The organism is Nonomuraea phyllanthi, from assembly GCF_006334985.2.
Taxonomy (GTDB): Bacteria; Actinomycetota; Actinomycetes; order Streptosporangiales; family Streptosporangiaceae; genus Nonomuraea; species Nonomuraea phyllanthi.
In genome coordinates this window covers 1-55,408 of sequence record NZ_VDLX02000006.1, presented here as the reverse complement: position 1 = coordinate 55,408, position 55,408 = coordinate 1, and the positions used below count along the sequence as shown (strand labels likewise).

General features: G+C 72.3%; 58 protein-coding genes (1 of these 58 cut by a window edge). 35 read left to right on the top strand and 23 right to left on the bottom strand.

All coding sequences use genetic code 11. From position 1 onward, the window contains the following. The 3 genes in view from FH608_RS17530 to FH608_RS17520 are tightly spaced (at most 52 nt apart) and all read left to right on the top strand, a layout consistent with a single transcriptional unit that may run on beyond the window. Positions 1-1,152, top strand: the 3' portion of a protein-coding gene (locus FH608_RS17530; protein ID WP_139631606.1) for a glycoside hydrolase family 127 protein. The gene continues 765 nt to the left of window position 1, outside the view; only the last 1,152 of its 1,917 coding nucleotides appear in the window; its start codon lies off the left edge, out of view; its stop codon occupies positions 1,150-1,152. Positions 1,153-1,179: 27 nt separating this feature from the next. Continuing rightward, entirely contained in the window at positions 1,180-2,295 is a 1,116-nt protein-coding gene (locus FH608_RS17525) for an acyltransferase family protein (protein WP_139631605.1), read from the top strand. 52 nt (positions 2,296-2,347) lie between these two features. Further along, positions 2,348-3,124, top strand: a complete 777-nt coding sequence (locus FH608_RS17520) for a trypsin-like serine protease (RefSeq protein WP_139631604.1) — start codon at positions 2,348-2,350, stop codon at positions 3,122-3,124. On the opposite strand, the gene FH608_RS17515 is transcribed toward FH608_RS17520, so the two are convergent. Both FH608_RS17515 and FH608_RS17510 read right to left on the bottom strand, forming a co-directional pair. Then, entirely contained in the window at positions 3,111-3,296 is a 186-nt protein-coding gene (locus FH608_RS17515; RefSeq protein ID WP_139631603.1) for a hypothetical protein, read from the bottom strand. The genes FH608_RS17520 and FH608_RS17515 overlap by 14 nt on opposite strands. A 72-nt stretch (positions 3,297-3,368) precedes the next feature. Further along, on the bottom strand, positions 3,369-3,779 hold the full coding sequence (locus FH608_RS17510) for an organic hydroperoxide resistance protein (RefSeq protein WP_139631602.1): 411 nt from the start codon (positions 3,777-3,779) through the stop codon (positions 3,369-3,371). Positions 3,780-3,866: 87 nt separating this feature from the next. Here FH608_RS17510 and FH608_RS17505 point away from each other — a divergent pair, with 87 nt between their 5' ends. Next, on the top strand, positions 3,867-4,430 hold the full coding sequence (locus tag FH608_RS17505) for a TetR/AcrR family transcriptional regulator (RefSeq protein ID WP_139631601.1): 564 nt from the start codon (positions 3,867-3,869) through the stop codon (positions 4,428-4,430). 49 nt (positions 4,431-4,479) lie between these two features. Here the strand turns inward: FH608_RS17505 and FH608_RS17500 are convergent, their stop codons facing one another. Beyond that, on the bottom strand, positions 4,480-5,637 hold the full coding sequence (locus FH608_RS17500) for an acyl-CoA dehydrogenase family protein (protein WP_139631600.1): 1,158 nt from the start codon (positions 5,635-5,637) through the stop codon (positions 4,480-4,482). 70 nt (positions 5,638-5,707) lie between these two features. On the opposite strand from FH608_RS17500, the gene FH608_RS17495 reads away from it, so the two are divergent. Next, the gene (locus FH608_RS17495; protein WP_139631599.1) at positions 5,708-6,250 is read left to right on the top strand and encodes a DinB family protein; all 543 of its coding nucleotides are present in this window, start codon (positions 5,708-5,710) and stop codon (positions 6,248-6,250) included. A 152-nt stretch (positions 6,251-6,402) separates the two neighbouring features. Here the strand turns inward: FH608_RS17495 and FH608_RS17490 are convergent, their stop codons facing one another. Next, the gene (locus FH608_RS17490; protein ID WP_139631598.1) at positions 6,403-6,786 is read right to left on the bottom strand and encodes a VOC family protein; all 384 of its coding nucleotides are present in this window, start codon (positions 6,784-6,786) and stop codon (positions 6,403-6,405) included. Between the two features lie 245 nt (positions 6,787-7,031). Between FH608_RS17490 and FH608_RS17485 the strand changes: the two genes are divergently transcribed. Continuing rightward, the gene (locus tag FH608_RS17485; RefSeq protein WP_193318470.1) at positions 7,032-7,958 is read left to right on the top strand and encodes an ABC transporter ATP-binding protein; all 927 of its coding nucleotides are present in this window, start codon (positions 7,032-7,034) and stop codon (positions 7,956-7,958) included. A 173-nt stretch (positions 7,959-8,131) separates the two neighbouring features. Here FH608_RS17485 and FH608_RS17480 read toward each other — a convergent pair whose 3' ends face one another. Continuing rightward, positions 8,132-8,707, bottom strand: a complete 576-nt coding sequence (locus FH608_RS17480) for a class I SAM-dependent methyltransferase (RefSeq protein WP_139631596.1) — start codon at positions 8,705-8,707, stop codon at positions 8,132-8,134. 279 nt (positions 8,708-8,986) lie between these two features. On the opposite strand from FH608_RS17480, the gene FH608_RS17475 reads away from it, so the two are divergent. After that, a complete protein-coding gene (locus FH608_RS17475; RefSeq protein ID WP_139631595.1) occupies positions 8,987-9,685 on the top strand; it encodes a TetR/AcrR family transcriptional regulator in 699 nt (232 codons plus the stop codon). 96 nt (positions 9,686-9,781) lie between these two features. Here the strand turns inward: FH608_RS17475 and FH608_RS17470 are convergent, their stop codons facing one another. After that, on the bottom strand, positions 9,782-12,286 hold the full coding sequence (locus tag FH608_RS17470; RefSeq protein WP_193318469.1) for an AfsR/SARP family transcriptional regulator: 2,505 nt from the start codon (positions 12,284-12,286) through the stop codon (positions 9,782-9,784). A gap of 512 nt (positions 12,287-12,798) precedes the next feature. Here FH608_RS17470 and FH608_RS17465 point away from each other — a divergent pair. The 8 genes from FH608_RS17465 to FH608_RS17430 all read left to right on the top strand — a co-directional run bounded on the left by FH608_RS17465 (position 12,799) and on the right by FH608_RS17430 (position 20,296). Next, a complete protein-coding gene (locus FH608_RS17465; RefSeq protein WP_139631593.1) occupies positions 12,799-13,410 on the top strand; it encodes a response regulator transcription factor in 612 nt (203 codons plus the stop codon). Between the two features lie 302 nt (positions 13,411-13,712). Continuing rightward, entirely contained in the window at positions 13,713-15,095 is a 1,383-nt protein-coding gene (locus FH608_RS17460) for a MinD/ParA family ATP-binding protein (RefSeq protein WP_226899634.1), read from the top strand. Beyond that, positions 15,092-16,012: an ATP-binding cassette domain-containing protein gene (locus FH608_RS17455; protein ID WP_139631591.1), complete on the top strand. Its 921-nt coding sequence runs from the start codon at positions 15,092-15,094 to the stop codon at positions 16,010-16,012. The genes FH608_RS17460 and FH608_RS17455 overlap by 4 nt, the downstream gene beginning before the upstream one ends. Then, a complete protein-coding gene (locus tag FH608_RS17450; RefSeq protein WP_139631590.1) occupies positions 16,009-16,830 on the top strand; it encodes an ABC transporter permease in 822 nt (273 codons plus the stop codon). The genes FH608_RS17455 and FH608_RS17450 overlap by 4 nt, the downstream gene beginning before the upstream one ends. Further along, positions 16,827-17,336, top strand: coding sequence for a hypothetical protein (locus FH608_RS17445; RefSeq protein WP_139631589.1), 510 nt, complete (start codon positions 16,827-16,829; stop codon positions 17,334-17,336). The genes FH608_RS17450 and FH608_RS17445 overlap by 4 nt, the downstream gene beginning before the upstream one ends. After that, entirely contained in the window at positions 17,333-18,430 is a 1,098-nt protein-coding gene (locus FH608_RS17440) for an efflux RND transporter periplasmic adaptor subunit (RefSeq protein WP_139631588.1), read from the top strand. Before FH608_RS17445 ends, FH608_RS17440 begins: the two co-directional genes overlap by 4 nt. Further along, positions 18,427-19,092 (top strand): ABC transporter ATP-binding protein, encoded by a 666-nt coding sequence (locus tag FH608_RS17435; protein ID WP_139631587.1) that lies wholly within the window; start codon positions 18,427-18,429, stop codon positions 19,090-19,092. Before FH608_RS17440 ends, FH608_RS17435 begins: the two co-directional genes overlap by 4 nt. A 13-nt stretch (positions 19,093-19,105) precedes the next feature. Beyond that, a complete protein-coding gene (locus FH608_RS17430; RefSeq protein WP_139631586.1) occupies positions 19,106-20,296 on the top strand; it encodes an ABC transporter permease in 1,191 nt (396 codons plus the stop codon). Between the two features lie 50 nt (positions 20,297-20,346). On the opposite strand, the gene FH608_RS17425 is transcribed toward FH608_RS17430, so the two are convergent. The 5 genes from FH608_RS17425 to FH608_RS17405 form a co-directional block, all read right to left on the bottom strand. Next, positions 20,347-20,811: a hypothetical protein gene (locus tag FH608_RS17425; RefSeq protein WP_139631585.1), complete on the bottom strand. Its 465-nt coding sequence runs from the start codon at positions 20,809-20,811 to the stop codon at positions 20,347-20,349. 111 nt (positions 20,812-20,922) lie between these two features. After that, positions 20,923-22,458 (bottom strand): acyl-CoA dehydrogenase family protein, encoded by a 1,536-nt coding sequence (locus FH608_RS17420; RefSeq protein ID WP_139631584.1) that lies wholly within the window; start codon positions 22,456-22,458, stop codon positions 20,923-20,925. Further along, positions 22,451-23,467, bottom strand: coding sequence for an FAS1-like dehydratase domain-containing protein (locus FH608_RS17415; RefSeq protein WP_139631583.1), 1,017 nt, complete (start codon positions 23,465-23,467; stop codon positions 22,451-22,453). Before FH608_RS17415 ends, FH608_RS17420 begins: the two co-directional genes overlap by 8 nt. After that, positions 23,464-24,204 (bottom strand): 3-oxoacyl-ACP reductase FabG, encoded by a 741-nt coding sequence (gene fabG / locus FH608_RS17410; RefSeq protein WP_139631582.1) that lies wholly within the window; start codon positions 24,202-24,204, stop codon positions 23,464-23,466. The genes FH608_RS17415 and fabG overlap by 4 nt, the downstream gene beginning before the upstream one ends. 5 nt (positions 24,205-24,209) lie before the next feature. After that, entirely contained in the window at positions 24,210-25,493 is a 1,284-nt protein-coding gene (locus FH608_RS17405) for a CoA transferase (protein WP_139631581.1), read from the bottom strand. A gap of 184 nt (positions 25,494-25,677) precedes the next feature. Between FH608_RS17405 and FH608_RS17400 the strand changes: the two genes are divergently transcribed. The 5 genes from FH608_RS17400 (at position 25,678) to FH608_RS17385 (ending at position 28,986) form a co-directional block, all read left to right on the top strand. Continuing rightward, entirely contained in the window at positions 25,678-27,096 is a 1,419-nt protein-coding gene (locus FH608_RS17400; protein ID WP_264372907.1) for an RNA-guided endonuclease InsQ/TnpB family protein, read from the top strand. Further along, complete coding sequence (locus FH608_RS53840) at positions 27,000-27,212, top strand: transposase (RefSeq protein ID WP_264372906.1); 213 nt, start codon at positions 27,000-27,002, stop codon at positions 27,210-27,212. The genes FH608_RS17400 and FH608_RS53840 overlap by 97 nt, the downstream gene beginning before the upstream one ends. Positions 27,213-27,337: 125 nt before the next feature. Further along, entirely contained in the window at positions 27,338-27,691 is a 354-nt protein-coding gene (locus FH608_RS17395) for a YbaB/EbfC family nucleoid-associated protein (RefSeq protein ID WP_139631580.1), read from the top strand. After that, a complete protein-coding gene (locus FH608_RS17390) occupies positions 27,688-28,593 on the top strand; it encodes a WXG100-like domain-containing protein (RefSeq protein WP_139631579.1) in 906 nt (301 codons plus the stop codon). The genes FH608_RS17395 and FH608_RS17390 overlap by 4 nt, the downstream gene beginning before the upstream one ends. A gap of 9 nt (positions 28,594-28,602) precedes the next feature. After that, a complete protein-coding gene (locus FH608_RS17385) occupies positions 28,603-28,986 on the top strand; it encodes a hypothetical protein (RefSeq protein ID WP_139631578.1) in 384 nt (127 codons plus the stop codon). Here the strand turns inward: FH608_RS17385 and FH608_RS17380 are convergent. Then, entirely contained in the window at positions 28,979-30,013 is a 1,035-nt protein-coding gene (locus FH608_RS17380) for a LacI family DNA-binding transcriptional regulator (protein WP_139631577.1), read from the bottom strand. The two genes, FH608_RS17385 and FH608_RS17380, sit on opposite strands and share 8 nt — an antisense overlap. Positions 30,014-30,244: 231 nt before the next feature. Between FH608_RS17380 and FH608_RS17375 the strand changes: the two genes are divergently transcribed. From FH608_RS17375 to FH608_RS17360, 4 genes are read left to right on the top strand one after another with little or no spacing between them, the layout of a single operon-like run. Next, positions 30,245-31,546 (top strand): ABC transporter substrate-binding protein, encoded by a 1,302-nt coding sequence (locus FH608_RS17375; RefSeq protein ID WP_226899633.1) that lies wholly within the window; start codon positions 30,245-30,247, stop codon positions 31,544-31,546. Further along, complete coding sequence (locus FH608_RS17370) at positions 31,543-32,463, top strand: carbohydrate ABC transporter permease (RefSeq protein ID WP_226899632.1); 921 nt, start codon at positions 31,543-31,545, stop codon at positions 32,461-32,463. Before FH608_RS17375 ends, FH608_RS17370 begins: the two co-directional genes overlap by 4 nt. Continuing rightward, complete coding sequence (locus FH608_RS17365; protein ID WP_139631576.1) at positions 32,460-33,287, top strand: carbohydrate ABC transporter permease; 828 nt, start codon at positions 32,460-32,462, stop codon at positions 33,285-33,287. Before FH608_RS17370 ends, FH608_RS17365 begins: the two co-directional genes overlap by 4 nt. 7 nt (positions 33,288-33,294) lie before the next feature. Then, positions 33,295-35,862, top strand: a complete 2,568-nt coding sequence (locus FH608_RS17360) for a glycoside hydrolase family 78 protein (RefSeq protein ID WP_226899631.1) — start codon at positions 33,295-33,297, stop codon at positions 35,860-35,862. A gap of 87 nt (positions 35,863-35,949) precedes the next feature. Here FH608_RS17360 and FH608_RS17355 read toward each other — a convergent pair whose 3' ends face one another. The 3 genes from FH608_RS17355 to FH608_RS17345 are packed head-to-tail and all read right to left on the bottom strand — an operon-like array spanning position 35,950 to position 38,099. Continuing rightward, a complete protein-coding gene (locus tag FH608_RS17355) occupies positions 35,950-37,224 on the bottom strand; it encodes a cytochrome P450 (protein WP_139631575.1) in 1,275 nt (424 codons plus the stop codon). After that, on the bottom strand, positions 37,225-37,425 hold the full coding sequence (locus FH608_RS17350) for a ferredoxin (protein WP_139631574.1): 201 nt from the start codon (positions 37,423-37,425) through the stop codon (positions 37,225-37,227). Next, a complete protein-coding gene (locus tag FH608_RS17345) occupies positions 37,422-38,099 on the bottom strand; it encodes a TetR/AcrR family transcriptional regulator (protein ID WP_139631573.1) in 678 nt (225 codons plus the stop codon). Before FH608_RS17345 ends, FH608_RS17350 begins: the two co-directional genes overlap by 4 nt. A 285-nt stretch (positions 38,100-38,384) precedes the next feature. On the opposite strand from FH608_RS17345, the gene FH608_RS17340 reads away from it, so the two are divergent. From FH608_RS17340 to FH608_RS17330, 3 genes are all read left to right on the top strand, one after another. Then, positions 38,385-38,801 (top strand): NUDIX domain-containing protein, encoded by a 417-nt coding sequence (locus FH608_RS17340; RefSeq protein WP_139631572.1) that lies wholly within the window; start codon positions 38,385-38,387, stop codon positions 38,799-38,801. Positions 38,802-39,127: 326 nt separating this feature from the next. Then, the gene (locus tag FH608_RS17335; RefSeq protein ID WP_139631571.1) at positions 39,128-39,916 is read left to right on the top strand and encodes a DUF6461 domain-containing protein; all 789 of its coding nucleotides are present in this window, start codon (positions 39,128-39,130) and stop codon (positions 39,914-39,916) included. 53 nt (positions 39,917-39,969) lie between these two features. Beyond that, positions 39,970-40,242, top strand: a complete 273-nt coding sequence (locus FH608_RS17330) for a hypothetical protein (RefSeq protein ID WP_139631570.1) — start codon at positions 39,970-39,972, stop codon at positions 40,240-40,242. Between the two features lie 66 nt (positions 40,243-40,308). Here FH608_RS17330 and FH608_RS17325 read toward each other — a convergent pair whose 3' ends face one another. Further along, entirely contained in the window at positions 40,309-40,782 is a 474-nt protein-coding gene (locus FH608_RS17325) for a winged helix-turn-helix transcriptional regulator (RefSeq protein ID WP_226899630.1), read from the bottom strand. Between the two features lie 82 nt (positions 40,783-40,864). Here FH608_RS17325 and FH608_RS17320 point away from each other — a divergent pair, with 82 nt between their 5' ends. The 3 genes from FH608_RS17320 to infA all read left to right on the top strand — a co-directional run bounded on the left by FH608_RS17320 (position 40,865) and on the right by infA (position 42,570). After that, on the top strand, positions 40,865-41,245 hold the full coding sequence (locus tag FH608_RS17320; protein WP_139631568.1) for a tautomerase family protein: 381 nt from the start codon (positions 40,865-40,867) through the stop codon (positions 41,243-41,245). A gap of 246 nt (positions 41,246-41,491) precedes the next feature. Beyond that, positions 41,492-42,289: a GNAT family N-acetyltransferase gene (locus FH608_RS17315; protein ID WP_139631567.1), complete on the top strand. Its 798-nt coding sequence runs from the start codon at positions 41,492-41,494 to the stop codon at positions 42,287-42,289. Positions 42,290-42,345: 56 nt separating this feature from the next. Next, the gene (gene infA / locus FH608_RS17310; protein WP_139631566.1) at positions 42,346-42,570 is read left to right on the top strand and encodes a translation initiation factor IF-1; all 225 of its coding nucleotides are present in this window, start codon (positions 42,346-42,348) and stop codon (positions 42,568-42,570) included. Positions 42,571-42,759: 189 nt separating this feature from the next. Here the strand turns inward: infA and FH608_RS17305 are convergent, their stop codons facing one another. Further along, a complete protein-coding gene (locus FH608_RS17305) occupies positions 42,760-43,272 on the bottom strand; it encodes a GNAT family N-acetyltransferase (RefSeq protein WP_193318468.1) in 513 nt (170 codons plus the stop codon). 121 nt (positions 43,273-43,393) lie between these two features. On the opposite strand from FH608_RS17305, the gene FH608_RS17300 reads away from it, so the two are divergent. Further along, a complete protein-coding gene (locus tag FH608_RS17300; RefSeq protein WP_139631564.1) occupies positions 43,394-43,891 on the top strand; it encodes a DUF402 domain-containing protein in 498 nt (165 codons plus the stop codon). Here the strand turns inward: FH608_RS17300 and FH608_RS17295 are convergent. The 3 genes from FH608_RS17295 to FH608_RS17285 form a co-directional block, all read right to left on the bottom strand. Further along, positions 43,888-45,309, bottom strand: a complete 1,422-nt coding sequence (locus FH608_RS17295; RefSeq protein WP_139631563.1) for an MFS transporter — start codon at positions 45,307-45,309, stop codon at positions 43,888-43,890. The two genes, FH608_RS17300 and FH608_RS17295, sit on opposite strands and share 4 nt — an antisense overlap. A gap of 143 nt (positions 45,310-45,452) precedes the next feature. After that, on the bottom strand, positions 45,453-45,863 hold the full coding sequence (locus FH608_RS17290) for a cupin domain-containing protein (protein WP_139631562.1): 411 nt from the start codon (positions 45,861-45,863) through the stop codon (positions 45,453-45,455). A 296-nt stretch (positions 45,864-46,159) separates the two neighbouring features. After that, positions 46,160-47,107, bottom strand: a complete 948-nt coding sequence (locus FH608_RS17285) for a DUF5829 family protein (protein WP_226899629.1) — start codon at positions 47,105-47,107, stop codon at positions 46,160-46,162. 184 nt (positions 47,108-47,291) lie between these two features. Between FH608_RS17285 and FH608_RS17280 the strand changes: the two genes are divergently transcribed. The 4 genes from FH608_RS17280 to FH608_RS17265 all read left to right on the top strand — a co-directional run bounded on the left by FH608_RS17280 (position 47,292) and on the right by FH608_RS17265 (position 52,816). Further along, a complete protein-coding gene (locus FH608_RS17280; protein WP_139631561.1) occupies positions 47,292-48,215 on the top strand; it encodes a phosphotransferase family protein in 924 nt (307 codons plus the stop codon). An 82-nt stretch (positions 48,216-48,297) separates the two neighbouring features. Continuing rightward, the gene (locus tag FH608_RS17275; RefSeq protein ID WP_139631560.1) at positions 48,298-49,215 is read left to right on the top strand and encodes a DinB family protein; all 918 of its coding nucleotides are present in this window, start codon (positions 48,298-48,300) and stop codon (positions 49,213-49,215) included. A gap of 87 nt (positions 49,216-49,302) precedes the next feature. Continuing rightward, a complete protein-coding gene (locus FH608_RS17270; protein ID WP_139631559.1) occupies positions 49,303-52,224 on the top strand; it encodes a DUF11 domain-containing protein in 2,922 nt (973 codons plus the stop codon). A gap of 376 nt (positions 52,225-52,600) precedes the next feature. After that, positions 52,601-52,816 carry a DUF5988 family protein gene (locus FH608_RS17265; RefSeq protein ID WP_139631558.1) on the top strand — a complete coding sequence of 72 codons (216 nt, stop codon included), beginning with the start codon at positions 52,601-52,603 and terminating at the stop codon, positions 52,814-52,816. A gap of 49 nt (positions 52,817-52,865) precedes the next feature. Here FH608_RS17265 and FH608_RS17260 read toward each other — a convergent pair whose 3' ends face one another. The 3 genes from FH608_RS17260 to FH608_RS17250 form a co-directional block, all read right to left on the bottom strand. Continuing rightward, a complete protein-coding gene (locus tag FH608_RS17260) occupies positions 52,866-53,591 on the bottom strand; it encodes a TSUP family transporter (protein WP_139631557.1) in 726 nt (241 codons plus the stop codon). A gap of 271 nt (positions 53,592-53,862) precedes the next feature. Further along, the gene (locus FH608_RS17255) at positions 53,863-55,146 is read right to left on the bottom strand and encodes a homoserine dehydrogenase (RefSeq protein WP_226899628.1); all 1,284 of its coding nucleotides are present in this window, start codon (positions 55,144-55,146) and stop codon (positions 53,863-53,865) included. Between the two features lie 29 nt (positions 55,147-55,175). Next, the coding region (locus tag FH608_RS17250) for a methionine adenosyltransferase domain-containing protein (RefSeq protein ID WP_193318467.1) at positions 55,176-55,408 on the bottom strand (233 nt) is incomplete at its 5' end.

Here is a 55,408-nt window from a genome sequence, read left to right as displayed (position 1 = left end):
CTGACCGCCGCGGCGGTGGACGTCGCGGTCGAACGCGGCGACGACGAGCTGCTGGGCGCGGTGGAGCGGCAGTGGGAACGCTCGGTCGCGCGGCGCACGTACATCACGGGCGGCATGGGCTCGCGCCACCAGGACGAGGGCTTCGGCGAGGACTGGGAGCTGCCGCCGGACCGGGCCTACTGCGAGACGTGCGCGGGGGTCGCCTCGATCATGGTGTCCTGGCGGCTCTACCTCGCCACCGGCGACGTGCGCTACACGGACCTCATCGAGCGCACCCTCTACAACGTCATCGCGACCTCCCCCAGCCCCGACGGGCGGGCGTTCTTCTACGCCAACCCCCTCCACCAGCGCGCGCCTGGCAGGGCTTCGGACGACGGCGAGGTGAGCCCGCGCGCCGAGGGCGGCACCCGCGCGGCCTGGTTCGACGTGTCCTGCTGCCCCACCAACGTGGCGCGCACGCTGGCCAGCCTGGAGTGCTACCTCGCCGCCGCCTCCGACGACGGCCTGCAGATCCACCAGTACGCCCCGAGCACGGTCCGCGCCGAACTGCCGGACGGGCGGCGGGTGGCCGTGGAGGTCGAGACCGGCTACCCGGAGACGGGGACCGTGCGCGTCCGGATCGCGTCGGACGAGGCCGCGCCCTGGACCCTGGCCCTGCGGGTGCCCGCGTGGGCGGCCGGTGCCACGCTGACCGAGGGCGGGCGAACCCGGCCGGTGGATCCCGGCCTGGTGGAAGTGCGGCGAGCCTTCCGCGCAGGCGAGGTCGTCACGCTGGAGCTGCCGGTACGGCCCCGCATCACGTGGCCGGACCCGCGGATCGACGCCGTACGCGGTTGCGTCGCGGTCGAACGCGGGCCGGAGGTGCTGTGCGCCGAGTCCGTCGACCTGCCGCACCCCGGCGGGCTCGACGCCCTGGTCATCGACCCGCACTCGGACCCGCGGGAGGACTCCGGCGGCGCCCGCGTGCGCGCCCGCCTGCGCCCGCGGGCGGGCACGACCGCGGACGTCGGGGACGGGTGGTCCTATCTCGCCGCCCGGCCGGACGCCGCCGGGGACGCCGCGGAGTGGTTCGAGGTGCCGCTGCGGCCCTACCACTCGTGGGCCCAGCGCGGCCCGTCCAGCATGCGGGTCTGGCTGCCGATCCACGAGTAGGTATAGGTATGTCCTAGAATCCGACAAATGTTCCCGGCCCCCGCCCGGCTGGCCTGGCTGGACGCCCTGCGGGGACCGGCAGCGCTCGCCGTCGCCATGCACCACGCCGGCTGGACCTTCGTCCCGGGAATCTGGGCGGAGGTGGACCGCCGGATCGACATGGGCACGTGGGGCGTGTTCGTGTTCTTCCTGGTCAGCGGCTACATCATCCCCGCCTCCCTGGAACGGCGCGGCGACGTGCGGGCCTTCTGGACCGGCCGGGCCTTCCGCCTGCTCCCCCTGTTGCTGGCCGCCTTCGCGCTGGCGTTCGCCCTGGCGGCCGCGGGCGCCTTCCCCCTCGACCCGCGGCTCGGCGAGCGGCCCCTGCCGCTGGTGGCGCTCGGCAACCTGTCGATGACGCAGGAGCTGCTCAACCTGCCGGCCGTGGTCAACGTGACGTGGACGCTCTCGTACGAGATGGCGTTCTACCTGATCAGCGTCGCCCTCTACGCCACCGGGCAGGCGCACAGGTCGGCCTGGATCGCGGTCGGGCTGGCGGTGCCGGCCGTGCCCCTGGGCCTGCTGCTGCCGCACGCGGTGATCGGCGGCCGGGCCGACCTGCTCGCCGCGCTGCTCGGCCTGGCCGTCGTCGCGGCCATCGCGGTGACCGCGCTCGGGCACGGCACGGTACGCACGGTCGCCGCGGCCGCGGGCGGCCTGCTCGGGCTCGCGCTGGTCGTCCTCGGCAGCCGGGGCGGCACCTGGCAGGGCGTGATCATCCTGGCGGCGATGTTCGCCGGAACGGCGGTGCACCGCGCCGAGCAGGGGACGATCCCCTGGCGCGCCGCCGCGCTGGCGGTGGCGGCGGTGCTGGCCTGCGGCATCCCCGCCAAGGACGACCCCGGCTGGGCGCCGGCGATCGTGCTGGCGGCCTGCGTCTTCGCGCTGGGGTTCGCGCTGCGGCGGCGGGCGTTCCCGCGCTGGCTGACGCGGCTCGGCGTGATCAGCTTCTCCCTCTATCTGCTGCACCCGATCCTGCTGCACGTGGTGCCGGGCCTCGCGGTGTACTTCCTCGTCCTGATCCCGCTCAGCCTCCTGACGTACCACCTGATCGAGAGCCCGGCCCAGCGGCTCGGCAAACGCCTTCTGACACGAAAGGCGTAGATCTTTTACTCCGGGGTGTCATGTGAAGTCCGGGGGCAACTAAAATCGCCGCATGCGTTATGTCCCTTTTGCCCTAATTGTCGCTGGTGCCCTGGTTTGCACCGCCACGCCTGCGGCGGCCATCACCAACGGCACCGCCGACGGTGACGCCCACCCGGAAGTGGGCGCGCTCGTCGCGAAGTCGCGGTACTCCGACGGCACGTGGACATACTGCACCGGCACCCTCGTCTCCCCGACCGTCTTCCTGACCGCCGCCCACTGCGGGGCGCGCGGGCAGAAGAAGGCGCAGGTCTCCTTCGCCAGCCAGTACGAGCCCGGCTCCACGACGTACACCGGCCGCTTCGTCCCGGACCCGCGCTACACCGGCAAGTCAGAGCTCCACGACATGGCCGTCGTCATCTTCGGCAAGCCCGTCCCGGGCATCCAGCCGGCCCAGCTGCCGTCGGCCGGCCTGCTCGACCGGCTCAAGGAGGAGGAGAAGCTGAAGACCCTGAAGTTCACGCCGGTCGGGTACGGCTCGCTCTCCCCCACCAAGAAGAAGGGGCACGACCAGGCCTACCACTACACCGACACCCGGCGCCGGGTCTCCATCTCGTTCAAGAAGCTGTCGCACAGGTGGCTGGACCTGTCGCTGACCGCCAAGGGCGACGGCAGCACCTGCTTCGGCGACTCGGGCGGCCCGAACTTCCTGGGCGGCCCCGACTCGCACCTGCTCGTCGCCACCACCATCAGCGGCGCCGACGACGCGTGCAAGGCCACCAACTACGACTACCGCCTGGACACCCCGACGGCCCGGCGCTTCCTCGGCAAGTACGTCACCCTTCCCTGACCTGATCCCGCTCGTCCCGGCTCACGCCCGGGACGGGGCCGGGCACCGCGCCGCGGTCGGTCCTGGGCGGCGGCACCTGGTCGACGATCGTCTGGACCGCCGTCCTGCGCCGCTCGATGCCCGCCCCGTCAATGCTGATCCGCCGCCTGTTCCGGCTCTTCTCATCGGCCACGGACGGGAGCGTACTGATCCGCGGACCAAGCCCGGGTCACGAGCGAGCCCGCGTTCGGTCCCGCCGGGGACCTCATTCGACGACCAGCTCGACCGGGATGTTGCCCCGGGTGGCGTTGGAGTACGGACAGACCTGGTGGGCGGCCTCGACCAGTTCGCGGGCCCTCTCCGGCTCGATGGCGTCGGGCATCTCCACGCGCAGCGTCGCCCCCAGCTGGAAGCCGCCCTTGCCGTTGGGCGACAGGCTGATCTCGGCCGTGACCGACGCGTCCTCGGCGTCGACCTTCTCGCGCTGGGCCACCAGGTGCAGGGACGCGGCGAAGCACGCGGCGTAACCCGCGGCGAAGAGCTGCTCGGGGTTGGTGCCGGCGCCGCTGCCGCCCAGCTCCTTCTGCAGGGCCAGGTCGACGTCCAGGACGCCGTCCGAGGAGACGGCGCGGCCGTCACGCCCTGCGGCGGTCGCGATGGCGGTGTAGATGCTCATGTCGGTTGCCCTCTCTCGGATACCAGACAGACCTGTCTGTATGGCTCTGGCTTCAGACTAGACAGACCTGTCTGGTACCGTCAAGTCGTGAGCGCAGCAACGTCAGAGGGCCGCCGGCCGGCACGCACCCGCATCCTGGAGACCGCGGCCCGCCTCTTCTACGCGGAGGGCGTGCACGCGGTCGGGATCGACCGGATCATCGCCGAGGCGGGCGTCGCCAAGGCGACCTTCTACCACCACTTCCCCGGCAAGGACGACCTGGTCCGCGCCTACGTGAACGAGCAGAGCGCGGCGCAGCGCGCCACGGTCGCCGCGATGGGCATCGAGTCACCCCGCGAGCGGCTGCACGCCGTCTTCACCTACATGTGCGACTTCGGCTCCGGCCCCGGCTACCGCGGCTGCCCGTTCGTCAACACGTCCGCCGAATACCCCGATCCCGCGCATCCCGTCCGCCAGGCCATCGCCGAGCACCGCCGCTGGAACCGCGACCTCTATCGCGACCTGCTGGCCGCCGACGGCCACCCCGACGCCGAGCGCACCGCCGACATCCTGCTGCTGCTGCGCGACGGGATCGCGGTGGGCTTCGAGCAGGAGGACCACGCCACGGTCCGCACCGCCACCGAGGAGGCCCTCGCCCGGGTGCTGCGCTGACGGCGGGGGCCTGGAGCAGTCAGGCGGGCCAGGGGGCGGTCGAGCGGGGTCAGGAGTAGTCGAGGCCGCCGCGCTCGACGAGCTGCCTGACGATGACGTTCCGCTGGATCTCGTTGGTGCCCTCGCCCACGATCATGAGCGGCGCGTCGCGGAAGTACCGCTCGATGTCGAACTCCGTGGAGTACCCGTACCCGCCGTGCACCCTGATCGCCATCAGCGCGATCTCCATCGCGGTCTCGGAGCAGAACAGCTTGGCCATGCCCGCCTCCAGGTCGCTGCGCTCGCCCGAGTCGCACCGCTCGGCGGCGTGCAACAGCAGCCTGCGGGCCGCCGTCAGCCTGGTCGCCATGTCGGCGAGGTGGTTGCCGACGGACTGGTGCTTCCAGATCGGCTTGCCGAAGCTCTCCCGCTGCTGGGCGTAGGCCAGGGAGTCCTCGAACGCGGCCCTGGCCACGCCCGTCGCGCGGGCGGCGACCTGGATGCGGCCGATCTCCAGCCCCCGCATCATCTGGGCGAAGCCCTCTCCCTCCCGCTCGCCCAGCAGCGCGCTCCGCGGCACCCGGGCGCCGTCGAAGACCACCTCGCAGCTCTCGACGCCCTTGTAGCCGAGCTTGGGCAGGTCGGAGGTGACCGAGACGCCGGGCACCTTCTCCACCAGGAGGATGGAGATGCCCTTGTGCCGGGGGACGGCGGCCGGGTCGGTCTTGCAGAGCAGCGCGATGAGGCCGGACCTGCGGGCGTTGCTGATCCAGGTCTTGGCGCCGTCGATCACGTACTCGCCGCCCTCGCGGGCCGCCACCGTACGGATCGCCTGGAGGTCCGAGCCGCCGCCCGGCTCGGTGAGCGCCATCGTGGCGCGCAGCTCCCCGGTGGCCAGCCTCGGCAGGTACGCCTCCTTCTGCTCCCGCGTGCCGTACGCGAGGATGAGCTTGGCGACCACGGTGTGCCCGCCCATGGCGCCGGCCAGGCTCATCCAGCCGCGCGCCAGCTCCTCGGTGACGAGTGCGTAGCAGGGCGTGGAGACCCCCACCTCGCCGTACGGCTCGGGGATGGCCAGTCCGTAGACGCCCATCTCCTTCATCCGGTCAATGAGCTCGCCCGGGTAGGCGTCGGCGTGCTCCAGCTCCCGGGCGACCGGCCTGACCTCGCGGTCCACGAAGTCCCGCACGGCCTCCACGATGGACTTCTCTTCCGCGCTCAGCCGCATGGCTCCCCTCCGGTACGTGTACCCGGAAAAGGACATTAGCGGCAGGCGTGCACCCGTACACTCACGGTCCATGACCGAAATCGACGAGCACGGCCGCCCCGAGCCTCCCATCTCGGCCGGCGAGACGGCCACCCTCCTGGGCTTCCTCGACTACCAGCGCGCGACCTTCGCCTGGAAGTGCGCCGGGCTGGACGCGACCGGCCTGAAGGCGACCGTCGGCGTCTCGTCGATGACGCTGGGCGGCATGCTCAAGCATCTCGCCTTCGTGGAGGAGTACTGGTTCTCCCGGTCACTGCACGGGCGCGACTGGCCTGCGCCGTGGGACTCGGTCGACTGGGCCGCCGACTCCGACTGGGACTGGCATTCGGCCGCCGGCGACTCGCCCGAGCAGCTTCTCGGGATCTGGCAGGACACCGTGGCCCGCTCCCGCGCGCTGGTGGAGGAGGCGCTGGCCGACGGCGGCCTGGGCCGGCCCGCCGCCCGGCCCCCCTGGACCGACGGGCGGGTGCCCAGCCTGCGCTGGATCGTCTGCCACATGATCGAGGAGTACGCCCGGCACAACGGCCACGCCGACCTCATCCGCGAGTCGGTGGACGGCCTCACCGGCGAGTAGGCCGCTCAGCCGCCTGGGCAGCGCGGTCGCCCGGGCAGCGCGGTCGCCCGGGCAGCGCGGTCGCCCGGGCAGCGCGGTCCCCGGGCAGCGCGGTCCCCGGGCAGCGCGGTCGCTTCGGTCGGCGCGGTCGCTTGTCCGGCGCAGGTGCCTGGTCAGCGCATGACGCAGAACTCGTTGCCCTCGGGGTCCTCCATCGTCACCCACGCCTCCCGCTCGGCCTGCACGCGCGCCCCGAACCCGATCAGTCTGCGCACCTCGGCCTCCGTGTCGTCGGCGGCCAGGTCGAGGTGCAGGCGGTTCTTGACCACCTTGGACTCGGGCACGAGCGTGAAGAAGAACCGCGGCCGGATCCCCGGCCCGGCCTCCACGAGGACGCTCGGGTCGTCCTCGGGGTCGTCGATGCCGGCCTGGCGCAGGCGCTCCAGCTCGGCCTCGTCGTACGGGGCGACCTCGTAGCCGTCGAGGGCCTGCGCCCAGAACCGGGCGAGGGAGGCGGGATGCCGACAGTCGACCACGATGTCATGAATGCGGGCCATGACCGCAATCCTCCCACCCTGACGGGGCGATCGGCCCTGTACGACTCTGAGCAGGGCCGACGCCCGACGGCCCCGAGCCGGAGGTGGTAAATGCCTTGACACCCTGTTGACCGGGTGTTTACATGTGGCCCCGGGCTGTGATCTACGCAATTGCGCCGACTCGGGGAATTGCGGGCAAATTTCTGCATATGGCGCCCCAATCCTCGGCTGGGCCGCGGAAGTGGGGCGCACTGAGTATGGGGCCGATGCTGCGAGCGGAGAACCTCACGAAACGCTTCGGCTCACACGCCGCGGTGGACAACGTGAGCTTCGCGGTGCGGGCCGGGGCGATCACCGGCTTCCTGGGGCCGGCCGGCGCGGGCAAGACGACGACCCTCCGCCTCTTCCTCGAGCTCGTCCACCCCACCTCGGGCTCGGCCCTCATCGACGGCAGGCCGCTGCATGAGTGGCCGGTGCCCGCCCGCAAGGTCGGCGCCGTGCTGGACGGCCACTGCGCCCACCCCGGCCGCCGGGCCGTCGACAGCGTGCGCTGGGCCGCCCGCCTGGCCGGCACCCGAACGGACGCCGAGGAGTTACTCGACCGGGTCGGCCTGGCCGAGGCGGCGGGGCGGCGCACCGGGTCGTTCTCGCTCGGCATGCTGCGGCGGCTGGCGCTCGCCATCGCGCTGGCGGGCGATCCGGAGGTCGTCGTCCTGGACGAGCCCACGAGCGGCCTCGACCCCGACAGCATGACCTCCGTCAAGGACCTCCTGCGCCACCTGCGCGACGAGGGGCGCACCGTCTTCGTCGCCAGCCGCCTGCTGGCCGCGCTGGAGGACCTGGTGGACGACCTCGTGGTGATCGCGCGCGGCAGGGTGGTGGGCAGCGGCTCGGCCGGCGCCTTCATCGACCGCTTCCAGCCGCAGGCCGTCAGCGTCCTGTCCGACCAGCCGTACGCGCTCGGCGCCGCCGTCAGCCGGGCCGGCGGGCAGGTGCTCGACACGAACGGGCAGCGCGTCCTGATCGGCGGCCTGTCCCCCGCCCAGCTCGGCGAGATCGCCCGCGCCGCCGGCATCGCGCTGTTCGGCCTCACCGAGCAGGCCCCGCCGCACCCGCCAGCCGGCCCGTCCGCCGGCCCGCTTGCCGGCCCGCCCGTCGCCGACGCCGCCGGCCTCCGCGGCGAGATCTGCTGACCCCGGCGGCTCCACGATCCCGCGGTCCGGCCACCTCGCGCTGCCGTCCGCGACCCGCCGCAGGCTCGCCCCGGACTGCTCGCGCTGGCATCGCCGCCCTCACCCCACGGCCTTGCCCCTGAGGGCCGCCATCGTGCCGGTGCGGGCGGCGCCCGCTGCCGGTCCGCCGGTGATCAGCCGGTGGTGCGGCGCAGTGTGAACCAGAAGGTGGGCACCGGGTTCGTGCCGGGCGTGACGTCGGCCAGCTCCCACCCGGCGAACCTGGCGCTCAGCTCGTCGGCGGTGACGCCGGAGATCAGATCGTCGAACGCCCCGGGGCCGTACCCGAACATCAGCAGCCGCGCGCCGGGAGCGGCACGGCGGGTGAGCCCGGCGGCGTAGGCGTCGCGGCGGTGCGGCGGGATGGCGCAGAAGCAGCTCAGGTCGAAGAACAGGTCGTAGCGGCCGGGCACGTCCAGCTCGTCGAGCCGGGTCGCGTCGCCCCACAGCACCCGTACCGCCGTCCCCGCCGCGGCGGCCTTGGCCCTGGCCTGCTCGACCGCCCGCTCGACCAGGTCGACGGCCACCACCTCCCACCCGTGCCGGGCCAGGTAGACGGCGTTGGTGCCGGTGCCGCACCCGAGCTCCAGGGCGCGTCCGGGCGGCGGCGCGCCCTCCCCCTCCACGACCGCGACCAGCTCGGGCGGCGTCACGCCGGTGTCCCAGGGCGGCTTGCCGGCGTGGTAGTACGCCTCCAGCTCCCTTCGCACGGCCTCCTCCTGCTCCCGCTCGCTACGGCCCCGCCCACTGCGGTCGCGCTCGCTGCGGCCCCGCTCGGCGCGGTCTCGTCCGGCGCGGTCTCGTCCGGCGCGGTCTCGTCCGGCGCGGGCCCCTTCGTCGCGGTGCCCTTCGGCACGGGCTGATTCGGCTCGGGTCGATTCGGTGCCTGCCGGGTCTGCGTGCAGGCGTCGGGCGGTGTTCGACTGATCCACGATCCCACCTTTTTAGAGTTGAACTTTAGTGTTCGACTCTAGAGATATACTCCCACCATGGACACCGTCAAGCGGCCGGACAAACGGGCCGAGCGCTCACGCCGCACCCGCGAGAAGGTCATCAAGGCGGCGCGGGAGCTGTTCGTCGCGCAGGGCTACGGGGCGACGAGCCTGCAGGAGGTGGCCGAGCGCGCGGGCGTGGCCGTGCAGACGGTCTACTTCGTCTTCGGCAACAAGCGCACGCTGTTCAAGGACGTCGTCGACACGTCCATCGCCGGTGACGCCGAGCCGGTGGCCACCATGGACCGCGAATGGTTCCGCGACGCCTGCGCCGCGCCCACCGCGGCCGGCCAGCTGCGCGCGCATGTGCGCGGCACCCGGGAGATCCTCGGCCGGGTCGCCCCGATCATGCCGATGATCGCGGCCGCCGCGGCCAACGATCCGCAGATCGCCGCGCAGTGGCCCGCCGGCCCCGACCCGCGCTACACCGTGCAGCACGCCGCGGCCGAGGTGCTGGTCGCGAAACCCGACGCATATCCCGGCCTCTCCGCCGGAACGGCCGCTGACCTGCTGTTCGGCCTGCTCAGCCCGGAGCTGTACCTGCTCTTCGTCCAGGACCGCGGCTGGTCTCCGGACCGGTGGGAGGAGTGGGCGTGCGCCACGCTCACCGCCCAGCTGTGCACCGGCGCCCGGGCGGGCACGGACGCCCCCGCCCACGGCGGCCACGCCTCGGGCCCACCGGAAGGGAGCCGATGAGCGGGCCCGTCAGGTGCGTTGCGGGTCAGGCCGGTGCTGTTGAGCGGGCCTTTCAGGTCAGCTGCGGGGTCAGGCCGGTGCTGTTGAGCGGGCCTTTCAGGTCGGCTGCGGGGTCAGGCCGGTGCCGTTGATGAAGGCGCGGGCCAGCTTGGCCCGGGAGGCCGTGCGCGCCATGCCCGAGGCGCGGGCGATCTCCTCGGCGGTCGCCAGGTCGTCGTAGGCCGCGATGGGGTCCCCGAGCAGGATCCGGGTGGTCCCGAGGTCGAGGAGGATGTCCGACTGCGCCACCCGGTCCCCGATGTGGACGGCGATCTCCAGCGCCTGGATCAGCTGCGGGTAGGCCTTCTCCGGCGTGCCGGCCCTGGCCGCGTGCATGGCCACCGCGCGGCGGATGCGGGCCTCGCTGCGCAGGCTGCCCGCGTCGCGGCACAGGGCGATCGCGCGGTCCAGGCACGCCTGCGCGGCCGCCGCCTCGCCGGTGCCGTGCAGCACCGCCGCCAGCCCGACCAGGGCGTCGGCCTCGGCCAGCCCGTCGCCGCTGAGCCGTAACGCCGTCGCTGCCTCCTCGTAGATCTCGCGCGCCGTGGCCGGCGCCTGGTTGACCCGCTGGAGGTCGCCGATCAGGCGCAGGGTCAGCCCGCGGCCGTGGTCGTCGTTCAGGCGGCGGAAGATCGCCAGCGCCGCCTCCAGGTGGTACGCCGCGCCGGGGTAGTCGCCGACCAGCAGCGCGCGGTAGCCCAGCGAGTACATCAGGACGGCCTGGCCGCGCAGGTTGCCCGCCTTGCGGACGCCGGCCAGGGCGATCTGGTGCGACTCCAGCCAGAGGTCGAAGCGGGCGCCCGCCTCGTAGAGGGCGAGCGGCGCGATGGCCAGCTCCCAGCAGGTCTCGGGGAAGTCCACGGCCCGGCGTACGAGGGCGAGGTTGTTGTCGAGGTTGGCCTCGAACCAGGCCGCGCCCTCCCCGTTCCACGCCCGCGCCCCGGCCGGGCGGTAGCGGGGGGCCGTGCCGCGCGGGATGGAGTGGTCCTTGCCGCGCATGGAGGCGTGGGCGGCGTCGGTCAGGGCCAGCCAGCCGCTGAAGACGCGCCCGACGGCCGCGTTGAGGTCCCGGTCGTCGTCCTCGACGCGGGCGCGGGCGCCGCCGAAGCCGAGCAGCAGCTCGTGGCAGTGGTAGCGCTCCCCGTCCGGCAGGGAGGTGACGAAGCGGGTCTCGGCCAGTTCCTCCAGCAGTTCCTCGGCGCTGTCCACGGGGATGTCGGCGAGCGCGGCGGCGGTCGCGGCGGTGACCTCGGGGATGCCGAGGAAGCCGATCCTGCGGATGAGCGAGCGGGCCTCGGCCGGCAGCGTCTGGTATCCGCGCATCAGCGTCCGGGTGATGCTCTTGCCGCCGTGCCGCAGCTCGCCGAGGATCCGCTCCGGGTCGGACAGGCGCTCGGCCAGGCGCTGGAGGGTCAGGTGCGGCCGGGCGGCCAGCTTGGCGGCCACGATGTCGAGGGCCACCGGCAGCCCGGCGCACAGCCGCACGATCCGGTTGGCCGCCGCGGGGTCGTCCTGCATCCGCTGCCGGCCCGCCCCCGCGGCCAGCATGGTCCTGGCCGCCGGCGGCGCCAGGGGCGGGACGGTCACGGTGAGCGCGTCGCGCGGCAGGGCCAGGGGCGAGGCGCCGGTCACGAGCACGGCGGAGCCGCCGTGCCCGGGCAGGAACGGCCGCACCTGCTCGGGGTCGGTCACGCCGTCCAGCACGATCAGCACCTGCCGTACGGCGAGGATGCTGCGCAGGAGGGCGGCGCGCGCCCCCGCGCCCTCGGGAACCTCCTCGGCCGCCACTCCGAGCGCGGCCAGGAAGCCCGCCAGCACCTCGCCCGGGTCGCCGAAGTCGTCGGCGTACAGCTGGCCGTCGGAGAAGCGGCCGGCCACGCGGTGCGCCGCCTCCAGGCACAGCTCGGTCTTGCCGACACCGGCCGGGCCGGTGAGCACCACGAGCGGCGGGTTCGCCCGCTCGGTCAGCCCTTCGACGATCAGCCGCATCTCGCCGTCGCGCCCGGCCAGCAGGCCGGGGCGGGCGGGCAGCTGCCTCGGCACGTCGACGGCCAGGTGCGCGGGCTCCAGCGCGGAGTCCTGGCGCAGGATCTGCAGCCGCAGGTCGCGCAGCGCGGGGCTGGGGTCGGTGCCGAGCTCCTCCCGCAGCCGCCGCTCCAGGTCGGAGAAGGCCTGCAGCGCCTCGCTGCCCCGCTGCGAGCGGTAGAGGGCGATCATGAGCTGGGCGCAGAAGCGCTCCTTGAGCGGGTGCTGGTCCGACAGGTGCTGCAGCTCCGCGATGACCTCGCGGTGCCGGCCGAGCGCCAGGTCGGCGTCGACGCGGGCCTCCACGGCGGCCAGCCGGCGCTCGTTCCAGATGGCCGCCTCGGCGACGAACGCCTCGCTGTCCAGGCCGGACAGTGCCGCACCGCGCCACAGCTTGAGCGCGGCGGCCAGGGTCCTGGCGGCCTGGGCGTGCTCGCGCTTGTCGGCCAGCAGGCACGCCTGGTCGTACATGCGCAGGAAGATGAAGGCGTCGATGTCGTCCTCGGCCGCTTCCAACCGGTAGACGTTGTCGTGCACGTCGATCGTGACGCCGCTGCGCCTGAGCTCGCCGACACCGCGGTGGACCTGGTTTCGCGCGCTCTTTGCGGGGGTGTCACCGTATATGGCGTCAATGAGACTGTCGACCGAGGCCGAGCGGGTGGGGCTCAGCAGCAGATGGGCCAGGACCGCACGCGAGCGGCGGGTGGCCAGCCTGATCTCGTTCCCCTGTCTCCATATTGTCGGTTGCCCAAGGATCCCAAAGTGCATCAACAGCGGATGCCCCCTCTGTCGCTCCCCGATCGTCTCCCACACGGACAGCTATGTCATCATTCGCGGGCATACTTCCCAATGGCTGCCGCAAGTGTGGCTCTTCCGACTTGCAACTGACTTTCGGATCGCCTTAAAGCGGGTGATTGCGATAAGATCATTTGGAGATTTCTCATGAAATGGGCGATAAATCCTTTTTAGTGGCGCGCATGATAGATGTCACATCGGCCCGATGACATAGGCGCCTACCGGCTAAAACTGCCCGAAGTCAGACTCCTGGTATGTCCACAGAGTCGCCGATCCGAGTGTTACTCGCCGTCGACGAGCAGCAGACCCGGCGGGTGCTGGCCGCCCTGCTCTCCCTGGAGGAGGGCATCGAGGTCATCGCCGAGGTCGGCCATGGGGACGAGATCGTCGAGACGGCCGGGAGGCTCCGGCCGGACGTGGCCGTCATCGACGCCGAGCCGCGCAGCGGCGACGGCCTGGCCACCGCGGTACGGATCGGCGGGCACTGCGCGATCGTCGTCCTGTCCAGCCTGGGTCGGCCGGGATACCTCCGGCGGGCGATGGCCGCGGGCGCCCGGGGCTTCCTCGGCAAGGACGCCCCCGCCGACGAGCTGGCCGCGGCCATCCGCAAGGTGGCCGCCGGCGGCCGCTACCTCGACACCGAGCTCGCGGTCGCCTCGATGACGCTGCCGGACAGCCCCCTCACCGACCGCGAGCGCGACGCGCTGCGCCTGGCCGGCGGCGGGGCCACGATCACGAGGATCGCGGTCGAGCTCCACGTGTCGGAGACCATCGCGCGGGGGCTGGTCTCCAGCGCGATGCGCAAGCTCGACGCGCGCGGCCACCACGAAGCCGTGCACACCGCGCGAAGGCAGGGCTGGCTGTGACCCGATTCGACGACCACACGCAGACAAGTCGCACAGATGGCGAACGGATTGATATGTACGGCGAGCGCGACGAGCGGCCCCAGCGCCATACCGACGACGAGATCACCGTGGAAGTGAACGGCGAGGAGCCCGAGCTGGACCCGGATCGTACGCGTACCGTCCGCTTCCCGCCGCCGAACCTGTCCAAGGGGACGGACCGGCCGCCTCCCGAGCCTCCCGTCTGGTGGCAGCAGGACCCGGGGAACGAGCCCGGCCGGCGTCTCGGTCATTTCGCCACGAACGGTTCTCATGAGGAGCCTGGTATGGACCCTTCTCCCTCGGTGGGACCGCCTCCCGGGCCCATCGCGTCGCTCGGCTCGCTCGGGCCGCTGAACGGCTTCCCGCCCCCGCTCGGGCCACCGGCCTGGGACCCGCCGTCGGGACCGGACGCCTCCCAGGCGACGGACTGGAACCCCCAGCCGGGAACGGGTGACCCCGAGACGTGGAACCCGCCGGCAGGCACAGGCGCCTCCCAGACGTGGAACCCGCCATCGGGAACGGGCGAGTCCGAGACGTGGAGCCCGCCGCCGGGAACGGGCGGCCCCGAGGCGGCGGGGTGGGACGCCGCCGCCGGACTCGCCGGACTCGCCGGCCCCGGAGCGCCCGGAGCGCCGGAAGTCCCGGTGTTCCCGCCGCCACAGGGCGCCGCGCCCCCGCCGCCCGCCCCGTCCCTGCCGCCCCCGGTGCCGGCGGACGTCCCGGTGGCGGGCACGTCCTCGGACAGCCTGCGCCCCGACCGCCTGCTGCGCACCCGCCGCCGCCCGCCCGCCGGCGGCTGGCGCAAGGCCGTCTTCGTGCTGAGCCGCGGCCTGATCCGCCCCACCGACTCCAAGGCCGAGCGCCACCGCCAGGAGCTGATCGAGCGCGTCAGGCAGCCGGTCGCCGCCGGCCACTTCAGGGTCGCGGTGATGAGCCTCAAGGGCGGCGTGGGCAAGACAACCACGACCATGGGGCTGGGCGCCACGCTCGCCCACCAGCGGGGCGACCGGGTCATCGCGGTCGACGCCAACCCGGACCGCGGCACGCTGTCGGAGAAGGTCCGGATGGAGTCGCCGGCCACCGTACGCGACCTGCTGAACGACCGCGCCGGCATCTGGCGCTACGCCGACGTGCGCTCCTACACCTCGCAGGCGCCCTCGCGGCTGGAGGTGCTGGCATCCGACCGGGACCCGGCCATCTCGGAGGCGTTCAACGCCGACGACTACCGCGCCGTGGCGCAGATCCTGGAGCAGTTCTACTCGATCTCCATCACCGACTGCGGCACCGGCATGCTGCACTCGGCGATGAGCGCGATCCTGGACATGGCCGACCAGATCGTCCTGGTCAGCCCGGTCACCGTGGACGGCGCGCGCTCGGCGTCGGCCACCCTCGACTGGCTGCAGGCCCACGGGCACCAGAGCCTGGCATCGAGCGCCGTGGTGGTGCTGTCGGCGGTGAAGAGCCCGCGCAGGAACGCCGTCAACGTGGCCGAGCTGAAGGAGCACTTCACCAGGCGCTGCCGCGCGGTGCTCGGGGTGCCGTTCGACCCGCACCTGGAGCAGGGCTCGGAGGTCGACCTGGAGCTGCTGCGCACCGCGACCAGGGACACCTACCTGGAGGTGGCCGCCACGATCGCCGACCGTTTCGGCCCGGGAGCGGCCTCATGACCTCCCTGCTCAGCGTCACCGACCTGTCCAGGTCGCCGTCCCTGGAGGAGGTGTCGTTCACCGTCGAGCGCGGCGAGGTCGTCTGCGTGGTCGGCCCGCCGGGCAACGGCGGCACCACGCTGATGGAGTGCCTGGTGGGCGCGGCCGAGCCGGACGCCGGCCACGTCGAGATGCTCGGCGTGACAGTCGGCCCCGGCGACCGCCGCCCGCCGGGGCTGGCCGCCGCCCTGCGCGGCGAGAGCGTGCCGGGACGGATGAAGGTGGGCGAGGCGCTGCGGCTGTTCTCCCGCCTGTACGGGACGCGCGGCCTGCCCCGCCGCATGGTCGACCTGCTCGACCTGGAGCCGCTGCTGTCCAGGCGCTTCGCCCGTCTCACCGACGGCCAGCGCAGGCGCGCCATGCTGGGCCTGGCGCTGGTGGGCAACCCCGAGCTGGTGCTGCTCGACGACCCGGCCGCCGGGCTCAGGGAGGGCAGCAGGGGCCGCATCGAGCAGGCCATCGGCGAGCTGCGCGCGGGGTACGGCGGGGTGTGCGTCGTGCTGTCCGACCTGGCGCAGGCCGAGCGGCTGGCCGACCGGGTGGTGCTGCTGCGCGCGGGCCGCGTCCTGGCCGAGGGCACGCCGTCCAGGCTGATACGGCTGCTCGGCTCCACGTACGTGATGGGTGTGCCCCCGCACCTGCGGGTGGACCGGCTCCAGGGCGTACGGGTGCTGCCCTGCGGGGCGGCGACATACCTGTACGGATCGCGCGAGGCGCTGGAGAACGCCATCCAGGAGCTGTCGCCGATGAGCGGCGACCGGGTCTGGTCGATCCGCCCGCCCACGCTCAGGGACGCCTACCTCACGCTGTCGGCCGTCCCTGAGCCGGCCGCCCTGGAGGGCGTCACCGAGCCGGCCGCGTTGGAGGCATCGGCATGACGGAGATCGCGTTGACGGGACGGCGGCCGGGCGGCGCCCGGGGCGGCGGGACGGCGTTGTGGACGCTGGTGCGCGCCCACCTGACGCTGTCGCTGCGCACGCCGGTCGTGCTGCTGGCCGTGCTCGCCCTGCCGTTCGCGGTGCTGCTGACGCTGCTGCTGGTCGTCGGCTTCCGCTTCCCGACCATCGAGTTCGGCGCGATGCCGGGGGTCAGGGTCATCGACCGGCTGCTGCCGGAGATGGCGGGGACGGTCACCGCCGCGGCTGGGATCCTGGTGCTCACGCTGCAGCTGTCGGAGGCGCGGGCCACCGGGATGCTCAGGCGGCTGCGGCGCAGCCCCATGCGGGACGGCTCGTACCTCGCGGCGCAGGCCGTCGTGGCGGTCGTGCTGGTGACGGCGTCCACGGTGCTGTTCGCGGCCGTCGCCTTCATCGTCTACGGGGCACCGCGCTCCTGGCATCCGCTGTATCTGGCGGGGGCGCTGCTGGTGGTGGCGTACTGCTCGATCAGCGCCGGGCTGCTGCTCGGCGGCATGCGGATGCCGCGGACCGGGGCCAGGGTCGCCGCGCCGCTCTGCTTCGCGATGCTGTTCCTCTGCAGCGGGGCGGGCGTGCCGCGCGAGGGCTGGGAGGGGGTGGCGCCGTGGCTGTACGAGATCACCACGGTCAACCCGCTGGCCCAGCTCAACGACTTCGTCTTCGCCGCCTCCCAGGGGCGGCTGTCGGACACCTGGCCCGCCGTGGCGGGACTGCTGGTGACCGCCGCCGTCGCGAACCTCGTGACCAGGCGCGTCTTCGACTGGGAGGGGACGTCATGAGAAGGGTCATCGTCGCCGTGGCCGCCATGGCGCTGCTGGCCTGCGGCTGCGCGCAGCGGGACGAGCGGCACCCCCTCGCCGTCGCCATCGCCGGCACCCCGCAGGCCGCCGCGGCGGCGAACGGCAAGCCCAAGCCGGCGCCGACGGCCAGCGTCGACGCCCAGGACGCGCTGCTGAAGACCGCCCAGTGCCTGCGCGCGAACGGCGTGGACGTGCCCGACCCCGGCTCCCCCGAGGAGAAGACGTGGAAGTACACCGGGGACCAGGCCACCATGCAGAAGGCGCTGAAGGCGTGCGAGAAGTACGTCTCGCAGATCCCCAACCCGATGGACGACCCGAAGACCCGCGACCAGCTCATCCAGTACGCCAGGTGCATGCGTGAGCAGGGCATCGACATGCCCGACCCGCCGCAGGTCAACGCCAACCTCGACCCCAACGACCCCAAGCTGCGCAAGGCGGCGGAGACCTGCGTCAAGCAGCTGCCCGGCCAGGGAGGCACCCAGTGAACGGCGCGCTGAAGGGAGTCGTGGCCGCCCTGGGCACGGTGGTGGTCGGCAGCGCGGTCACCGCGGGCGGGGTGTTCGCCTCGGCGGCGCTCTTCGACACCGGACCCCAGGCGAAGCCCGCGCCCACGCCGACGGCGCGGCCGGTCGGCGCGGCCACGAAGGAGATCACCCGCGGCGACCTGGTGGACGAGGAGAGCGTGGACGGGAAGCTCACCTACGCCGACGGCCGGACGATCAAGGCCGCGTCGGGCGGGACGATCACCGCCCTGCCCGCCGAGGGCTCGGTCATCAAGCGCGGCAAGCGGCTCTACGCCGTGGACCGCCGCCCCCGCATCCTCATGTACGGCAAGCTGCCCGCGTACCGGACGCTGAAGGACGGCGTGAAGAAGGGGCCGGACGTCAAGCAGCTGGAGCGGAACCTGCGCTCGCTCGGCTTCGCCCGCGGCGTGACGGTGGACAACCGCTTCACCGACGCGACGGAACGCGCCGTGAAGCGGTGGCAGAAGAAGAACGGCATGGAGCGGACCGGGAAGGTGACCCCGTCCGACGTCGTCTTCCTGCCCGAGGAGGTCCGCGTCAGCGCGACCAAGGTGGACGTCGGCGACCAGATAGGCGCGCTGCGCCCGATCCTGGACATCACCGGCACCGACCGCCTGGTCCGCATCAACCTGGACGCCGACAAGCAGGACATCGCCAAGAAGGGCAGGACGGTCACCGTCAAGCTGGCCAGCGGCAAGAGCGTGAAGGGCAAGATCAGCCGGGTGGCGAAGGTCGCCAAGCCGGCCAAGAGCTCCGGCAACCAGGAGAAGGGGGCCACCGTCGAGGTGGAGATCAAGGTCACCGCGAAGTCGCTCGGCGCGCTGGACGAGGCGCCGGTGACCGTCGAGCTGACCAGGCAGCGGGCCGAGGACGTGCTCACCGTGCCGGTGGAGGCGCTGCTCGCGCTGCCCGAGGGCGGCTACGGCGTCGAGGTCGTCGACCAGTCCGGGGCCCGGCGGGTGCCGGTGAAGACCGGCGCGTTCGGCAACGGCCGGGTCGAGGTGACCGGCACCGGGCTGGCCGAGGGCATGAAGGTGACGGTGTCGGGCCGGTGAACGTGCTGGAGATCCGCGGGGTCAGCAAGACGTACGGGCGGGTGCACGCCCTGCGCAACGTGGACCTGACCATCCGCAAGGGCGAGATGGTGTCGATCGTCGGCCCGTCCGGCTCGGGCAAGTCCACGCTGCTGCAGATCGCGGGCACCCTCGACCGGCCCACCTCGGGCACCGTACGCGTGGCCGGCCACGACGTGAGCGCCCTGTCCGACAGCCAGCTCTCGGCGCTGCGCGCCCGCTACATCGGCTTCGTCTTCCAGCAGTTCCACCTCTCCCCCGCCCTGTCGGCGCTCGACAACGTCGCCGACGGCCTGCTGTACACCGGCCTGTCCAGGCGGCAGCGCCGGGAGCGGGCCGAGGCGGCGCTCCAGCTCGTCGGGCTGTCGCACCGGCTGGGGCACCGGCCGAACCAGCTGTCCGGCGGCCAGATGCAGCGGGTGGCGGTGGCCCGCGCGGTGGCCGGGCGGCCCCCGCTGCTGCTCGCCGACGAACCGACCGGCAACCTGGACTCGGAGGCGGGGGCCGAGGTGCTGTCGCTGTTCAGGACGCTGAACGCGCGGGGCATCACCATCGCGATCATCACGCACGACACCGAGGTGGCCATGGCCTGCCCGCGCCGCATCCGCGTACGCGACGGCCTGGTCAGATCCGAGGTCTCATGACGGCGAGAACATCATGAGCACGGCGCTGCGCCCGGCGCGGCTGCGGCCGACGGACCTGGCCAGGATCGGCACCTCGGGCCTGCGCGCCAGGCCCGCGCGGGCGATCCTCGCCGCGCTCGGCATCGCGATCGGCATCGCCACGATGGTCACGGTGGTCGGCATCTCCGCCTCCAGCCAGGAACGGCTGCTGCGCCAGCTTGACGAGCTGGGCACCAACCTGCTCAGGGTCTCGCCCGGCGACAGCCTCTTCGGCGACCAGGTCAAGCTGCCCGAGAACGCCGCCGCGATGGTCAAGCGCATCGACGGCGTCACCAGCTCCAGCCAGACCGCCGAGACCGGCACCACGGTCCGCCGCAACGACCTCATCCCCGAGGGCATCTCGCTGGGCATCACCGTCCAGGCCACCAGCCTCGACCTGCTCTCCACCCTCGACGGCCGGGTCCGCCAGGGCACCTGGCTGAACGCCGCCACCGAGCGCCAGCCCGTGGTCGTGCTGGGCGCGGTGGCCGCGGAACGGCTCGGCATGACCGGGGCCGACGCCCAGGTCTACATCGGCGACAGGTGGTTCACCGTCATCGGCGTCCTGGACAGGATGCCGCTGGCCGAGGAGATCGAGCGGTCGGCGCTGGTGGGCTTCCCCGCGGCCAAGGAGTACCTCGACCACGACGGCCACCCCACGACCGTCTACGAGCGCTCGGCCGACGAGGCGGTGGAGAGCGTACGGACGATGCTGGCCCGCACGGTCAGCCCCGAGAGCCCGAACGAGGCCAAGGTGAGCCGGCCGTCTGACGCGCTCAAGGCCAAGGCCGCGGCGGCGGGCGCGTTCACCGGGCTCATGCTCGGGCTCGGCGCGGTGGCGCTGTTCGTCGGCGGGGTCGGGGTGGCCAACACGATGGTGGTGGCCGTGCTGGAGCGGCGCAGGGAGATCGGCCTGCGCCGGTCGTTCGGCGCGACCAGGGCCCAGGTGCGCAACCAGTTCCTGGTCGAGGCGCTGCTGCTGTCGGCCTTCGGCGGCGGTGCCGGGGTGCTGCTGGGGGCGCTGGCCACGTTCGTCTACGCGCAGCTCAACGCGCTCCCGGCGGTGGTCCCGCTGTGGGCGGTGGGGGGCGGGCTGGGCGCCACCATCGTGATCGGGGCGCTGGCCGGCATCTACCCGGCGCTGCGCGCCGCCCGCGTCCCCCCGACCGTGGCCCTCACCCAGTAGCACGGCCCGGCATTCGACCAGCTCGCCGGCGCGCTCTACCACCGCGTCCGTCATGCCTCCTGAGGCCGCCCGGCATCCTCGGGCCGCCCGCCCTCGCGTGCCTCCCGCATCCTCCCCGTGGCGATGAAGTCGACCGCGACCCGGTAGAAGGCGGCGATCGACTCGCCCTCATCACCCCCGTCACGGAACTGCTTGCGGACCTTCGTGAACGGGAACGCCGTGCTGCCGTCCGGAAGGAGCACGCCCCATCCGTGGTCGCCCGATCGGTGCCACCGGCCGCCCGTGGCGGCGACGAGGCAGGCCCCGAGGAACGAGCCGAGCACGCCCACCAGCCCGTCGGCCCGCTCCGCGTCGAAGCCCGACTGGGCACGCTGGCGTTCGATGAAGCCGTCGACCCACTCGACGGACTCCCGGTTGAGGCCGAAGTCCACGTCGCTCAGCGGCCCGAGGTGGTCGATGGCGAGGCTGACGTTCTCCTCTATCTTCTGCAGTTCCTCTGTTCCCTGCTCGTCCATCCGAGGATGCTCGCATCCGGCCGCGGCCCCGATCAATCCGGTTTCCGGCCGGCGGCCGTCACCCGGACCGCTCGTCCGTCCCGTGGTCGCCCGTCCTGCCGGGTGGGAGGGTCACTTTCCGGACAGGCGGCGGGCGATGACGCGCAGGGCGAGCACCTCGTCGGCGCCCTCGAAGAGTGACAGCACGCGGGCGTCCACGAACAGCCGCGAGATCGTGTACTCCTCCGCGTACCCGTAGCCCCCGTGCAACTGCTGCGCCTCCCGGGTGACCCATTCGGCCGCCCGGCAGGCGAGCTGCTTGACCTGGGCGGCCTCCAGCCCGCCGTCACCGGCGGCCACGGCGCGGGCCGCCGCGTACGTGAAGGCCCGGCAGGCGGCGACCAGCGCGGCCATCCTGGCGATCTTGGTACGGGTCAGCTGGTAGGCGGCCAGCGAGCGGCCGAAGACCTGGCGCTGCCGCGCGTAGTCCACGGCGAGCTCCAGCGCCGACTGCATGACGCCGACAGCGCGGGCGGCGGTCTGCAGGCGCGCGTTGGCGAACGCCTGCATCTGCAGGTAGAACCCCCGGCCGACGCCCTCGTCCAGGCCGATCAGGTCGCCCGCCGGGACCCGCCAGCGGTCGAAGCGCACCTCGAACGAGTGCATGCCCCGGTAGCCGAGCGTGCGGATGGCGCGCCCCTCGATGCCGCCGCCGCCCTCCTGGGCGACCCGCCACTCGTGACCGGTGAAGGACGGCTTGTTCACCACGAAGAGCGACAGGCCGCGGTGGCCGACCGGTCCGGTGCGGGCCAGCACGAGGAGGTGGTGGGCACGGCCGGCGAAGGTGCACCAGGTCTTGACGCCGTCCAGCACCCACTCGTCGCCGTCCAGGACCGCGCCGGTGGTGATCGAGGCGACGTCCGAGCCGTGGTCCGGCTCCGTCACCGCCACCGCGCACAGCTTCCGCCCCGACGCGATCGCCGGCAGCCAGCGCTCCTTCTGCTCGTCGGTGCCGCCCCGGAGGATCGCGGTCGTCATGATCTCCGGGCGGGTGATGAGCGAGCCCGCGGCGCCGAGCGAGGCTCGCGACAGCTCCTCGGTCACCACGACCATGCCGAGCAGGTCGTCGCCGTCGGCCACGCCGCCGTACGCGGCCGGGACGGACAGGCCGAAGCAGCCCATGTCCGCGAGACCCTCGATGATGTCGGCGGGGATGTCGCCGTCCTCGCGGTGGATGCGGTCCGCGACCGGGACGATCCGGTCCTCGGCGAACTCGCGGAAGGCGGAGCGGACCAGCTCCATCTCGGCGGACAGGTGCCGCGGCCCCGCCTCGCGCGTGGCCATGACCCGGTCGGCCACCCGTTCCAGGAAGGCCGGGTCGCGCCCGGCGGCGAGGTGCTCGGCGACGCCGTCGAGCGCCGTGCGGCCGGCGCCCCACAGCGCCTCCCTTCCGCTCATCCGGCCGGCCAGGTCGGCGGCCACGTCGGCGGCGAACAGGAGGGCCAGGTCGGGGTCGTGGCCGAGCAGTTCGGCCGCCGCCGCGACGGCCGACGAGACGGACGCCACGTCGTAGGCGACGGCCTGGCCCGGCTCCCGCTCCGCCGCACCGGCGACGACGGCGCGCAGCACGTCCACGACGGCCCGCGCGCGACCGGCCGCGTCAGGCATCCCCGCCCCCTTCCCACTCGATCGTCAGGGTGCTGTGCGGTTCGGGGCCCGGCCCGAACACGCCGAGCGTGAGCGGCCGGGACGGATCCGGGGTGGGCGCTCCTGCCGGTCCCAGAGTGGGCGGCTCGGCCGGTTCCAGGGTGGGCGGTCCGGCGGGGTGGGCGCGGCGCAGGTGGGCCGGGTGGCCGCAGAACAGGGGGCTGCGGTTGCGGTGGCGCAGCCGCCTGACCAGCGCCGTGTGCCCCTCCAGGCGCGGCACCTCCGCGAGGGCGAGCGCCATCAGCGGCCCGTGCACCACCAGGCCGGGATAGCCCTCGACGCCCGTGACGTACGGCCAGTCGTAGTGGATGCGGTGCGGGTTGCAGGTCGCCGCGCTGAACCGCATCAGCAGCACCGGATCCGTGGCGAGATCCCACGCCCACGCCCCGGCCCGGGTGAGCGGCGCACCCGCCGGGCCGGACGCGGCCACGCCGGAAGGCCAGTCTGCGGCCGCGCCGGAAGGCCCTTCCCCAGACACGCCGGAACTGCCTTGCGCGGGCACGCCCGGAAGCCCTTCCCCGGGCACGCCTGAAGGGCCGGCCTCGCGGTAGACGAGGTCCTGCCGCTCCTCGATCGCGAGCCGGCCCCGCTCGTCGTACAGCCGGGTGGCGACCGCCACGATGACCAGCCGCCCCGAGCGCCCCGACTTCTCGGTCACCGACGCCACGGACGACTCGCGGCGCACCGTGCCGCCCACCGCGAGCGGGGCGTGGAAGGCGACCTCGCCGCCCGCGAACATCCGGCGCGGCAGCTCCACGGGCGGCAGGAACGACCCGCGCGCCGGATGCCCGTCCTGGCCGAGCTCCGACGAGCGCGGCCAGCGGGCCAGCGCGAGCCAGTGCCACAGCGGCGGCAGGGCGTCCCCGGGGCCGGGGGCGGGCAGGCCGTCGTCGAGCAGCGCCGACAGCGCCGCGACGGGATGGGGGTCGAGCGTCTCGGTGGTGGTGACGGTGCGCGGCTCCCAGCTCACATGAGCCGCCCGCCGGTCACTTCCAGCACCGCGCCCGTCATGTACGACGACAGCTCGGAGGCCAGGAACAGCGCGACGGTCGCGACCTCGTGCGGCTCGCCCGCGCGCCCCATCGGGATCTCGGCCATCTTCTGGTCCCACGCCTTGCGCGGCATCGCCTCGGTCATGGCCGTACGGATCAGGCCCGGCTGGATGACGTTGACCCGCACGCCGTGGTGGGCCAGCTCCTTGGCGGCGGCTTTGGACAGCCCGACGATGCCGGCCTTGGCGGCGGAGTAGTTGGTCTGGCCCACCATGCCGACCTTCCCCGACAGCGACGAGATGTTCACGATGGCGCCGCGCTTCCGCTCGCGCATGATGGCGGCGGCCTTGCGGGTGCCGTTCCAGGTGCCTTTGAGGTGCACGTCCACGACCTGGTCGAACTGCTCCTCGGTCATCGTCCGCAGCGTCGCGTCGCGGGTGATGCCGGCGTTGTTGACCATGACGTCGAGGGAGCCGAAGGTGTCCAGCGCGGCCCCGAGAAGGGCGTCCACGTCGGCGGCGACCGTGACGTCGCACGCCGCGGCGCGGGCCACCGAGGGACCGCCGAGCTCCTTGGCCGCCGCCTCGGCGGCCTGCGGGTCGAGGTCGCCGATGACGACCCGCGCGCCTTCCCTGACGAAGACCTCGGCGATGGCCCGCCCGATGCCCTGGGCGCCGCCGGTCACGACGGCGGTCCTGCCGGTGAGCAACGCCATGTGGATCAGCTCCTCTCTGTGTGGTCCGTCGCGGCCGGCGCCCCGCCGGCGTCCCGGATGACGCCGTCCCGCCGCAGCTTCGCGAGGTCGGCGGCGGACAGCCCGAGCCGGTCGCGCAGCACCTCGGCGGTGTGCTGGCCGACCAGCGGAGCCGGTTCGGGAGGCGCCTGCTCGCCGTCCATCACCACGGGCGAGCCGGGCGCCCAGTGCTCGCCGGCGCCGGGCTGGACGAGCCTGGCCATCAGCGGGTTGGCGGGCAGCAGCGCGGCCAGCTCGGCGAAGCTCCGGTACGCCGACCACAGCACGCGGGTGGCGCCCAGCGCGGACTCGGCCTCGGCGAGCGGCCGGGCCCCGAACCAGCCCGCGAGCAGCTCGCCGAGCACCCGGCGGTGCCGGTAGCGCTCCGACTCCTCGGTGAAGTCGACGCCGAGCGCGGCGGCGAGCGCGGCGACCACCTCGGTCAGGCCGGTCGCGGCCAGCAGGTCGCGCCAGTGGCGGACGGTGAGCGCCACGACCATCACCCGCCCGCCGTCGGCGGTGGCGAAGTCGCGGCCGAAGGTGCCGTAGACGTGGTTGCCGCAGCGCTCGCGCGGGGTGTCGCTCAGCTGCGCCTCGGCGAGGTAGCCGAGGTTGCCGGCGGTGGCCAGGGCGACGTCCTCCAGCGCGATCCGTACCTGCTGGCCCTCGCCTGTCAGCAGGCGGTGGCGCTCGGCGGCGAGCAGGCCGGTGGCCAGGTAGAGGCCGGCGGTCAGGTCCCAGGCGGGCACCACGGCGTTCACCGGGTTCGCCGAGTCCTCCGGCCCGGTCAGCAGCGGGAAGCCGGTGGCCGCCTGGACGGTGTAGTCGACCGCCGTCCCGCCGTCCCTGCGGCCGGTGAGCAGCACGTGGATGAGGTCGGGGCGGCGCTCGCGCAGCGCCTCGAAGCCCAGCTCGGGGTGGCGCTCGGAGTTGCTGACGACGATCCCGCTCCGGACGGCCAGCTCGGCTACGAGGTCGCGGCCCCGCGCGGAGGACAGGTCGACCTCGATGGCGCGCTTGCCCTTGTTGAGGCCCGACCAGTAGAGGCTCGTGCCGCTCCCGGTCAGCGGCCAGCGGGTGCGGTCGGGGGCGCCGCCGATCGGCTCGATTCTGATCACGTCGGCGCCCAGCTGCGCCAGCGTCATCCCGGCCAGCGGGGTGGCCACGTACGTCGAGAGCTCGACGATGCGCAGGCCGCGCAGCGGCCGTGACCGGCGCGGGGGCTCCGCGCGTGTTTCGTCCTCCGCTGCCGGGTTCCCATCGGTGCTCATACGAACGCCATGATTGCACCCTTGAGCCCCGCGATCACGACTCCCGGCGGTGGAGATCGGCCGGGCGGTGGTGAGAGGGCGCGTCGGGCCGCCTGGAAGGGCCCTTGACAGGCTGATCACTTTCCGGGCGCCGTACCTGACGGTGGACGGGAAGGGCGTCGTGCGCGCTTCGGAGCGGCCCGCGATGAGCGGCCTCGTCATGACCGCCGAGCCCCGCGAGGGCGGGGTGGCGCTCAAGGACACCGCGTCGGGCCGCTATCTGGAGGCCGCCGCGCGGGTGCGGCTGGCCGCGACCGGCTCGGTCTTCCAGCTCAGGGACGCCGGCGGCGGGAAGGTCGCGCGTCCTCCGGCGGCCGGAGCGTCTCCGTCAGCGGCGGCGCGCTGGTCATGGGCACGGAGGTCACCAGGTTCACCAAGCACCTACAGCGTGGATGCCCCGTCCTTCAGGGCGGGCAGGAAACGTGGAACGGCTGGGCATGCTGGTCTTCCAATTCTGTCGGTAGCGGTCGGTAGGTTGATCGGCATGTCCCGCTACCGGCTTCAGCCCACGCCTGCCCAAGAGGCGGCGCTGCTGGAGCATTGCGGGCATGCCCGGTTCGTATGGAATCTCTCGGTTGAGCAGCACGAGCATTGGAAGCCGGGCCGCAAGAGCGCGCCGGGGTTCGCCGAGCAGTGCCGCCAGCTCACCGAGGCGCGCGCCGAGAACGAGTGGCTGCGGGCCGGGTCGATCATCGTCCAGCAGCAGGCGCTGAAGGACTTCGCGCAGGCCATGTCGAACTTCTTCGCCGGGACCCACCGCAGGCCGACCTGGCGTAAGCGCGGGCAGGGTGAGGGGTTCCGGATCGTCGCCGTCAAGCCCGGCGATCTGCGCCGCCTGTCCCGCAACGTCGGCGAGGTGCGGATCCCGAAAGTCGGGTGGGTGCGGTTCCGCTGGTCCCGCGCCATCCCCGAAGGTGTGAAGTCCTTCCGCATCACCCGTGACCGTGCCGGACGCTGGCATGTGGCGTTCGCCGCCGTCCCTGAGCCGATCCCGGCACCGGGCACGGGCGAGACTGTCGGTGTGGACCGGGGCGTCGCCGTGAGCGCCGCCCTGTCCACCGGCCAGATGCTGAACGTACCCGGCCTGCGCGGCACGGAGAAGGCGCGGCTTTTGCGGCTGCTGCGGAAGCTGGCCAGAGCCGAGCGCGGGTCGAACCGGCGCGGAAAAGTCAAGGCCGCCATCGCCCGGCTGAAGGCGCGCGAGACGGACCGGCGCAAGGACTGGGTGGAGAAGACCAGCACCGGCCTGGCCCGGCGTTTCGACGTGATCGCCGTCGAAGACCTGAAGATCTCCGGCATGACCCGGTCGGCGCGCGGCACTATCGCCGAGCCCGGCCGCAACGTCCGCCAGAAAGCGGGCCTGAACCGGGGCATCCTGGCCGCCGGATGGGGCCGGCTCGTGGAGCGGCTGGAGCACAAAGCGCCGGGCCGCATCGTCAAGATCAACCCCGCGTACACGAGTCAGCGGTGCTCGGCGTGCGGAGTCGTGGACCCCGGAAGGCGCGCGAGAGCCAAGCCGACTTCCGGTGCCGATCCTGCGGATACGCCTGCAATGCCGACGTGAACGCGGCCAGGAACATCGCACACGCGGCAGGGCATGCCGTGTCTGCGCGGGGAGGCACGCCGCTGCGCGGGCCGGTGAACCGCGAACCTCAACGCGACCTCCTCCTCGTGAGGTAGTTGCCGTTGGAATCCCCCTCGTTCACGAGGGGGAGGATGTCAACGAACGTTGATCACTCACATCGGAATAACCAGAATTTTCTCCTGGTTTGATCATCAAAATACGGACATGTCAGGAGATCCGAATGACCTCACCGGCCGATCCCTTCAACCCCGACGGCGACCAGGAACTCGGCAGACTGCTGGAGAGCTTCCAACAGGACGTGGCGGCGCTGGAGCGGCTCAGCGACGAGATCGCCGCCGTCAGGGGGCGGGGCGAGGCGGCTGAGGGGCGGGTGGTGGCCGAGGTGACGCCGGCCGGGGCGCTCGCCGGGCTCACCATCGATCCGCGTGCCATGCGGCTCGGCTCCGCCGACCTGGCGGAGGCCATCCTCGAGGCCGCCGCCGAGGCGGTACGCGACGCCGAGCGCGGGTCGAGCGACCTGATGGCCCCGTTCATCGCCGACACGGTACTGGACGACGAGGTACGGCGACGATGAGGATCAATCCCAGCCGCGCCGGCATCTACGGCTTCGGCGCCCTCGGCATCGCCGGCTTCGTGTTCAAGATGCTCGCCGTCGACTACCCGAAAGGCGATCCGGGCAAGGCCCGCCAGGCCGCCGCGGTCTGGGCCCGGCTGGCCGACCGCATCGAGCAGAGCCCGGGAAGGACGTTCCCGGCCGCCGAGTCGGTGTGGCGCAAGAGCGCCGGCGACGGGGTGGAGGCCTACAAGAGGGCCGTCACCTCCGGCCTCTACCCCCGCACCCCCGAGGGCGGGTACCCCGCCGAGCTCGCCCGCCGCTGCCGCCAGAACAGCGCGGCCTGCGCCGAGTTCGCCGACGTGATCGAGACGGCGCGGCACGCGTACTGGACACTCGCCTGGGCGAACTTCGCCAGCTTCATCTACATCACCACCTTCCCGTGGCAGGCGGGATTGGCGCACGAGATCAGCAAGTTCCTCATGCGGCGGGCGCAGGCGGGCCTGCTGGCCAAGCTGCTGGAGCACAGCATCGCCAGGATCGTGCTGGCCAAGCTGACCGAGTACTCGATCGGCAGCGCCTTCTTCGCGCTCGGCGACGTGGGGGTGGTGGCCGGCGTCAAGGCGCTGCGTGGCGACGACGTCGGCTCGCTGGGGGCGAACGCGACGCAGGCGCTGAAGGAGTTCGCCGCCTCGATGGCCTTCTACGGCGCGTTCGACGCCGCCGCGCCGCTGGCCGGGAAGGTGAGCTCGAACCCGGAGGTCCAGAACTTCCTCGGCCGGCTCGCCGGCGGCTCGTTCGGGTACGGTCCCGCGTACGACGCCATGAACGGCCAGGAGGGCGCGGACCTCGTGCCCACGTGGAAAGAGACCCTCGGCAGGGTGCTGCTGTACTTCACCATGGCGCACAAGCCGGCGGGGTGAGAGGACGACGTGGAGATCCATCAGCCGGTGTTCGACTCGGCGGCCCGGGCGTTCGACATCGAGAACGACGAGCTCGGCAGGTTCGTCGCGGCGGCGGCGAGCGACCTGGAGGCGATCGGGAACTTCTGGGGCGACGGCCCGGAGGGCGTGACCTTCGCCAAGGGCGGTGGCGGCGGTTCGGGATATGAGGCGGTCACCGGCCAGGTGATGGCCGGGGTCGCGGGGTTGTTCGAGGCACACGAGAGGATCGCCGGGGGGCTGCGGCTCATGGCGGGCAACGTCCAGCTCACCGAGTGGGCCCTGGTGGCCGCCATGCTGTCCACCTTGCCCCCCGCCGACCCCGACCAGCCGATCTGGGGCGAGAACTGGCCCGGCGGGGCGATGTTCACCTGATGGCGGGCGGGGCTGTGGAGCGGCGGGCGACCAGGGTGGGCGTCACGGAGAAGCGCACCGAGGAGGTGCGGCCCCCGATGCGTTCGAGCAGCAGCCGCCCCGCCGTCTTGCCCATGATGGCGCCGTCCTGGTCGATGGTGGTCAGCGAGATGTGCGCGAGCGCGGTCACCCGCGCGTTGTCGTAGCCGGCCACGGAGACGTCGCCCGGCACGGCGAGCCCGGCCTCGTGGACGGCCGCGAGCGCGCCGAAGGCGGCCTGGTCGGAGCCGGCGAACACGGCGGTGGGCCTGGGGGTGCGGGCCAGCAGCTCGCGGGCGGCCTGGTAGCCGCCCTCCTCGGTGTAGGAGGTGGCGACGACGGCGATGTGCTCGGCCAGGCCGTGCTCGGCCATCACCCGCTCGTACGTCCTGGCCCTGATGGTGTGCAGCAGCGCGACGGACGGCCCGAGACCCTTCTGGGAGATGTGCGCGATGCGGCGGTGGCCGAGCGCGATGAGGTGCTCGACGGCCAGCTCGGCCCCCACCTCGTCGTCGTCGAGCACGGAGTCGTAGACGGCGGAGCGGTCGTGGCGGCCGAGCACGACGGTGGGCGTGTTCCTGGCCATCTCCTCCAGCCGCGCCCTGGGAATGACGGGGGCGACGATGAGGATGCCGTCGACCTGCCGGTCGACCAGGGCGTCGAGCGCGCGGCTCTCGGCGGCGGCGTCCGAGCTGCCGCCCTGGACGATGATGGCCTGATAGCGGGCGGCCGCGAGCTCCTCGTCGAAGCCGTCGAGGATGTCGGCGAAGAACGGGTTTCTGATGTGCGGCAGCACCACGCCGATGGTGAACGTGCGCCCGCGCATGGCCCGGGCCGCGGCGTGCGGGCGGTAGCCGAGCTCGTCGATGGCGGCCTGCACCTTGGCGCGCATCGCCTCGCTGACTCCATAGGCGTTGCGCAGCACCTTGGACACCGCGGTGGTGGAGACCTGGGCGTGGCTGGCCACGTCGCTGATCGTCACCCGCCGCCGCCCGTCGCGCGTGACCATCCTGGCGCACCCCGTTCGACTCGACGCGACCCGATTGTACGAGGTCCCGGCCGCCTCCGCGATGGATAACGATACCCATCCCGAGCGCTCTGACACTCCTTTCCAGCCGTCCCACACAGGGTCACGATCGAGGATCGTTCCTCAAATCGAGCCTTGACGCGGCCCGCACGAGCGCTTACGTTAGCCGCATCGGGGGGCGTTAAAACGATTCAACGGACCCGGAGGGGCGTAGTGAAGACCTCTCACCGCGCGCTGGGAGCGGCCCTGGCCGTTCTCGCGATGACCGCACTGACCTCCTGCGGCTCGGGCGGCGAGCCCGCCGCCGACGGCACGGTCACCCTGAAGTTCCTCGTCGACAACAGCCAGGCGACCGTCGACACCGCGAAAGCGCTGACGGACGCGTTCATGCAGGCCAACCCCACCATCAAGATCGAGACGGAGACGCGACCGGGTGGCAGCGAGGGCGACAACATCGTCAAGACCAGGCTCTCGACGGGCGACATGTCGGATGTGTTCTGGTACAACTCCGGGTCGCTGCTCCAGGCGCTCAACCCGTCCCAGACCCTCGTCGACCTCACCGGCGACCCCGTGCTCCAGCACGTCCAGAAGGACTTCCTGCCGGTGGTCACCCAGGCCGGCAAGGTGTACGGCGTCCCCGCCGGCACCGCCATGGGCGGCGGCATCCTCTACAACCGCAAGGTGTACGACAAGCTCGGCCTGAAGGTGCCCACGACGTGGGACGAGTTCATGGCCAACAACGAGAAGATCAAGGCCGCCGGGATCGCCCCGGTGATCTCCACGTTCAAGGACACCTGGACCTCGCAACTGTTCGTGCTCGGCGACTACTACAACGTCCAGGCCGCGGTGCCGAACTTCGCGCAGGACTACACCGCGGGCAAGGCCAAGTTCGCCACCACGCCGGCCGCGACGGCCGGCTTCCAGCACCTGGCCGACGTGCACGCCAAGGGCTACCTCAACGAGGGCTTCGGCTCGGCCACCGCCGACCAGGGCATGAAGCTGCTGGTGGAGGGCAAGGGCGCGCACTACCCGATGCTCAGCGCGCAGGTCCCGCCGCTGGTCGCCAGCATGCCGCAGGCCGCCACCGACCTGGGCTTCTTCGGCATCCCGGGCACCGACCCGGCCAAGAACGGCGCCACCGTCTGGGAGCCGGCCGGCGTCTACATCCCCAAGACGACCGAGAACCTGGAGGCGGCCAAGAAGTTCCTGGCCTTCGTCGCCTCCCCGGCCGCTGCCGACGCCGTCAACAAGGCCGTGCAGCCGGCGGGGCCGTACCGTGTCGAGGGGGCCAAGCTGCCGGACGACGCCGTGCAGGTGGCCAAGGATTTGCAGGTCTACATCGACAAGGGCGCGACGGCGCCCGCGCTGGAGTTCGTCTCGCCGGTCAAGGGCCCGTCGCTGGAGCAGATCACCGTCGCGGTCGGCTCCGGGCTCACCCCGCCCGCTGAAGGGGCCGCCCAGTACGACAAGGACGTGGAGAAGCAGGCCAAGCAGTTGGGGCTCGCGGGGTGGTGACCAAGCAGCACGCCGGGCCCCGCCTGGAGCCCGGCGCGGCCGCCGAGCAGCAGCGGGCCAGGCGGCGCTCCGCCTACCCGTACACGCTGTACCTGCCGGCCGCCGTCGTCTACCTGGTGATCTTCCTGGTGCCGACGGTGATGGCGTTCTACTTCGCGCTGACCCGCTGGACGTTGTTCGACAGCACCTTCGTCGGCCTGGACAACTTCCGCGACTTCCTGTCCGAGCAGAACCTGCGCATCGGCTTCGTCAACACCCTCTTCTACGCGGTCGTCACCAGCGGCCTGAAGGTGGTGTGCGGGCTGCTGCTCGGCGTGCTGCTGACCTCGAAGCTGCGGCTGCGCGGGTTCCTGCGCTCGGTGGTGTTCTTCCCGGTGCTGGTCTCGACGGTCGCCGTCGGCATCACGTTCTCGGCGCTGCTGCGGCCCGACACCGGGCTGGTCAACAAGGCGCTGGCGCTGGTCGGCGTGGACGGCCCCGACTGGCTCGGCGACGCGAACACCGCGCTGCTCTCGGTCGCCCTGGTGGACGTGTGGAAGGGGGTGGGCATCGCCACCGTCATCTACATCGCGGGCATCCTGTCCATCCCGCGCGACTACTACCAGGCGGTCGCCGTGGACGGCGGGGGCGCCTGGCACCGTTTCCGCCACGTCACGCTCCCGCTGTCCTGGCCGGCCACGTACTCGGTGGTCATCCTGTCGTTCATCGGCGGGCTGCGCTCGTTCGACCTGATCTGGACGATGACCCGCGGCGGGCCCGGCTTCACCAGCGACACCATCGCCTCGATCATCTACAAGCAGTACCAGGCCGGCTTCTTCGGCCTGTCCACCGCCGGCAACGTGCTGCTGTTCATCGTCGTCACCGCCATCGTCGTCCCGCTCAACTACGTCCTCGGCAAGAGGCAGGTGGCCGCATGAGAGTCCTGCGCAGGTTCGGCGGCGAGGCCATCGCCCTCGTGCTGGCCGCCGTGATCTTCCTCGTCCCGTTCGCCCTCATGCTGCTCACCGCGGTCAAGGACCAGGCGCAGGCCATCGACCTGGACTTCGCCTGGCCGACCGAGTGGCCGGTCGTGCGGAACCTCGTGGACGTGGTCGAGGCCCGCGACTTCGTGCTGCTGCGCGCGTACGTCAACTCCACGCTCGTCACCGTGGCGTCGGTCGCGCTGATCGTCGTCTTCGCCTCCATGGCCGCCTTCGTGCTCCAGCGCCGCGCCGGCCGGCTCGGCTCGGTGGCCAACTTCCTCGTGCTGTCGGGGCTGATCATCCCGCCCGCGATCGTGCCCACCATCTGGCTGCTGCAGGCGCTCGGCCTGTTCAAGACCATGCCGGGGCTGGTCCTCATCGAGGTGGCCTTCAACCTGGCGTACGCGGTGCTGCTCTTCAGGGCGTTCATCGCGGCCATCCCGCGCGAGCTGGACGAGGCCGCCATGATCGACGGCTGCACCGGGCTCTCGCTGTTCTTCCGGGTGGTCTTCCCGCTGCTGCGGCCCGTCACCATCACCGTGATCCTGACCAGTTCGGTGGCCGTCTTCAACGACTTCGTCAACCCGCTCTACTTCACGCCCGGGGACGACAACGCGACCGTGCAGGTCACCCTCTACAACTTCCAGAGCCAGTACAACACCCAGTGGAACCTGCTCTTCATGGACATCGTGCTCATCACGATCCCGCCGCTGCTGCTGTTCATCTTCTTCAACCGCAAGATCGTCGCCGGGATGACCGCCGGCGCCATCAAGGGCTAGGAGACCCGTGACCCTCGTGCATGTCGCAGCCCCCGTCTTCGAACACCACCGCGACCCCCTCGGCGTCGGCGAAAGCGCTCCCCGCCTGTCCTGGACCGTGACCACGGACCTGCCCGGCTGGCGGCAGCGGGCGTACGAGATCGAGCTCAGCGACGGCCCGGCCAGCGGCCGCGTCGAGTCGGCGGAGTCGGTGCTCGTCCCCTGGCCCTTCGCGCCGCTGGGCTCGCGCGAGCGGCGCGGCGCCCGGGTGCGCGTGCACGGCGCCGACGGCTCGGCCTCCGGCTGGAGTCCCTGGTCGTGGGTGGAGGCCGGGCTGCTGGACCCGGCCGACTGGCGGGCGCGGGCCGCCGCCCCGCCGCCGGAGCTGCTCGGCGTGCCGGACGGCCCCGCGCTGCTGCTGCGCCGCGACTTCACCGTGCGCGGCCCCGTCGAGCGGGCCCGCCTGTACGTCACCGCCCACGGCCTCCACGAGACCGAGATCAACGGCAGCGTCGTCGGCGACGACGTGCTGGCCCCCGGCTGGACCAGCTACGGCCACCGCCTGCGCTACCGCACGCACGACGTCACCGCCCTGCTGAGGGAGGGCCGGAACGCCATCGGCGCCACCCTCGCCGACGGCTGGTACCGCGGCCGGATCGGCTTCCGCGGCGGCAAGACCGACGTGTACGGCGACCGTACCGCGCTCATCGCCCAACTCGAGATCGCCTACGCCGACGGCACGACCGACGTGGTGGTCACGGACGGGACCTGGCGCTGCGGCCGCGGCCCCGTCACCGCGACCGGCCTGTACGACGGGGAGAAGCACGACGCGCGCCTGCTGCCGTCCGGCTGGTCGCGGCCCGGCTTCGACGACGCGGCCTGGCCGGCCGCCGACGCGCTGGCGCACGACCCGGCCCTGCTCGTCGCGCCGACCGGCCCGCCTGTGCGCCGCATCGAGACGCTCGCCCCGGTCGAGGTGCTGACCGGCCCCGCGGGGGAGACGATCCTCGACTTCGGCCAGAACATCGCCGGCCGCCTGCGCATCCGCGTCCAGGGCCCCGCCGGGCACACCGTCACGCTCCGGCACGCCGAGGTGCTGGAGAACGGCGCGCTCGCCCTGCGCCCGCTGCGCCAGGCCGCCGCGCTCGACCAGTACACCCTGCGCGGCGACGCCGAGCCCGAGACCTGGGAGCCGCGCTTCACCGTGCACGGCTTCCGCTACGCCCAGATCGACGGCTGGCCGGGCGATCTGCACCCCGCCTCTGGCGTCGTGGCCGTGGTCTGCCACACCGACATGCGGCCGACCGGCGAGTTCGACTGCTCCGACCCGCTGCTGAACCGGCTGCACGACAACGTCCGGTGGAGTATGCGCGGCAACTACGTCGACCTGCCCACCGACTGCCCGCAGCGCGACGAGCGGCTCGGCTGGACCGGCGACATCCAGGTCTTCGCCCCCACCGCGGCCTTCCTGTACGACTGCGCGGGACCGCTGTCGTCCTGGCTCGCCGACCTCGCCGCCGACCAGGCGGAGCAGGGCACGGTGCCGCACTACGTGCCGTGGGTGGGCCTGCTGTTCGACACCGTGCCCGCCGCCGCGTGGGGCGACGCCGCGGTGCTCGTGCCGTGGACGCTCTACCAGCGTTTCGGCGACCTCGGCCCGCTGCGCCGGCAGTACCCGAGCATGAAGGCGTGGGTCGACCAGGTGGCCGGGCTGGCCGGGGACGGCCACCTGTGGGACACGGGGTTCCAGTTCGGCGACTGGCTCGACCCGGCCGCGCCGCCGGACGACCCGGGCCGGGCCCGCACCGACCACGCGCTGGTCGCCACCGCCTACCACGCGCGTTCGGCCGGCGTGCTGGCGGACGCGGCGGCGCTGCTCGGCCACTCCGGCGACGCCGCCCGGTACGCGGCGCTGGCCGCCGAGGTGCGGGAGGCGTTCCGCCGCGAGTTCGTCACCCCGTCCGGGCGGCTGGCCTGCGACACCCAGACCGCCTACGCGCTGGCGCTCGCCTTCGACCTGCTGGACGGCCAGGAGCAGCGCGAGCGGGCCGGGCGGCGCCTGGTCGAGCTGGTCGCCGCCGACGGTCATCGCATCGGCACCGGGTTCGTCGGCACCCCGCTCGTCTGCGACGCGCTCTGCTCGGTCGGGGCGTACGACACGGCGTACGCGCTGCTGCTCCAGCGCACCTGCCCGTCCTGGCTCTACCCGGTGACGATGGGCGCCACCACCGTGTGGGAGCGCTGGGACAGCCTGCTGCCCGACGGCACGGTCAACCCGGGCGAGATGACCTCGTTCAACCACTACGCGCTCGGGGCGGTGGCCGACTGGCTGCACCGCACCGTGGCCGGCCTCGCCCCGGCCGCGCCCGGCTACCGCCGCCTGCGCGTCGCCCCCCGGCCCGGCGGGGACCTGACCCGCGCCTCGGCCCGCCTCGACACCCCGTACGGCCCGGCGTCGGTCTCCTGGACCAGGCAGGGCGGCACGCTCACGGTCACCGCGACCGTGCCGCCGGGGACGGTCGCCGAGGTGGACCTGCCGGGAGCGGCCCCTCGGGAGGTGGGCTCGGGCACGCACGCCTTCACGACGACGATGTGACCGTCCGGCGGCGGTGACGTACCGGAAGGATCAGGACGAGAACGGGCGCGCCCACGCCGGCGAGGCGGGCGCCCCGTCCTCGGACGATCAGGAACCGACGCGGACGGGCAGCGTGCGCGGCCCGCGAACCTGCCCGGTCGCCCAGGTCACCGCGTCAGGGTCGGCCAGCGAGAAGACCGGCACACGCTCCAGCCACACCTCCAGCGCCACCCGCAGCTCCATCCGCGCGAGGTGCGACCCCACGCAGCGGTGGATGCCCAGCCCGAACGCCGCGTGCCGGTTGACCTGCCGGTCGATGACCACCTCGCCCGGCCGCTCGAACAGCTCCGGATCGCGGTTGGCCGCCGGGAACGACAGCAGCACCCAGTCGTCGGCCTTCATGTCGACGCCGTTCCAGTGCATGTCCTCCTTGACCAGCCGCGCCATGGTCACCGGCGCGTACGCGCGCAGCAGCTCCTCCATCGCGGTCGGCAGCAGCCCCGGCTCGGCGACCAGCCGCTCCCGGTCGCGCGGGGTCCTCGCCAGGTGCCACAGCGACGCGCCGATCGCGCTCCACGTCGTGTCGATGCCGGCGATGAGCAGCAGCGCCATCGTGCCCGCCACGTGCCACGAATCCAGCTTCTGCCCGTACAGCTCGGCGTCGATCAGATAGGTCGTCAGGTCGTCGCGGGGGCGGTCGAGGTGGTCGCGGATCTGCACGAGCAGGTAGTCGAAGAGCTGGTCCATCCGCGCGATGCGCTCCTCGGGCGGCAGGTTGACGCCTTCGAGGGTGTTCTCGACGAACTCGCGGAACCGGGGGCCGTCCTCGGGCGGGAAGCCCAGCATGTCGGCGATGACCCGCATCGGGATGTGCTGGGCGTAGTCGCGGGCGGCGTCGATGACGTCCTGCCCCTCCAGCGCGTCGAGGAGCGAGTGGCAGAACGCCCTGGTCGCGGGCTCCCTCCTGGCGACGGCGGTCTTGGTGAAGGCCGGCAGCAGCAGCTTGCGCGCGTCATGGTGGAACGGCGGGTCCGACGAGATGGGCGGCGACCCGCCGATCGGCGCGATGTCGCGGGGCGGCCGGAAGTTGCTCATGATGATCGAACGCGAGGAGAAGCGCTCGGTGTCGTACGCGATGGCCGCGACGTCCTCGTGCCGGGTCGGCAGCCAGCCGCCGCCGAAGCGGTCGGTGTGCGCGATCGGGCAGCGCTGACGCAGCTCGTCCTGGATCGGGTACGGGTCGGCGGCCCATTCCGGCTCCAGATGGGAGAAGTCGGTCGCCCAGTCCGCTACCGGGCCGGTGACGATCTCGCTGCGCGTGCCGAGCGGCTCCTCCGGCCCGTCATCGCGGAAGCCCTGACTGAAACGGTCGTCGACAGACATTCACCCTCCCTCGACGAGCTCGATCGCCCGTTCGGGGCAGTTCGCCACCGCCAGGCGTGCGGCCTGCTCCTGCTCCGGCGCCACGCCGCCGTCGCCGGCGACCAGCCCGTAACCCTCGTCGTCCTCCACGAACAGCCCGGGCGCCAGGTCGTAGCAGCGGCCGTGGCCCTGGCAGCGCTCGGGATCGATCAGTACTTTCACTGCGTGGTGCTCCGCTCTGTCTGCGGTGATGCCGTCATCGTTTCCGTGCCGCCGCCCTGCGCCGTGGTGTCGTCCTTGGCGCGGGTGGCCGGGGGCGCGAGCGCTCCCACGAGGCGGGTGAGCAGGTCCGACCACTGCGTCTCGTCCACGCCGTGCAACTCCGGCGTGATCAGCGCGCTGCCCATCGCCAGCAGCAGGCAGAAGTGGGCCAGCGCGTCCGGCGACAGGGCGGGATCCAGCTCACCACCTTCCTGAGCCGCCCGGACCAGCTCGACCAGCCAGTCGGCGCGCTCGCCGACGTAGCTGCGCATCGGCCGCGCCATCTCCTCGTCCCGGCGCGCCGCGACCAGCGCCTCCACCACCAGGTAGCCGCTCGGGTCGCGGCGGCGCGGCAGCCACCGTCCGATGACCAGCAGCAACTCGGTGATCGACCGGTCGGGGTCGGCGGCGAACAGGCCGGCCATCATCCGCCGCCCGTGCACCCGCAGCGCCGCCGCCAGCAACTCGGCCTTGGAGCCGAAGTGGGCGTACAGCGCGCCGTTGCTCACGCCCGCGGCGGCGGCGATGTCGGCCACGCGCGTGCCGTCGTAGCCGCGCTCGGCGAAAACCTCGGCGGCCGCCTGCAGCAACCGCTCACGCGTCTCGGCGGCGGTGACACCCGCGATTCGCCCCATACGCGAATTAAAAAATCATTCATTTGATTCGTCAAGAGCGTGGCCTTCTCTGGGGGTTCGTCCCAGGGTCTTGGACGGTCCGTCACGGCAACCGGCGGCGGACGTGGAAGCGCGCCATCGACGTTGGAGGCGGCGGCGCGTACGACAGGAGGTTCTGCCCTGGAGATGGTGAAGGCGTCGGGGCTGGATGACCGGCACGGGCGCGCACCGCTCAGGCACGGTGACGGGTGTCGGGGGCGGGACGCGCCTCGTCTGCGGCGGATCCGGATGGGTCAGAATGTGCCGATGACGACCTCCGCTGACGACCCCGGTCCGGTCCGGATTGTGACGGCCGTTCTTCGCGACGGCGATCGGGTGTTGCTGTGTCATCGAAGCGCCGAACGCCGTCGGTATCCCGACGTGTGGGACCTCCCGGGCGGTCATGTCGAGGTGGGGGAGGCTCCGAGAGAGAGCCTTGTCCGCGAGCTTCAGGAGGAGTTGGGAATCACGGTGTCGGAGCCGTCCGGCCCGCCGATGCATGCGATCCGGACCGCGACGTTCGCCATGCAGATCTGGTTGGTCGACAGCTGGACCGGAACACCCGTCAACGCCGCGCCGGACGAGCACGACGCTGTGGCGTGGTTCGGGACGTCCGACCTCGACAGCCTGCGTCTCGCCCATGAGTCGTATCTCTCGATGCTCACCGCCGTGCTCGTCACGTGACGTCGCTCCGGAAGCCGGGGGCGACGCTCATCGGCAGGCCCGCGCACTCGCACCCGGCTCGGTTCCACCGGCGGGCAAGATCTACAAGTGGTGCCGGCCCGCACGAACATCTCGGCACGCGGCGCCGGCAGCGTGACGCCGGCAGCGTGACGCCGAGAGTCGCGAACGCCTGGCGCCCCATCTCGCGGACGAAGCCACATAGCCGGGCGACGCAGCCCGTCCGAATGCGTGAGGCCTTCGGGGACAGTGCCCACATCCCGGCGACCATGGCAACACTTCGACGCCCAAGGCAGACAGGGAATCCAACCCATCGGTAGTTTCTGATCATGTCCGATGCCGACTTCACTCCCCTCCGCGTCACTTACCAGGCGCCCGAGCTCGGCCGCACTCAGATCCGGGACTGGGCGAGAGCGAACGGTTACCTGGTCAGTGAGCGTGGCCGGATGGCTCGAGAAATCACCGAGGCCTTCCTCGCCGCCCATCCCGAGGTCCTCGAGCAGGCGCGCACGTTCGAGATGGTCCGCGCCACCGCAAGAACCCCCGGTGCGTCACCGGAGGACTACGCATGGGAAGAAGGCAGTCGGCTCGGAGAGATCTACACGATCGTCTTCGTGCGCGGACTTGACGAGCGCGAGGTGCTCCACCGACTCGGCGCCGTGGACGAGGACATCCGGCTGATCATTGACGAGGATTACTCCCGGCCGGAAGGCCCTGAGATCATCACTGTGAGGCGCATCGGGAACTGGACCGTCGCCATTGAGGATTGCGGCTGGCGCGCACAGGGGAAGGTTCTGGCCGCCTTGTCGGGCGACGGCCGTGAGGCTGTGACAGTGAAGCGGCATAACTACGCCGCCCAGCACCACCTCAGTTACGCCGTCGACGGCGAGCTCGTCACTGACATCAACCCCGCTTTTCCCATTCACCGGCATGGCGCGGATCCCGATGGGCTGAACCGTCATCTCCGTGAACTGGGCATTGATCCGGCCGCCGACGACCACGTCGACAACCCAATACCGGCCGCCTTGGCAATCGCCAGCCGGATCACCGGGGCCGTGATCACTCCTGAGCACCTTCGCCGCCCCATTCTCGGCGCCGCCATACCCGGCGCCCACTGACTCCAGCAGCACGTCGAGGCGGTCGAGGGGCGGAGCCTCACAGAACGATGTCCATGGCCGACGATGATGCAGCTCGCTTCCGCAGCCACCTTGCCCCACCTCTTGCCGGTCTCAGCACCATGCCCGACATGAGTGTCGGGCATGGTCATCGCGATGCCCCTCCGCCGGTGGGGCTCATCGGCGCATCCATGGACAACGAATCGACGCCCTCGAACGCCGGGCCGCGGCCGGAGACCACGACACAGCCGCGCAAGAACGCGAGCTCCGATCTCCGGTCGGGTACTGCCGATGTCGATGACGTGAGCTTCGGGCGTCCATTGAAGTGACGGCGCCCCGGTCGGGAGCCGGGCCCCTGCCATCTTCAAGGGATCCAGGCGCTCCTGCCTCGGGTGTCATTCGCGGGCCAGCGCTCGCGCGGCCGGGCCGCTTCGGGCCTCGACGCCTTCGACGCCCTCGAGGCGGTGGTCGGCGGTGCAGCGGAGTTCGAGCACGACCGGGCGGCCGCAGCCCTGGTGCTCGTGGACCGTCGCGGGCCCCTCCGGGCCGGCGAGGTGGCGGTCCCCCCACGCTTTGAGGGCGACGAGCAGCGGGAACAGTTCGAGGCCCGCTTCGGTGAGGTGATATTCGTCCCGGGTGCGGTTGCCGGGTGTCCGGTAGGGGCGCCGCTCTAGCACCCCCTCCTCGACCAGGCCGTGGAGACGCCGGCTCAGGACCGGTTCCGAGATGCCGAGGTGGCGGCGAATGTCGTCGAAGCGGTGCAGCCCGCGAAACACCTCGCGCAGGATGAGCAGCACCCATGGCTTGCCCATGATGTCCCAGGTGCGGCCGATGCTGCAGTTCGAGGTGTCCTGATCCTGCCAATGCACGGAGCCCATCCTACTGGCTTTCTCAGTGACAGCCAGCGTGCTAGCGTGCTGGCTGTCACTGAGAAAGCCAGGAGGTCTTCGCATGCCCATCGTGCACATCACCGCCCCAGAAAGCCTCGACCACCAGCAGTTGCGCGGAATCGCCGACGGCGTTCACCGTGCGCTGGTGACAGCGGTCGGCATTCCTGAGGGAGACCGCTTCCAACTGATCACCACGCAGGCTCGCGACGCCTTTCTGTTCGACCCCGAATACCTCGGCGTGGCCCGGCAGGACGTGGTCTGCATCGAGATCACGCTCGTCGCCGGCCGTACGGACGAGATGAAGCAAGCTCTCTACCGGCACATCGCCGACAACCTCGCGCCCGTGGGCGTGCGACGCGAGGACGTCTTCGTGGTCCTCACCGAGAACCGACCTTCGGACTGGTCCGTCGGCAACGGCGACGCTCAGCTTCTGGCGCGGTAGCTCTTCGTCGGGGATGACATCGACGGGTGTCATCCCGGCGGGGACGTGACGCAGTCGAGAGGAAAACGGTTGGACCGGGCGGTGCTCGGGCTGCTAGCCTTCCGCGCACCGTGACATCACGCAAGGAGGTGAGACCCATGAACGCTGGATCGATGTGGGTGCTCCCCTCGTCGTCACGGTCGGGCGATTGACGTAGGTGTCGCCGGGAGCGCCGCGACGAGGCAATCCCGGAAGGGGCACCAACCTATGGATTCTGCGCATCTCACCTCCGGCATGGACGAGCATGCCGTGGTGACCACGCGGGTCGCGGAGAGGCAATGGCACGCTGTGGCGGACGACCGGGTGGTCGGCCGCGGCGACGCTTCGCCCAGACCCGACGGGCGGATCTTCATCAGCATCGACGCGTGGCACTGCTCGGTCTTCGACCGGCTCGCCGACACGATGCTGGCGGATCTGCCCGAACCGCTGTACACGCTGGTCGACGAGGCCGACGTGGACATGACGTCCCATTGGGAGCGAGCCGGCTTCACGACCCGGCGCCGTGAGTGGGAGTACCTCGTGCCCACCGACCCGCAGGTCACCGGCCTCGGCTCGGTGCCGGCGCCGCCGGGCGTGACGATGGTGGCGATCGGCGAGGCGGAGCAGGGCCCTCTGCGCACCTTGGACCGCACGATCCGCGACGAGGTCGAGGCCACCGTCGGGTGGCAGGAGATGCCGGCTGAGGTGCTGCACCGCCCGGACGGCGTCACCGTGCCGGATGCGTCGAAGTACGCGGCGGCGGCACGCTCCGACGAGTACGTGGGACTGGTCCGGTTGGCACCGGTGGCCCGCCGGCCGCGGATCGGGCTGATCGCCGTCCGCTCCGACCACCACCGCCTCGGCATCGCCCGGGCGCTGCTCGCCCACGTGCTGGGCTCGCTGCACCGCTCCGGGATCGAAACGGCATCGGCCGAGGTGGTCGAGTCCAACGCGGCGGCGACGGCGCTGTTCGAGGGCGTCGGCGCCCGGCGGGCGGGCAGCAACCTGGAGCTGGTGCTCCGCTGACGTCAACCGCCTTCGTCCCCCCGACGTCCCAGTCACCAACCGGAGAAGTACGAAATATGGCAAGAGCAGCAGGCGGCATCGAAGTCGAGGGCACCGTGGTCGAGTGTCTGCGCAACGCCACCTTCAGGGTGGAGTTGGAGAACGGGCACAAGGTGCTGGCCCACATCAGCGGGAAGATCCGGAAGAACTACATCAAGATCCTGCCGTTCGACCGGGTGCTCGTGGAACTCAGCCCGTACGACCTCACCCGCGGCCGGATCCTCTACCGCTACAGGACGTAGCGGCGGGCGGGACGCGCCTGATCCAGGGGTAGAAGTCGCCGATCCGGGTCGGAGACGTGCTCGCATGAGCGTGCGTGACACATGACGGCCGCACTGGTGCACGGCGACTCGAGGAGCGGCAACCAGGCCGGCCATCGCCGCGGTGGCCGGCCCCCGCCCGCCTTACCTGCGGCGAGCCCCGCGGACGGCCTACCCGGTCTCTCCGAGCGCCATCCGGTAGTGAACTTCCTTCAGGGGCGGGTCCGGCAGGTCCTTGGTCCGTCCCGACAGCGTGAATCCGGACCGCTCATAGAACCGCCGTGCCCGCGCGTTGTCCGCCAGCACCCACAGGCCGACCTCGGTGTGCCCGGATTCGCGCACCCGGTCCACGCTCTCCGTCATCAGGGCCCTGCCCATCCCGGTGGAGAACTCGTCCGGCAGGACGTAGATCGCGTACACCTCCATGCCGTCGATCCCCTCGTCGCGGCTCGCGCCGTACAGGGAGAATCCGCGCAGGCGGCCGTCGCGCAGGGCGACCACGCCCGCGGTGACACCGGTGGCGATCCCCTCGGCGCGCCTGCGCACCACGGCGGGGCGCACATCGAGCGCGTCGAGGTACGAGTCCGGCATGATGCCGTGGTACGCCACCCGCCACGTGGTGATGCGCACGACCTCGATGGCCTGGGAGTCGTCAGGCGTAGCGGGCCGCAGCTCGAACGTCATGGTCGACATAGTGTCGTAAATCACACCTTGCGGCATCAGGTTTGTCGCGTGCGCCGTCCAGCGCGCCCCCTGTCGCCCTCACCGCATCCGGACAGGTGCTGGGGTGGATAGGTTGCCTGGTGTGAGTGACGTGCGGATCGTGTATCGCAAGTACGGCGGCGCCTTGCACTGGAACCACCCGGGCCAGATCCTCGGCGAGGACGAGCACGGTGTCTGGGCGGGGGTGCCGGGCGGGACGGTGGCCCGCAAGGGGGACGGGCCGCCAGTCACCTGGGAGACGACGGCGATCATGCTGTTCCCCAGGGACGCCTGGTGGACCGCATCGTTCAACACGCCGCCGCATCGGAGCGAGGTCTACGTCGACGTCACCACCGTCCCGGAGTGGCGGGACGGCGAGGTGACGATGCTGGACCTCGATCTCGACGTCATCAGGATGCGGGACGGGCGCCTCATCCTCGACGACGAGGACGAGTTCGCCGAGCACCAGGTCCTGCTCGGCTACCCGCCCGAGTTGATCGCGCGGGCGGAGGGCACCGCGAGGTGGTTGCTCGACGCCGTGGGCGAGAGGAAGGGCCCGTTCGGGGGCGCGCATCTGCCGTGGCTGGCGATGGTCGCCTAGTCGGCGCCGTCCTCGGCGGTGAGCACGTTGGTCCGGATCGTGACGAACGTGATCAGCGCCGACACCGCCATCATCCCCGCGCTGACCAGCATGGCCGTCTTGAAGCCGGCGTCGAACACCGACGGGTTCTGGAACGCGTCGCCGACCAGCCCCACCATGGGCGGCACCGCGGCCACGGCCAGCAGGCTCCCGGTGCGGGCCACCGCGTTGTTGACGCCGCTGGCCGTGCCCGCGTAACGCTCGTCGGCCGTGGCCAGCACGGTCGAGGTGAGCGGCGCGACCGCCGCCGACAGCCCCAGGCCGAAGACCGACACCGCGGGCAGCACCTGCAGCAGGTACGACGCGCCGGACCCGATGGTGCTCATCCACAGGAATCCGGCCCCGGCCAGCAGGATGCCGAGCGTCATCGGCCAGCGCGGCCCGTACCGCTTGGCGATCTCGCCGGCCCTGGCCGACAGCAGCATCATCAGGATCGTCGTCGGCAGCATCGCCAGGCCGGCCGCGATGGGCGAGAACCCGGACACCACCTGCAGCTGCACCACCAGCAGGAAGAAGACCACGCCCATGGCGGCGTACATGACCAGCGTCACCACGTTGACCGCCGTGAACACGTGGTTCCTGAAGATCCCCACGGGCACCAGCGCGTCCGGCGACCTGCGGATCTCGACCGCCACGAACGCCGCCCCCAGCGCCAGCCCAGCGATCAGCGGCACCGGCGCGCCGTTCTCGATGAGCCCGTACGTGATGCCGGCCAGCGCCAGCGCCGCCAGCGCCGACCCGAGCACGTCGAAGCGTCCCACGGCCTGCTCGTCCCGGCTCTCCGGCACGTGCCGCAGGGTGACGATGACGACGAGCAGCGCGAACGGCAGGTTGACCAGGAACGCCCACCGCCATCCCGCCGTCTGCACCAGCCAGCCGCCCAGCAGCGGACCGATCGCGCTGGCCACCCCGCCCAGCCCGGACCACGCCCCCACCGCCCGCGGCCGGTCCTTGTGCACGAACGACGCCTGGATGATCGCCAGCGAGCCCGGGGTCAGCAGCGCGCCGCCGATGCCCTGCAACGCCCGGGCGCCGATCAGGAACTCGATGTTCGGCGACAGCCCGCACAGCGCGGACGCCACGGCGAACCAGATCGTGCCGATGAGGAAGATCCTCCGCCGGCCGTACCGGTCGCCGAGGGAGCCGCCGAGCAGGATCAGCCCGGCGAGCGTGAGCGTGTACGCGTTGATCGTCCACTGCAGCCCGGCCATGCCCGCGTGGAGCTCCCGGCCGAGGAACGGCAGCGCGACGTTCACCACGGTGCTGTCGAGCAGCGCGAGCCCCGACCCCAGGACGGTCGCCGCGAGCACCCACCGGCCACGCGCCGACGTGAACTCCAGCTGTCCGCCGGCTTGGAGCTCACGGGGAGCGTCAGTCATGCCTCTGTCCCTCTTTCAGGTGGTAAGGGAGTGTCAGTCCACGGGAATGCGGTGGCGGAGCAGCGCTAAGCCGGCTCCGCCACCGCATGACGGTTCAGGTGTTCACGCGTTCGCGGAAGAGCGTTTCGGAACGCCGGCGGTCATCACTGCGCGGGGACCCGCAGGTGCCGGCGCTCGGCCAGTTCCTCCTGGCTGACCACGGTGAGGACCGGGGTGCCGGGAGGCGCGAACATGGTCACCACGAGCTGCGACTGCGCGTCCGTGAGGTTGTTGGCGCCCTGGTAGTGGATCACGTCGCCGCCCGGCTCGAACAGGGCGTCACCGGCCTTGATCACCCGGGGCGCCTGGCCCTCCAGCTCGAAGAGGATCTCGCCCTGGGTCACGTAGCCGAACAGCGGCCCGGGGTGCCGGTGCGGTGGCGCGCCGGGGTCGCCGGGCGCCAGGGTGACCCGGATGGTCCTCGCCTCGGCGCCGTCCGGGATCCGGGCCGCCGCCTCCGGCATGCTCGTGATCACCTCGACGCCTGGGGGCAGGTGAGCCTGCTCAGCACTCATGTGTTCCTCCATCCACGACAGGGACTGTCCAGAGTGAGGACCGGACGGCCTCCCCGTTTGTGACAGAACCGCGCGGATCCGTCCGGTGGCGGTCGGGGCTCGCGCCCGGTTCGGCGGACGGCTGGGCGGCGACGGCGCTTCGGACCGGCCAGGACGGCGGCGCGGGACGGCGCTACGCACCACGCCGGAACGGCGACGCGGGACGGCGCTACGCACCACGCCGGAACGACGGCGCCCGGCCGGCGACGATCGGTGTTCGCGCGGGCCGGGCGGGTGAAGGGGGTGCTACGAGGGCTTCACTGAGGGGCGTCGAAGGTCCACTCGGCGCGGGCGCCCGGGCCCACGGCGAGGGTCGAGCGCCCGATGCGCTCCTCGTGCCGGTGCGCCACCGGGCGGTTGAGCGACATGGAGACCTGCTTCAGGCCCGCCTGCTCGCGCGCGACCGAGTCGAGCCGGATGGTGGTGCCGCCGCAGGTCGCGATGGCGCCGCCGCCGGTGGTCGTGACGTCGAATCCGCCGGCCCGCAGCAGCGGCACCGTGTTGGCCAGGTCGCGCGCCGGGACGCCGATGCGGATGTAGGTGATGTCGCGCATCAGGTGGTCCTGGTAGTCGTCGGGCAGGTAGCGCTCCCGGCTGACGTCACCGGTGTAGCCGGCCGGCTCGGTCTGGCTGCGCGGGTCGGCGAAGTACTCGGGGAAGTACTCCATCGCCCACGGGTCGAAGGCGTCGTACTGGACGGAGGTGGCGCGGATGGTGTCGAACCACGGGATCGGGACGCCGTCGCCGAAGTCACGCGTCTGGCGGTACTCGGCCGGCTCGGAGATGCCCAGGGCCTTCAGGTTCGCGGTCACCTTGGCGAGGTCGCCGGCCCGCTCGGTCGAGACGCCCAGCCCTGCGGAGCCGAAGAGGGCGTCCTGGCCGGGCAGGTCACCCTCGCCGAACAGCTCGATGTACGTCTCGCGGCCCTTGAGGTAGCGGCCCTTCCAGGTCAGCCCGCCGCCGGTCGTGGTGCGGACCTCGAAGTTGGCGAACTCGCGCAGGTAGGCGGAGTTCTCGACGGCGTCGGCCGTCTCGCGGTCCACGACGCTGTAGGCGTGGTTGAAGAACAGCAACTGCTTCCGGGACGACGCTTGGGACGCATCGGCCTGGGCCGTCCCCACTCCCCCAGCGAGCGCACCGGCGAGCGCGACGGTGCAGGTCGCGGTGAGAGCGGTGATCATCCGTAATGTCCGGCGAATCAGCATGGAAGTGATCTTAAGCAGAAGATGATCACCTTGACCATGGCTATGACAGGATCCGTACCACCGATGTGGCGGGCCGCCGGCCGACCCCCTGCCGGGCCTCCCGGACGCGCCCGAACCGCGTCTCGGCGGGGACCGCCGAAAAGGGCGCGACGGATCGGGACCGCCCGTGCCAGCATGCGGCATCATGCCGGAGTACGACGCGAGCGACGAGACGCTGGCCGCCATCGCGGCCCGGCACGGGGTCGCCGCCGAGCGGGTGCGGCCCCTGCCGGCCGGGGTGGCCAACCGGGTCTTCCTCCTGGGAGACGACCTGGTCCTGCGCATCCCGCGGGCCGAGCGGTTCCTCCCCGACCTGGTCAAGGAGGCCGCGGTCATCCCCGTCGCGGTGCGCGCCGGGGTGAGCACCCCGGAGGTCGTCGCCTTCGACGACACGTGTTCGGCGGTCGGCGTCCCGTACATGGTGCTGGCCCGGGCGCGGGGGACGGACCTCGCGGGGCTCGACCTGCCCGCCGCCGGCACGGACCTCGTCCTCCAGCAGGTGGGGCGGGAGCTGGCCAGCCTGCACCGGCTGTCCCCGGCCACCGCGCCCGCCCTTCCCGCCGTCCCCATGGAGGACGGCGCCGTGGATCCCTGGGCGCTCACCGGCCGCCTCCGCGAGGACGGCTGGGTGGACGCCGATGCCGCCCGCTGGCTCTGCGGCTGGTTCGACCGGCTCTCAGCGCACCTCCCCGCGGACCCGCCGGTGGTCCTGGTCCACGGCGACATCGCTCCGCAGAACCTGCTCGTCTCCCCCGGGACGGGCCGGCTCGACGGGATCGTGGACTGGGGCGATGCCCAATGGGCCGACCCTGCCACCGACTTCGCCAAGATCCCCCTGACCGGCATCCCGGCCATGCTGGAGGGCTACCGCCAGGAGACCGCGTCGGCGTCCCCGGCGTGGGAGGCGCGGGTGCTCTGGTTCCACCTCGTCTGGGCTCTCGGACGTCTAGCGGATCCCGTCCCGCGCCCGGGCGAACGCCACTGGACCGCCCCTCCGGCCGGCCGGCTGCTGGGACTCCTCCGCTTCTTCGCCTCAGGTCCGCCCGCCCCCTGGGACGATCTGGCCTGAACCGGACGAGCGCGACGGCCCGCGACCCGACCGCGCTCGTGGCACCCTCGGATTGTCGGTGGCGGGGCGTAGCGTGCCGGCCATGGCATCGCTCCTTGACAACCTCGTCGACCTCTCCGACTTCGCCTGGCAGCGGCTGCGCACCCGGCTCGACGGGCTGACCGATGAGGAATACCTCTGGGAGCCGGTGCCGGAGTGCTGGACGGTCCGCGCCGGTGAGGGCGGCGCCATGACGGCCGACGGGGCGCGGCTGCCGCCCGAGCCGCCGCCGTTCACCACGATCGCCTGGCGGGTCACCCACCTCATCGACGTCCTGCAGGCCGAGCGGACAGCGACCTGGTTCGGGCAGCGGCCGGCGCCGGAGGACGGCGTGCCGGGCGTGCCCGGCGTCGCCGCCGAGGCGCTGCGCGCGCTGGAGCACGCCTACGAGGTGTGGCGCGGGCGGCTGGCCGCCCTGGGCGAGGGCGATCTCACCCGTCCCATGGGCGCGATCGCGGGCCCGTACTCCGAGCACGACTGCACCGCCTTCGCCCTGCACATCCTCGACGAGCTCATCCACCACGGGGCCGAGATCGGCGTCGTGCGCGACCTGCGTCTGCAGCTCGGGCCGCGCGACCCGGTCATCCTGGCCTGCCTGCGCGGCGACCGGGCGGAGATCGACGCCCTGCTGGAGAAGGACCCCGGGCTGCTCGATCGCACGCGTGCCGGGCATCCCGCGCTGCTGGCCGAGGCGGCGGCCCGGCAGCGGTGGGCCGCCGTCGAGATGCTCGCCGAGCTGGGGTTCGACGTCGACGCCCGCTCGGCGTCCGGCCGCGTGCCCGCCCACTACGCCGCCGGAGCCGGTCAGGTGGAGACGTTGCGGCTGCTGGTCCGGCACGGAGCCGACCTGACCGTGGCCGACCCGGTGTTCACGGCGACGCCGCTGGGCTGGGCGCAGTGGTTCGGCCAGCGCGAAGCCGCCCGCTACCTCCAGCGACAGGAGGCCACCGGCCCGGCCTGAGCGCGGTTGAGTACGCCCTACTCAGGTGCGGACGTGCCACCCCGGCCGACGCTGAGACGTCGAGTCCTTTCACGGGGAGGTGCGAGTGTGAGCACATTACGCGGAACGCCGGCGGTCGTCGCCCGGGCGCTGACAGTGACGCTCCTGCTGCTGGCCGGGGTGGCGCTCGTCGGCGTCACACCGGCCCGGGCCGACACCCACGAGGTCACCGTCAGCCTCTACAGGGTGGTCGAGCTGTCGTGCAACGAGGGCGACGGCGAGGCCTGCGGCAACGACTACTACCCGAAGTTCAACATCGACAACCAGGGCCTCTACGACGGCAGCGACGACTACTGCTGCGCCCACGGGGCCGACTTCACCACCAACTGGGTCCACAAGGCCACCGTGGACGAATCGCACAACCAGATCGACATCCACCTGGAGCTGTGGGACCAGGACGACCTGAGCCAGGACGACGTCATCCACTGGACCAAGAACGGCGACTACCTGGACCTCAAGTTCGACCTGTTCAGATGCGTGTTCACCGGCGGCGATCTGACCACGCAGCAGGGCGCGAACCTGCCGACGCTGGCCGGGGAGAGCACGGGCTCCGGCGCCGACTCCGCGCGGGCCTACTTCACCATCACCACCCCCCACTGCCTGGAGCTGGTGAACGAGACCGACACCGACGGCGACGGCATCATGAACGGCTGGGAGACCCCCACGGGCGGGCTCGACGTCAACAGCGACGGCACGATCGACGTGGCCCTGGGCCAGGCGCCGTACAACGCGCTGCCGTACCGGAAGGACCTGTTCGTCGAGGCGGACTTCATGAAGGGGTTCAAGCCGCAGGCGGGGGTTCTCGACGACGTCGTCAAGGCGTTCGCCGCCGCGCCGGTCGACCCGGATCCCGGCTCGCCGGGCGGTTTCCGCGGCGTCAACCTCCACGCCATGGAGGGCGAGGAGCTCCCGAGCGTGCACGACCTCCTGTTCGACAGCGACGGGAGCGGCGTCCAGGACGACTTCAACGACCTCAAGCACGGCAATCCGCAGATCACGCAGCCCGGCGCCTGCTCCGGCTTCTTCGGCACCGACGCCGACCGCAAGAGCCAGAACTGCGTGAACATCCTGGAGGCCAAGCGGCAGGTGTTCCGCTACATGATCTTCGGTGACACGTACGCGGAGGACTCCGGCTCGTCCGGCCGGGCCGAGTGGGACAAGGTGGGCCCCAAGGGCGGCAACGACTTCATGGTGACGCTCGGCGGCTTCGACGAGACGACCATCGCCAGGTCGGGCGGGCAGCGCAACGCCGAGGCCGCGACCTTCATGCACGAGCTCGGCCACACGCTGAGCCTCGGGCACGGCGGCGACGACGACGTCAACTGCAAGCCCAACTACCTGAGCGTGATGAACCACTCGCTCCAGCTCACGCGGCGCGACCCCGCGCGGCCGCTCGACTACACCAGCGCGGCCCGGGGCACCGCGTTCGGCACGCCCCTCGACGAGGCCCACCTCAACGAGAACCGCGGCGTCTACGGCACGCCCGCCAACCCCAGCCGCAACATCGTCTTCGGCGTCGACGGCAAGCTCACCGTGGCGGCCGCCGTCGACGGCCGCATCGACTGGAACGGCAGGGACGGCGACAAGGAGAGCGACATCCCCGCCGACATCAACCACATCGACTCGGTGTCGGCGTGCAGCGGCGACAGTCCCGGCCAGCAGCTGGACGGGTTCGACGACTGGGCCAACATCCAGTACAACCCGCGGCTCAGCACCAAGTACTTCGCCGACGGCGCACGGCCGGACCTTCCGGACGAGCTGACCCGGCAGGACGTCCTCATGATGACGCAGCAGGCCGACCTCAAGGTCACCAAGTCGGCCGACCAGGCGGAGGCCGCCGGCGGCGACACCGTGACCTACACGGTGGCCGTGACCGACCTCGGCCCCGGCACGGCGACCGGCGTCTCCGTCACCGACACGCTGCCCGACGGCACGCGGCAGGAGCGGTCGCTGCCCGACCTGGCCGGCGGCGCGGTGCACACGGTCGCGCCGAAGTTCACGTACGAGGTGCCGTGCGACACGGCCGACGGCACGGTGCTCACCAACCGGGTCACGGTCGCGGGCAAGGACACCGACGGCGTGCCCGACCCGTACACCGTCGACAACAGCGCGCAGGCCACGACCACGGTGCGCGCGCCCGTGCTGACGGCGGGCGCGGCGGCGACGGCCACGGTGAACGCCGGCGAGGCGATCACCTACACCATCACGTACGCGAACAGCGGCGGGGGCGCGGCCTCGAACGTCACCGTCACCAGCACGCTGCCGGCCGGCGTCTACTACAGCGCGGCGCTCGACCAGGGTGCCGGGCCGAAGCCGGATACGGTGACCCTCAACGCCGACGGCACCAGGACGCTCGTCTGGAACCCGGGCGCCCTGCCCGCCCGCTCCGGCGACCGGAAGATCGTCTTCACGGCGCGGCCGACGCTGCTGGCGACGGCCGGCACCGCGTACACGAACAAGGTCTCGGTGAGCTACCGGAACGCCGGCGGCGCCTGCGACTTCGCGCCGGTCACGGACGCCGCCACCACCACCGTCACCGTGGTCCCGCCCAGCAGGACGCCGCTGCTGTCGACGGTGTGGGCGCTCCGCCAGGACCTTCGGACCGCCGAGGTGCTGGCGCGCGTCCAGGCCACCGACACCCGCTTCGACGGGGCCGACGGCTCCACGCCGGACGGCGCGCTGTCCCAGCGCGAGGCGTCGGCGGTGCTGACGCTCCCGGTCACGCAGCCGCGCACGCTCCGGGCGGAACTGCTGGCCACGACCCTCAACCTGGGCACCCGCCGGATCAACGCCGGCACCGAGGTGGAAACGCTCACGCTCCGCCGCCTGCACCTGGAGACGGTCGGGGACGCCGTCCGCTACGCCCAGACCACCCTGACCCAACCGCCCGGCCTGGGCAACCTCGTCCGCTACACCGACACGACCCTGGCCCTGACCGAAATCAACTCCGGCCTGGCCGAACGCTACTGACCCGGTCACCGAGCGCCGCCCGCCCCACCGGGCGGACGGCGCTCGGCACCGCTCGCGCGGTCACCCGGCCACGGTTGCCCGCGCTTGTGCCTTTCGGGCGTGCTGGAGGGACGTTGCCACTGACCCGCGCCGGGCCCGGAACCACGGAGGCGGTCAAGTGGGCGCGTCGTCACGGCGAGCCACCCGTGGGCCTTCACGACCGGCCAGGACGGGCGGTCACCGGCGTCGGCGCGTGCGGCCCACCGTGCGGAGCCGTAACGGATGGGGGTCATCGTGCGGAACCGGATGGAGCCGCTAGGGGCCGGTAGGGGGATGCTCACGGGACGGGTCGTCGAGCAGCATGAACAGCGGGAAAGGAAGGCAGAGGAGGTCCCGCATGGGGAAGAGCGTTGCTCATGGGCTGGTCGACGTGGTGCTCGAGGGAGGGCCGGCGTACGTGCCGCGGGAGCTGAGGGTCGAGCACGCCGCCGCCCTCGACGGCAAGATCAAGGTGCCGTACGGCGCCGGCTACGAGCACTTCGTACGGGTCGCGGACGCGGCTCCCGGCGAGTGGGTGTTCCGCTGGTCGATGCGCACCAGGATCGCCGAGTAGCGGCGATGGGCGGCCGCCGTGGGTCGGCGGACCGCCCGCGCCCCCCCGGTCATCCGGGGAGGCTGCGGAGGATCAGGGAGAGGGCCGCGAGGACGGCGAGGACGAGGACGGCGCCGCGGATCCAGCGGCCCTTCAGGTGGCGGCGGACCCGTTCCGCGACCACGAACCCGGCGCCCGCGAACGGCAGCAGGGCCAGGCCCCCGAGGATCTGCACCCAGCTCAGCAGCCCGACCAGGGCGACGCACAGCAGCGAGAGCAGGCTGCCGACGGTGGTGAAGGCGCCCAGGCTGCCCCGCATGGTGGGTCCGGGCGAGCGCCGGTAGACGAGCGCGATGAGCGGCCCGCCGATGGCGGCCGTGGTGGCCGCGACGCCGGCGAACATGCCGGAGCCGGCGAGCGTGAGCCGGTTGCGGGGCAGCCACGAGGGGGCGATGGCCACCACCGCGGCGACGAGCAGCACCACGGACCCGTTGAACAGGTTGAGCCCCCGCACGCTGGTCAGGGCGATGACGCCGGCGCTGGCGGCGGTGCCGACGAGGCGCCCACCGAGCGCCCAGCCGAGGCCCGGCCAGTCGGCGTGCCGGGCTTCGGCGGCCACGGTGAGCAGGGCGAGCCCGCAGGCGACCACGAGCATGGCGCCCGGCATCAGCGCCGGGTGCAGGAGCTGGACGATCGGCGTGGCCACCAGCGCGAGCCCGATCCCGGTGCCGCCCTGCAGGACCGCGCCGGCGAACACGGCGAGTCCGGCGAGCACGAGCACGATGAGGTCCGGCACCGAGACATCCCCTTCCTGCGGCGATCGTCGCCTTCCGGCGCGGGCGGAGCGCACGTCCCGCGTTCAACTGCGGCGGTGGTTCTCGTCCATGGCTCGGCCGCGCGCGACCACCCGTGGTGCGTCGGACTTGATGCGACCGTTCTCAAGCACCTGCCGAGGCGACCGTTCCGAAGCACCTGCCGAGGCGACCGTTCCGAAGCACCGGCTGAGGTGACCGTTCCGAAGCACCTGCTGAGGCGACCGTTCCGAAGCACCTGCTGCTGGAGCGCGTTCAGGCCGCGTCCTCGGCTTCGACGCGCATGACGCTGGCGACGGCGCGGACCACGTCCAGGCGTTCCAGCGCGCGCACCGTCGCCCCGAGCGCCGCGTCTTCCGCCTGGTGGGTGACGAGGATGAGCTGGGCGTCGTCGCCGCGCCCCTCCTGCCGTACGGTCTGGATGGACACGTCGTGCGCGGCGAACACCTCGCACACGCGCGCCAGCACGCCCGACTTGTCGAGCACCTCCAGCGCGATGTACGACCGCGTGACGGTCTCCCCCATCGGGTGGACGGGCAGCGCGGCGTAGACGGACTCGGGCGGGCCCGAGACGCCGGCGAGCCGGTTGCGCGCGGCGGCCACGAGGTCGCCGAGCACCGCGCTCGCGGTGGGCGCGCCGCCCGCGCCGGCGCCGTAGAACATCAGGTTGCCCGCCGACCGGGCCTCGACGAAGACCGCGTTGTACGCCTCGCGCACGCCGGCGAGCGGGTGGCTGCGGGGGATCATCGCCGGGTGCACGCGCACGCCGACGCCGTGCCGGTCGCCGCGTGAGCAGATGGCCAGCAGTTTGATCACATAGCCCATGGCGCGGGCGTTGGCGATGTCGGCCGGGGTGATGCCGGTGATGCCCTCGCGGTGGACGTCGGCGGCGGTCACGCGGCTGTGGAAGGCCAGCTGGGCCAGGATGGCGGCCTTGGCGGCGGCGTCGTGGCCCTCGACGTCGGCGGTCGGGTCGGACTCCGCGTAGCCGAGCGCCTGGGCCTCGGCGAGCGCGTCGTCGAAGGAGGCGCCGGTGGAGTCCATGCGGTCGAGGACGTAGTTGGTGGTGCCGTTGACGATGCCGAGCACCCGGGTGACGCGGTCGCCGGCGAGGGATTCGCGCAGCGGGCGCAGCAGCGGGATGGCCCCCGCGACGCTGGCCTCGTAGCAGAGGTCCACGCCGGCGGCGTGGGCGGCCCGGTGCAGGGCGGCGCCCTCGCGCGCGAGCAGCGCCTTGTTGGCGGTGACGACGGACCGGCCGCCGTGCAGCGCGCGCAGGACGAGCCGCCCGGCGGGGTCGGTGCCGCCGATGAGCTCGACCACGATGTCCACGTCGGGGGCGGTGACGAGGGCTTCCGCGTCGGTGGTCAGCAGGCCGGGGTCGACGGAGGTGTCGCGCCGCCGGCCGGGGTCGCGGACGGCGACGCCGGCCAGTTCGAGCGGGGCGCCGACGCGGGCGACGATGTCGGCGGCCTGCTCGCGCAGCAGCCGCACGACCTGCGACCCGACGACGCCGCAGCCGAGCAGGGCGACTTTCATGGGTTTCATCTCGGCGTCCCGTCGCGGGGTCAGGCGGCGCGGGCCCAGGCCGCGCGGCGGAGGGCCTCGGCGCGGTCGGTGGACTCCCAGGAGAAGCCCTCCCGGCCGAAGTGCCCGTAAGCAGCCGTCTCCGAGTAGATCGGACGCAGCAGGTCCAGATCACGGATGATCGCCGCGGGCCGCAGGTCGAACACCTGCAACACCGCCTCCTGGATCTTCTCCACCGGCAGCTTCTCGGTGCCGAAACACTCCACGAACAACC

Bases quoted from the DNA above. Each gene is read 5' to 3' on its own strand.
- FH608_RS17315 (WP_139631567.1), top strand. From the start codon at position 41,492: ATGGATTCTGCGCATCTCACCTCCGGCATGGACGAGCATGCCGTGGTG.
- FH608_RS17465 (WP_139631593.1), top strand. From the start codon at position 12,799: ATGTCCACAGAGTCGCCGATCCGAGTGTTACTCGCCGTCGACGAGCAG.
- FH608_RS17390 (WP_139631579.1), top strand. From the start codon at position 27,688: ATGAGGATCAATCCCAGCCGCGCCGGCATCTACGGCTTCGGCGCCCTC.
- FH608_RS17525 (WP_139631605.1), top strand. From the start codon at position 1,180: ATGTTCCCGGCCCCCGCCCGGCTGGCCTGGCTGGACGCCCTGCGGGGA.
- FH608_RS17490 (WP_139631598.1), bottom strand. From the start codon at position 6,786: ATGGCCCGCATTCATGACATCGTGGTCGACTGTCGGCATCCCGCCTCC.
- FH608_RS17405 (WP_139631581.1), bottom strand. From the start codon at position 25,493: ATGAGCACCGATGGGAACCCGGCAGCGGAGGACGAAACACGCGCGGAG.
- FH608_RS17485 (WP_193318470.1), top strand. From the start codon at position 7,032: ATGCTGCGAGCGGAGAACCTCACGAAACGCTTCGGCTCACACGCCGCG.
- FH608_RS17290 (WP_139631562.1), bottom strand. From the start codon at position 45,863: ATGAGTGCTGAGCAGGCTCACCTGCCCCCAGGCGTCGAGGTGATCACG.
- FH608_RS17460 (WP_226899634.1), top strand. From the start codon at position 13,713: ATGGACCCTTCTCCCTCGGTGGGACCGCCTCCCGGGCCCATCGCGTCG.
- FH608_RS17430 (WP_139631586.1), top strand. From the start codon at position 19,106: ATGAGCACGGCGCTGCGCCCGGCGCGGCTGCGGCCGACGGACCTGGCC.
- FH608_RS17305 (WP_193318468.1), bottom strand. From the start codon at position 43,272: ATGACGTTCGAGCTGCGGCCCGCTACGCCTGACGACTCCCAGGCCATC.
- FH608_RS17500 (WP_139631600.1), bottom strand. From the start codon at position 5,637: ATGCGGCTGAGCGCGGAAGAGAAGTCCATCGTGGAGGCCGTGCGGGAC.
- FH608_RS17340 (WP_139631572.1), top strand. From the start codon at position 38,385: ATGACGACCTCCGCTGACGACCCCGGTCCGGTCCGGATTGTGACGGCC.
- FH608_RS17295 (WP_139631563.1), bottom strand. From the start codon at position 45,309: ATGACTGACGCTCCCCGTGAGCTCCAAGCCGGCGGACAGCTGGAGTTC.
- FH608_RS17275 (WP_139631560.1), top strand. From the start codon at position 48,298: ATGGCATCGCTCCTTGACAACCTCGTCGACCTCTCCGACTTCGCCTGG.
- FH608_RS17520 (WP_139631604.1), top strand. From the start codon at position 2,348: ATGCGTTATGTCCCTTTTGCCCTAATTGTCGCTGGTGCCCTGGTTTGC.
- FH608_RS17320 (WP_139631568.1), top strand. From the start codon at position 40,865: ATGCCCATCGTGCACATCACCGCCCCAGAAAGCCTCGACCACCAGCAG.
- FH608_RS17380 (WP_139631577.1), bottom strand. From the start codon at position 30,013: ATGGTCACGCGCGACGGGCGGCGGCGGGTGACGATCAGCGACGTGGCC.
- FH608_RS17265 (WP_139631558.1), top strand. From the start codon at position 52,601: ATGGGGAAGAGCGTTGCTCATGGGCTGGTCGACGTGGTGCTCGAGGGA.
- FH608_RS17330 (WP_139631570.1), top strand. From the start codon at position 39,970: ATGGCCGACGATGATGCAGCTCGCTTCCGCAGCCACCTTGCCCCACCT.
- FH608_RS17395 (WP_139631580.1), top strand. From the start codon at position 27,338: ATGACCTCACCGGCCGATCCCTTCAACCCCGACGGCGACCAGGAACTC.
- FH608_RS17345 (WP_139631573.1), bottom strand. From the start codon at position 38,099: ATGGGGCGAATCGCGGGTGTCACCGCCGCCGAGACGCGTGAGCGGTTG.
- FH608_RS17355 (WP_139631575.1), bottom strand. From the start codon at position 37,224: ATGTCTGTCGACGACCGTTTCAGTCAGGGCTTCCGCGATGACGGGCCG.
- fabG (WP_139631582.1), bottom strand. From the start codon at position 24,204: ATGGCGTTGCTCACCGGCAGGACCGCCGTCGTGACCGGCGGCGCCCAG.
- FH608_RS17425 (WP_139631585.1), bottom strand. From the start codon at position 20,811: ATGGACGAGCAGGGAACAGAGGAACTGCAGAAGATAGAGGAGAACGTC.
- FH608_RS17450 (WP_139631590.1), top strand. From the start codon at position 16,009: ATGACGGAGATCGCGTTGACGGGACGGCGGCCGGGCGGCGCCCGGGGC.
- FH608_RS17335 (WP_139631571.1), top strand. From the start codon at position 39,128: ATGTCCGATGCCGACTTCACTCCCCTCCGCGTCACTTACCAGGCGCCC.
- FH608_RS17455 (WP_139631591.1), top strand. From the start codon at position 15,092: ATGACCTCCCTGCTCAGCGTCACCGACCTGTCCAGGTCGCCGTCCCTG.
- FH608_RS17365 (WP_139631576.1), top strand. From the start codon at position 32,460: ATGAGAGTCCTGCGCAGGTTCGGCGGCGAGGCCATCGCCCTCGTGCTG.
- FH608_RS17420 (WP_139631584.1), bottom strand. From the start codon at position 22,458: ATGCCTGACGCGGCCGGTCGCGCGCGGGCCGTCGTGGACGTGCTGCGC.
- FH608_RS17400 (WP_264372907.1), top strand. From the start codon at position 25,678: ATGAGCGGCCTCGTCATGACCGCCGAGCCCCGCGAGGGCGGGGTGGCG.
- FH608_RS17445 (WP_139631589.1), top strand. From the start codon at position 16,827: ATGAGAAGGGTCATCGTCGCCGTGGCCGCCATGGCGCTGCTGGCCTGC.
- FH608_RS17475 (WP_139631595.1), top strand. From the start codon at position 8,987: ATGGACACCGTCAAGCGGCCGGACAAACGGGCCGAGCGCTCACGCCGC.
- infA (WP_139631566.1), top strand. From the start codon at position 42,346: ATGGCAAGAGCAGCAGGCGGCATCGAAGTCGAGGGCACCGTGGTCGAG.
- FH608_RS17280 (WP_139631561.1), top strand. From the start codon at position 47,292: ATGCCGGAGTACGACGCGAGCGACGAGACGCTGGCCGCCATCGCGGCC.
- FH608_RS17510 (WP_139631602.1), bottom strand. From the start codon at position 3,779: ATGAGCATCTACACCGCCATCGCGACCGCCGCAGGGCGTGACGGCCGC.
- FH608_RS17495 (WP_139631599.1), top strand. From the start codon at position 5,708: ATGACCGAAATCGACGAGCACGGCCGCCCCGAGCCTCCCATCTCGGCC.
- FH608_RS17255 (WP_226899628.1), bottom strand. From the start codon at position 55,146: ATGAAAGTCGCCCTGCTCGGCTGCGGCGTCGTCGGGTCGCAGGTCGTG.
- FH608_RS17285 (WP_226899629.1), bottom strand. From the start codon at position 47,107: ATGCTGATTCGCCGGACATTACGGATGATCACCGCTCTCACCGCGACC.